Source organism: Bartonella sp. AC329YNZD, from assembly GCF_042196685.1.
In the GTDB taxonomy this organism is placed as follows: domain Bacteria; phylum Pseudomonadota; class Alphaproteobacteria; order Rhizobiales; family Rhizobiaceae; genus Bartonella.
Map to the genome: position 1 here is coordinate 25581 of NZ_JBHIQS010000007.1, position 57671 is coordinate 83251.

Annotated in this window: 40 protein-coding genes and 3 pseudogenes (1 of these 43 only partly in view); 18 read left to right on the forward strand and 25 right to left on the reverse strand. The window is 39.1% G+C overall.

Features of this window, described 5'->3' with window-relative positions:
* Window positions 1-246: 246 nt before the first annotated feature.
* Window positions 247-439 (forward strand): annotated as a pseudogene (locus tag ACFIMW_RS04935) (integrase); the annotation flags it as partial.
* A 1168-nt stretch (window positions 440-1607) separates the two neighbouring features.
* Here ACFIMW_RS04935 and ACFIMW_RS04940 read toward each other — a convergent pair.
* Window positions 1608-3398, reverse strand: coding sequence for an ABC transporter transmembrane domain-containing protein (locus ACFIMW_RS04940; protein ID WP_375608442.1), 1791 nt, complete (start codon window positions 3396-3398; stop codon window positions 1608-1610).
* A gap of 190 nt (window positions 3399-3588) precedes the next feature.
* Here ACFIMW_RS04940 and rpmE point away from each other — a divergent pair, with 190 nt between their 5' ends.
* From rpmE to ACFIMW_RS04965, 5 genes and pseudogenes are all read left to right on the forward strand, one after another.
* The gene (gene rpmE / locus ACFIMW_RS04945; RefSeq protein WP_005774581.1) at window positions 3589-3810 is read left to right on the forward strand and encodes a 50S ribosomal protein L31; all 222 of its coding nucleotides are present in this window, start codon (window positions 3589-3591) and stop codon (window positions 3808-3810) included.
* Window positions 3811-4319: 509 nt separating this feature from the next.
* Entirely contained in the window at window positions 4320-4580 is a 261-nt protein-coding gene (locus ACFIMW_RS04950) for a hypothetical protein (RefSeq protein WP_375608423.1), read from the forward strand.
* A gap of 194 nt (window positions 4581-4774) precedes the next feature.
* A pseudogene (locus ACFIMW_RS04955) lies at window positions 4775-5004 on the forward strand (ABC transporter); the annotation flags it as partial.
* Window positions 5005-5745: 741 nt separating this feature from the next.
* Window positions 5746-6537: a hypothetical protein gene (locus tag ACFIMW_RS04960; protein WP_375608422.1), complete on the forward strand. Its 792-nt coding sequence runs from the start codon at window positions 5746-5748 to the stop codon at window positions 6535-6537.
* 190 nt (window positions 6538-6727) lie between these two features.
* Complete coding sequence (locus tag ACFIMW_RS04965; protein WP_375608421.1) at window positions 6728-7204, forward strand: hypothetical protein; 477 nt, start codon at window positions 6728-6730, stop codon at window positions 7202-7204.
* Window positions 7205-7726: 522 nt separating this feature from the next.
* Here the strand turns inward: ACFIMW_RS04965 and ACFIMW_RS04970 are convergent.
* The 7 genes from ACFIMW_RS04970 to ACFIMW_RS05000 form a co-directional block, all read right to left on the reverse strand.
* On the reverse strand, window positions 7727-8293 hold the full coding sequence (locus ACFIMW_RS04970; protein WP_375609410.1) for an inositol monophosphatase family protein: 567 nt from the start codon (window positions 8291-8293) through the stop codon (window positions 7727-7729).
* A 103-nt stretch (window positions 8294-8396) separates the two neighbouring features.
* Window positions 8397-9188, reverse strand: coding sequence for an inositol monophosphatase family protein (locus ACFIMW_RS04975; RefSeq protein WP_375609411.1), 792 nt, complete (start codon window positions 9186-9188; stop codon window positions 8397-8399).
* An 11-nt stretch (window positions 9189-9199) separates the two neighbouring features.
* Entirely contained in the window at window positions 9200-9775 is a 576-nt protein-coding gene (gene efp, locus ACFIMW_RS04980; RefSeq protein ID WP_375606557.1) for an elongation factor P, read from the reverse strand.
* Window positions 9776-10238: 463 nt separating this feature from the next.
* The gene (locus tag ACFIMW_RS04985) at window positions 10239-10592 is read right to left on the reverse strand and encodes a helix-turn-helix domain-containing protein (protein WP_375608418.1); all 354 of its coding nucleotides are present in this window, start codon (window positions 10590-10592) and stop codon (window positions 10239-10241) included.
* A 604-nt stretch (window positions 10593-11196) separates the two neighbouring features.
* The gene (locus ACFIMW_RS04990) at window positions 11197-12240 is read right to left on the reverse strand and encodes a tetratricopeptide repeat protein (RefSeq protein WP_375608417.1); all 1044 of its coding nucleotides are present in this window, start codon (window positions 12238-12240) and stop codon (window positions 11197-11199) included.
* Window positions 12241-13531: 1291 nt separating this feature from the next.
* Complete coding sequence (locus tag ACFIMW_RS04995) at window positions 13532-13930, reverse strand: hypothetical protein (protein ID WP_375608416.1); 399 nt, start codon at window positions 13928-13930, stop codon at window positions 13532-13534.
* Between the two features lie 632 nt (window positions 13931-14562).
* Window positions 14563-14967: a helix-turn-helix domain-containing protein gene (locus tag ACFIMW_RS05000; protein ID WP_375608441.1), complete on the reverse strand. Its 405-nt coding sequence runs from the start codon at window positions 14965-14967 to the stop codon at window positions 14563-14565.
* Between the two features lie 535 nt (window positions 14968-15502).
* Between ACFIMW_RS05000 and ACFIMW_RS05005 the strand changes: the two genes are divergently transcribed.
* Complete coding sequence (locus ACFIMW_RS05005) at window positions 15503-15619, forward strand: hypothetical protein (RefSeq protein ID WP_375608440.1); 117 nt, start codon at window positions 15503-15505, stop codon at window positions 15617-15619.
* Between the two features lie 300 nt (window positions 15620-15919).
* Here ACFIMW_RS05005 and ACFIMW_RS05010 read toward each other — a convergent pair whose 3' ends face one another.
* From ACFIMW_RS05010 to ACFIMW_RS05020, 3 genes are all read right to left on the reverse strand, one after another.
* Complete coding sequence (locus ACFIMW_RS05010; RefSeq protein WP_375608415.1) at window positions 15920-16114, reverse strand: hypothetical protein; 195 nt, start codon at window positions 16112-16114, stop codon at window positions 15920-15922.
* A gap of 64 nt (window positions 16115-16178) precedes the next feature.
* Window positions 16179-16919, reverse strand: a complete 741-nt coding sequence (locus tag ACFIMW_RS05015) for a TIR domain-containing protein (protein WP_375608414.1) — start codon at window positions 16917-16919, stop codon at window positions 16179-16181.
* A 309-nt stretch (window positions 16920-17228) separates the two neighbouring features.
* On the reverse strand, window positions 17229-17891 hold the full coding sequence (locus ACFIMW_RS05020) for a thiamine phosphate synthase (protein WP_375608413.1): 663 nt from the start codon (window positions 17889-17891) through the stop codon (window positions 17229-17231).
* A 364-nt stretch (window positions 17892-18255) separates the two neighbouring features.
* Here ACFIMW_RS05020 and ACFIMW_RS05025 point away from each other — a divergent pair, with 364 nt between their 5' ends.
* A complete protein-coding gene (locus ACFIMW_RS05025) occupies window positions 18256-19398 on the forward strand; it encodes an OpgC family protein (RefSeq protein ID WP_375608412.1) in 1143 nt (380 codons plus the stop codon).
* A 181-nt stretch (window positions 19399-19579) separates the two neighbouring features.
* Window positions 19580-20098 (forward strand): DUF1465 family protein, encoded by a 519-nt coding sequence (locus ACFIMW_RS05030; RefSeq protein WP_375606544.1) that lies wholly within the window; start codon window positions 19580-19582, stop codon window positions 20096-20098.
* A 1859-nt stretch (window positions 20099-21957) separates the two neighbouring features.
* Here the strand turns inward: ACFIMW_RS05030 and pyk are convergent.
* Entirely contained in the window at window positions 21958-23394 is a 1437-nt protein-coding gene (pyk, locus tag ACFIMW_RS05035; protein WP_375608411.1) for a pyruvate kinase, read from the reverse strand.
* Window positions 23391-23879 carry a DUF1036 domain-containing protein gene (locus ACFIMW_RS05040; RefSeq protein ID WP_375606567.1) on the reverse strand — a complete coding sequence of 163 codons (489 nt, stop codon included), beginning with the start codon at window positions 23877-23879 and terminating at the stop codon, window positions 23391-23393. The genes pyk and ACFIMW_RS05040 overlap by 4 nt, the downstream gene beginning before the upstream one ends.
* Window positions 23880-24135: 256 nt before the next feature.
* Between ACFIMW_RS05040 and ACFIMW_RS05045 the strand changes: the two genes are divergently transcribed.
* Window positions 24136-24396 (forward strand): DUF2312 domain-containing protein, encoded by a 261-nt coding sequence (locus ACFIMW_RS05045; RefSeq protein ID WP_375608410.1) that lies wholly within the window; start codon window positions 24136-24138, stop codon window positions 24394-24396.
* Window positions 24397-24932: 536 nt separating this feature from the next.
* On the opposite strand, the pseudogene ACFIMW_RS05050 reads toward ACFIMW_RS05045, so the two are convergent.
* The 4 genes and pseudogenes from ACFIMW_RS05050 to ACFIMW_RS05065 all read right to left on the reverse strand — a co-directional run bounded on the left by ACFIMW_RS05050 (window position 24933) and on the right by ACFIMW_RS05065 (window position 29043).
* Window positions 24933-25496: pseudogene (locus ACFIMW_RS05050) on the reverse strand (GNAT family N-acetyltransferase).
* 558 nt (window positions 25497-26054) lie between these two features.
* Window positions 26055-27917: an ABC-F family ATP-binding cassette domain-containing protein gene (locus tag ACFIMW_RS05055; protein ID WP_375608439.1), complete on the reverse strand. Its 1863-nt coding sequence runs from the start codon at window positions 27915-27917 to the stop codon at window positions 26055-26057.
* Window positions 27917-28303 carry a hypothetical protein gene (locus ACFIMW_RS05060; RefSeq protein WP_375608409.1) on the reverse strand — a complete coding sequence of 129 codons (387 nt, stop codon included), beginning with the start codon at window positions 28301-28303 and terminating at the stop codon, window positions 27917-27919. The genes ACFIMW_RS05055 and ACFIMW_RS05060 overlap by 1 nt, the downstream gene beginning before the upstream one ends.
* A gap of 104 nt (window positions 28304-28407) precedes the next feature.
* A complete protein-coding gene (locus ACFIMW_RS05065) occupies window positions 28408-29043 on the reverse strand; it encodes a thiamine diphosphokinase (RefSeq protein ID WP_375608408.1) in 636 nt (211 codons plus the stop codon).
* 148 nt (window positions 29044-29191) lie between these two features.
* On the opposite strand from ACFIMW_RS05065, the gene ACFIMW_RS05070 reads away from it, so the two are divergent.
* Window positions 29192-30754, forward strand: coding sequence for a M48 family metalloprotease (locus ACFIMW_RS05070; protein ID WP_375608407.1), 1563 nt, complete (start codon window positions 29192-29194; stop codon window positions 30752-30754).
* A gap of 314 nt (window positions 30755-31068) precedes the next feature.
* Here ACFIMW_RS05070 and ACFIMW_RS05075 read toward each other — a convergent pair whose 3' ends face one another.
* Window positions 31069-31980: an RNA polymerase factor sigma-32 gene (locus ACFIMW_RS05075; protein ID WP_005774560.1), complete on the reverse strand. Its 912-nt coding sequence runs from the start codon at window positions 31978-31980 to the stop codon at window positions 31069-31071.
* A gap of 567 nt (window positions 31981-32547) precedes the next feature.
* On the opposite strand from ACFIMW_RS05075, the gene ACFIMW_RS05080 reads away from it, so the two are divergent.
* From ACFIMW_RS05080 to ACFIMW_RS05090, 3 genes are all read left to right on the forward strand, one after another.
* Window positions 32548-34140: a hypothetical protein gene (locus ACFIMW_RS05080; protein WP_375608406.1), complete on the forward strand. Its 1593-nt coding sequence runs from the start codon at window positions 32548-32550 to the stop codon at window positions 34138-34140.
* A 21-nt stretch (window positions 34141-34161) separates the two neighbouring features.
* Window positions 34162-34500 (forward strand): ferredoxin FdxA, encoded by a 339-nt coding sequence (gene fdxA, locus ACFIMW_RS05085; RefSeq protein WP_375608405.1) that lies wholly within the window; start codon window positions 34162-34164, stop codon window positions 34498-34500.
* A gap of 307 nt (window positions 34501-34807) precedes the next feature.
* On the forward strand, window positions 34808-35392 hold the full coding sequence (locus tag ACFIMW_RS05090) for a CarD family transcriptional regulator (protein ID WP_375608404.1): 585 nt from the start codon (window positions 34808-34810) through the stop codon (window positions 35390-35392).
* Between the two features lie 2000 nt (window positions 35393-37392).
* On the opposite strand, the gene ACFIMW_RS05095 is transcribed toward ACFIMW_RS05090, so the two are convergent.
* Both ACFIMW_RS05095 and rpmF read right to left on the reverse strand, forming a co-directional pair.
* Window positions 37393-37542 carry a hypothetical protein gene (locus ACFIMW_RS05095; RefSeq protein WP_375614071.1) on the reverse strand — a complete coding sequence of 50 codons (150 nt, stop codon included), beginning with the start codon at window positions 37540-37542 and terminating at the stop codon, window positions 37393-37395.
* Window positions 37543-37608: 66 nt separating this feature from the next.
* Window positions 37609-37788 carry a 50S ribosomal protein L32 gene (gene rpmF, locus ACFIMW_RS05100; RefSeq protein WP_005774555.1) on the reverse strand — a complete coding sequence of 60 codons (180 nt, stop codon included), beginning with the start codon at window positions 37786-37788 and terminating at the stop codon, window positions 37609-37611.
* Window positions 37789-38193: 405 nt separating this feature from the next.
* Here rpmF and ACFIMW_RS05105 point away from each other — a divergent pair, with 405 nt between their 5' ends.
* From ACFIMW_RS05105 to ACFIMW_RS05115, 3 genes are all read left to right on the forward strand, one after another.
* Complete coding sequence (locus ACFIMW_RS05105; RefSeq protein WP_375606573.1) at window positions 38194-39096, forward strand: polyprenyl synthetase family protein; 903 nt, start codon at window positions 38194-38196, stop codon at window positions 39094-39096.
* Between the two features lie 2179 nt (window positions 39097-41275).
* A complete protein-coding gene (locus tag ACFIMW_RS05110) occupies window positions 41276-42442 on the forward strand; it encodes a tyrosine-type recombinase/integrase (protein WP_375697384.1) in 1167 nt (388 codons plus the stop codon).
* Window positions 42443-42651: 209 nt separating this feature from the next.
* On the forward strand, window positions 42652-42852 hold the full coding sequence (locus ACFIMW_RS05115) for an AlpA family transcriptional regulator (RefSeq protein WP_015856172.1): 201 nt from the start codon (window positions 42652-42654) through the stop codon (window positions 42850-42852).
* A 99-nt stretch (window positions 42853-42951) separates the two neighbouring features.
* Here ACFIMW_RS05115 and ACFIMW_RS05120 read toward each other — a convergent pair whose 3' ends face one another.
* From ACFIMW_RS05120 to ACFIMW_RS05140, 5 genes are all read right to left on the reverse strand, one after another.
* The gene (locus ACFIMW_RS05120) at window positions 42952-43311 is read right to left on the reverse strand and encodes a hypothetical protein (RefSeq protein WP_375608402.1); all 360 of its coding nucleotides are present in this window, start codon (window positions 43309-43311) and stop codon (window positions 42952-42954) included.
* 174 nt (window positions 43312-43485) lie between these two features.
* Window positions 43486-43890: a hypothetical protein gene (locus ACFIMW_RS05125; RefSeq protein WP_375608401.1), complete on the reverse strand. Its 405-nt coding sequence runs from the start codon at window positions 43888-43890 to the stop codon at window positions 43486-43488.
* 11 nt (window positions 43891-43901) lie between these two features.
* A complete protein-coding gene (locus tag ACFIMW_RS05130) occupies window positions 43902-44522 on the reverse strand; it encodes a filamentous hemagglutinin (protein WP_375608400.1) in 621 nt (206 codons plus the stop codon).
* A gap of 113 nt (window positions 44523-44635) precedes the next feature.
* Window positions 44636-51904 (reverse strand): hemagglutinin repeat-containing protein, encoded by a 7269-nt coding sequence (locus ACFIMW_RS05135; protein WP_375608399.1) that lies wholly within the window; start codon window positions 51902-51904, stop codon window positions 44636-44638.
* A gap of 25 nt (window positions 51905-51929) precedes the next feature.
* Window positions 51930-53726 carry a ShlB/FhaC/HecB family hemolysin secretion/activation protein gene (locus tag ACFIMW_RS05140; RefSeq protein WP_375608398.1) on the reverse strand — a complete coding sequence of 599 codons (1797 nt, stop codon included), beginning with the start codon at window positions 53724-53726 and terminating at the stop codon, window positions 51930-51932.
* A 616-nt stretch (window positions 53727-54342) separates the two neighbouring features.
* On the opposite strand from ACFIMW_RS05140, the gene ACFIMW_RS05145 reads away from it, so the two are divergent.
* Window positions 54343-57671, forward strand: the 5' portion of a protein-coding gene (locus tag ACFIMW_RS05145; RefSeq protein WP_375608397.1) for a DEAD/DEAH box helicase. Its footprint extends 1642 nt past the window's final position; only the first 3329 of its 4971 coding nucleotides appear in the window; it begins with the start codon at window positions 54343-54345; its stop codon lies off the right edge, out of view.

Here is a 57671-nt window from a genome sequence, read left to right on the forward strand (position 1 = left end):
TGGACTTGGGTGCTCTTTGAGAGATATATCTTTAAAACAAGCCCATGAAACTGCAACAAAAGGGCGTTCTGTTTTCCATGAGGAACAAAATCCCATTAAAAAACGGAATAAACAAAAATGTGAAGCAATAAGCAATCTCCATTATTTAAAAGATATTGCTCTGAGCTAGCCAAAGAGTGTGATGGTGCCGTCTTGCTTCTTCACAAACGTAAAGATGAAGGTGCTCAATAGCTTTACCGTTATAGCATTCATGGACGCCGTCGCGAAATGGACTTGGGTGCTCTTTGAGAGATATATCTTTAAAACAAGCCCATGAAACTGCAACAAAAGGGCGTTCTGTTTTCCGTGAGGAACAAAATCCCATTAAAAACGGAATAAACAAAAGTGTGAAGCAATAAGCAATCTCCATTATTTAAAAAATATTGCTCTAGATACTTTTGTACACGTTCCTATCATCGTTAAAATGCCTTCTTAAAGCACAACAGGAGGTGCTATAAATGAGGGCTGTAAATATAAATGATGGGATTGTGGGTCTTGGGGATGAGAAGATGGTGTCCAATCAAAGCACTCTATCCTTACTTTTATAGGCTATGACTGGAAGAGAGAGCTGGAGAGACGATTTGTGAGCAAAGAGAAAGTGTTTTGAGGTTGTTGTGTCTGCAAGGAGAAAAGACAGTGGTCGTGGTGATATTTACAAACAATAAATTTGATAAAATTTTACAATTTTGCCAAAAGCGGGTTTATTACAAAAGCTGTTGCTCATACGCGCTCACACAAAAATTATAGAGACACCCAAAAACGCTAAAAAAATCTTTGCTCTTTTTCAATAATAAGAATCTGCAAACAATGTTCGTTTTTTAAAAGAGAATAAAAGGATACTTTTACAGATGAGAGAAGCGTATTTATAAATTACAGCTTGTCATGATTTTCGGTAAACACTATTGTTTAGAGCGCTGAGATAGAGGGCATGAAAAATTTTTCATATTAATTTTTTTTAAAGAGTGGGGTAAGTTTTTAGGGTAGAATCTATCAAGTAAGCTGCATAAGGGACTCAAGCAAGCGAGCACCATTATTAATCTTTGCCAGCGTATATTCTTTTGTCAGCGCTCCAATGTTGTGACAGTTCTTGGAACTTAAAGGGGCAAGAGAGGTTCTTGCTCCTTTCTTGTACAGTTTCACTCCACACGCCAACCCCACTTGTGATGCGCAAGCAAAAGATTTTGTTTGATTCACTATGAGAGTTCAGCATAAGAAAATCCTATGGTATTAGGATTTCTCACGAAAAATAATAAATTATCTTTATAATAAACAACATGACGGTTTTATTATGAAGAGAGTTCTTTATACACCTTAATCATAGAGATTAACTTGGCATCGTTTTATATTCTGTACATAGAAGCGTTTTTATAAAAATGATCTAACTTATGCAGAAAAAAGAACAACCTGTAATTCAAAAAGAAACTGCCTCAATTCTTGCTCCTCTTTTTCATCTTAATTCTTATCCCTCTTTTTTCCATGAGCCCTTAAATTAATAATCCTCTGCCTGTAAAGCGCGGTATTCACGCCCAAGTACTGCTGCCCAAGTACTGCTCTTGTATCAAGATCACTCACTCAGGTGAAAATTGGAGTTTTGCGAGATAGGCATAAACGCCATTTTTTGCCACAAGTTCGGCATGGGTTCCTTCTTCCACAAGAGCGCCTTTATCCATTACAAGAATACGATCTGCTTTTAAAATTGTTGCCAAACGGTGCGCAATGACCAATGTTGTTCGATTTTGCATCAACCCGTCTAAGGCGTCTTGCACCAACTTTTCACTGTTTGCATCCAAAGCAGATGTTGCTTCATCAAGCAGCAAGAGGGGTGCATTTCTTAAAATTGCCCGCGCAATACCAATGCGTTGTTTTTGCCCCCCAGAAAGCATGGTACCGCGTTCTCCTACTTGCGTATCCAAGCCATCTGGTAAAGCTTGAATAAATTCAAGTGCATTAGCCGCTTTAGCAGCAGCAAGGATTTCCTCTTCATGGGTATTTTCAGTTCCAAAAATAATATTATCGCGCAATGTTCCATCAAAAATGGCGACATCTTGTGGAACATAGGAAATTGCACTGCGTAAATCTTGTAAAGAAAGGCGATTAATTTCCATGCCATCCAACCGAATTGTTCCACTTATTGGATCATAAAAACGAAGGATCAAAGAAAAAATGCTGCTTTTTCCTGCTCCGGAAGCCCCAACAAAAGCAACCGTTTCGCCTGCTTTTACAGAAAATGAAAGTGAGCGTAAAACCTTCTCTTGTGGTCTAGAGGGATAGGTAAAATCAACCTGATCAAAAACAAGTTCACCTCGAACAGGTTGCTCTAATGATAAAGCATTTTTAGGAGCTACAATAGCAGGTTTTTCTTGTAACAATTCGGCAAGCCGTTCAGCAGCGCCTGCTGCTTGGATTAATTCTGCTCCCAGTTCCGATAATTGCGCAAAAGTAGAAGCTCCAAAAACCGCATAAAGGACAAATTGTCCTAAGGTCCCTCCTGTCATCGTTCCATTCAAAACATCACGCGATCCAATCCATAAAACAGCAACCACACTGCTAAAAACCAAAAAAATTGCAAACCCCGTAAAAAAGGAGCGCAAGATTACAGAAGCACGTGCTGTTTGAAAAGCACGTTCTATCAATTGTGAAAAACGTATTGTAACGAGTTTTTCAGCGGTAAAAGCTTGCACAGTGCGAATAGCGCTTACCTGTTCTGTAGCGACAGCATTAGCATCTGCGAGACGATCTTGCGCGGCACGTGTACGCGTACGAACTTTACGTCCAAAGACCACCAAGGGAATGGCCACGATAGGAATAGCAGCCAGAACCAGCAAAGATAATTTAGCATTGGTGATCACCATCATCACGACAGCTCCGATCACGATAATCAACTGACGCAAAGCAGTAGAGGCGGTCGAACCAACGGCTAATTTTATTTGTGTTGTATCGGTTAGAAGCCTTGAAACAATCTCTCCTGAATGTGACCGATCAAAAAAAGCAGGAGAGAGTCTCATAATATGAACAAACACATCACGCCGTAAATCGGCAACAATCCGTTCTCCCAAGGTGATAACACAGTAATAACGTCCAGCTGAAGCAAATGCGAGAAACAAAGCTAAGATAAATAAAATTCCGAAGTAAAAATTGATATGTCCATGGCTTGAAGTAGAAAACCCATGATCAAACATTTGTCGGATAGCCACTGGCAAAGCTAATGTGATCAGAGCAGCAACAGACAAAGCAATAAAGGCAAAGATAAACAACCAACGATAGCGCAAAAGATAAGGAACAAAAATTGCAAGCGAAGAGAATGAAGATTTTTTATGGGAAGATTTCGTAGATTTTTCTGAATGATAATGTAACATTATAAAATTTCGCTCACTCTATTAAATGATTTATAACACTTGATACAATGATGTATCTTGAACACTTGTTTTTTGATGCGTGCTCAGCTATAGAAATAAATACTTTAAATCAGTGTATCAAAAAGACAAAGGAAGCGCACTTAAAAAAATGAGTAAGTGTTCTTTCATTCTATAAACGCAAAAGGTTTGACGCATGAAAGCGAATATTCATCCCAACTATCACAAAATTACCGTTGTAATGACGGATGGAACCCAATATACGACGCGTTCCACTTGGGGAAAAGAAGGTGATACCCTTAATCTAGATATTGACCCAAGAACGCATCCAGCATGGACAGGTGGATCCCAAACACTTGTAGACCGTGGTGGTCGTCTTTCTAAGTTCAAAAATCGTTTTGGTAATATTGGCATGTAAAAGCCTCCTTCTTATGGGGTACAAAAATTTTAAACAAAACGATTGCAAACGATGGTTTTTTTATCCTGTCAAAGAGTGCACTTTAAATATTAATTCAAAAACGCATCCAACAGAAAAAGATAGGTCTTAAACCCTTATAAATCGTAGTGGTTGCGTTTTTTAAATTCAAAAATCATTTTGAAATACACGCATACACCTCTTCTCATAGCGTATAAAAATCTCAGATAAAACGATTGCAAACAGTTCATCTTTTTTGAATTGAAAATACCCATGAAGAAGAAATTCTTGCTGCCGCTAAAGCGGACAATGCACTTGAATTTATTAAATCCCTACCAAACGACTTTGATACGCAAGGAAGAGAACGCAGTACCATGCTTTCTGGAGGGCAAAGACAACGCATTAGTGTTGTATAGGCGATTTTAAGAAATGCACCTCTCTTGTTGCAAGCCAGCACCATCACACACTTTGCCAGCTCAGAGCAATATCTTTTAAATAATGGAGATTGCTTATTGCCTCACACTTGTTTATTCCGTTCTTTAATGGAATTTTGTTTCTCACGGAAAACAGAACGCCGTTTTGTTACAGTTTCACAGGCTTATTTTAAAGATATATCTCTCAAAGAGCACCCAAATCCATTTCGCGACGGCATCCATGAATGCTATAACGGTAAAGCTATTGTGCACCTGCATATTTACGCTTATGAAGAAGCAAGCCAGCACTATCACACACTTTGCCAACTCGTGGATGTTGTTACAGCCCTTAGCACTTGAGACGATTCATGAGAGGCATTTTAAATCTTTTCTTAATAGTTTTTTTATTCACGCGGACTCTCCCCGCTTGGTACGTGCAAGAAACATAGTTTTGATTGATTCACCATGGAACCGATTTGAAATGAGAGAATCCTACGGTATTCGGGATTCTCATTCAACATACAAGACAATGAATTATTATTATAAATCAAAGTATACTACTTGATGAAGCAACATCTGCTTTGGATGAAAACAGTGAAAAGTTGGTGCAAGATGCCTTAGAAGGGTTGATGCAAAATCGTACAACCTTGGTCATTGCACATCGTTTGGCAACAATTTTAAAAGCGGATCGTATTCTCGTGATGGATAAAGGCGCTCTTGTGGAAGAAGGAACACACAACTCATTATAAAAAATAATGTTTATGCGCATTTGGCTAAACTGTAATTTTCATCTGAGTAAGTGATCTTGATACAAGAGCAGTATCTTTAAGGGCATAAACAGCACTCTTTTCAGACAGGCTTATCAATTTGAAACTCTCATGGAAAAAAGAAAGGCAAGCTTTAAGGTGTTTTTCTTTTTTAACGGGCTGTTCTTTTTTCTGCCTGAGATGAAGCATTTTTATAAAAATACTTCATTTGTGTACAGAATATAAAATAATATCCAGTTAAATCGCTATGGACTATTAAGATGTGCAAGGAGTTCTCTTCATAACAGCACTGTCACGTTGATTTATAATGATAACGCATTGTTTTTCATGAGAGATCATGAATACCATAGGATTTTCGTATTTCAAATTTGGTTATGTTAAATCAGTTAAAACCATGTCTCTTGCATATACCAAGCAGGGAAGATTGCGTGAGGTAAACACTTTAGAAAGAATAAGTCCTCTTCATGAAGCGTCTCAAGTTTTAGGGGCTTTAGGCGTTTGAGTACTTTGAACCAATATTATGGGAGTGCATTTTAAGAATTATAAGGCTTTTCTTTAAAGTGCATAAAGCATAAGAGCAATACAATTAAATACAAATTGTTTTATTTTACCAATAAAAATATCTATATTTTGTGTATTATTTTTATTAAAATATAATATGTAGTGATTTTCAAATCAGATATACACGTAATGACACAATATCGAGGGATCGATAAAAGAGCTGCGTTAAATGTTGGTGAGAATAAAAGAAGGCAAGAATGAGTGAATTGGGCGAAGTGGTAATGGGCTTCATATTACTGATAGTCATAGGGGCAATCGCTATTATAGGAATGGTTATATTAAACTATCTTTTTGAGGTTGTGGCAGAGGTTTTTGTGGAGGTTATGAAAAAGGTGTGGAAAGGATTCGGAGATACAATTTTATTCATTATCATACTCGGTGTGCTTTGGTTTTGCGAATTTTCAATGGAGACTTTGTTAAGTGTGGCAGTTATAGCCTATTTTGTGGAAAGTTTGATGCTGGCGTTCGCAAATAGCCATAAAAAGCAATTAATTGAACAACTTGAACAGTTTGAGAAATTACTGCAGCTAAAAGATCGAGAGTGCGCGATATACCACGATATTATTGCACAATGGGAACAAAGGCTTGTTAAAAAAACTCAAAAAATATCGCCAAAATGGATTAAACAATGGGATGAAGAAGCAAAGCATTGGGAAAGAGATTTACTGGAGATAAAAAATCCTGAACATTGGCTATCTTCTGAATCGAGCGGACAATGGCCTTTGATGGTAAAAGATATTTGTATGCAAGGATATGGAGAAGCGTGGTTTTTGCATGAAAAGGCGCTGACAAAAGAACTGACTGATGAACATATCAAAAAAATAAATGCATTCATAATCACTTTTAAGAAAACTTATCTCAAAGCAGTGCGATTGATGAGAAAGAATAGGATCACTTTGCAAAAGTTTGTAGATCCTCTTACGAAAAAAAACGATATAAACATACAATGTTGTCGCTTCATTGGTGTTTATATATGGTTGATAATATGATTACGGCTGAATATGAACAGCAACTACAAAAAAAGGCTTCAGGATACTATGAAGAGTTAAAGTCTTTGGAAATTTATTATGAAGATATACAGAATATGAAACGCTAGAAGAGATACTGTCTTGTTGGTATCTTAGTCTGCCTAGAGATGCTAAATTACTATGCATTCGTAAAAGAGAGCTTCTAGCATTATTGTATGATATTTCCAGTGCTTATAAAGCGGCAAGAAAAACTTTTATTTACTATAAGCAGCTTATTGATACGGTAAAAGAAGGATATATGGCCTTTGATAAGGATTGTTGTTACTCCACGGTTAAAAGGGCAATGGAGGTTTGTAGAGAGAAAGATAAAGAAAAGAAAAAGGGGTTGCGTATTGCTAAAGAGACTCCAACATATGAAAAAGCCTATAAATTAGGAGTCATAGAATGGATGAAGTGGTCAAGTAAGAAATGTGATAATCAATGGATTTTTTGGAAAATGCTTGTCAAAATAGGAAATTCAAAAGAAAAATTAAAAATCATTTTTGGTGATAAAAAGGTAAATGCACTGGAAGAGGCTATCAAAAAAGATCAAGAACAGTTCGTGAGCGAATTTCAAGAAGCAATTCTCGAGAACAAAAATGTGCATTTTTATAAATCTTATGCCTATCTGATACATACTTTAGAATAATGCTGAAAAGAAGAAGAAGCTGATAACAATTGTATGAATCGGTGAATTTACTGAAACCTCTGTTATCACACGCGGTGGTGAAACATATTGATAAGCAGTGAGAGTAATGTACAGCAGTTCTTACCAAAAAGGAGAGAGTGGGCTCTTCTAGAGTCAATTTTTTTGCGCGCAGTGTAAGAGTGATCTCTCAAGAGAAGTAGGAGAGGTTTTTGCCTCAGGTGCGATAATTGCTTTTTGGGGCGTTTGGTTATGATGTTTTTTTGTTTATTGCCTTTTTCAGTTTGTTTGCAGGGGAATTTGAATAACAGAAACGTCAATAAGGTAAGCTATTGGGGATTGCTTTTGTGGGGGCTTATAGCAAGTACATTTTTTGTTCGTGGTGATGTTTTTTGTCACTATCTCATTCGCGAGTTTCTATCGTTTTCTGTAAGAAAATTAAAAACTCTCTCTTCATGTGGTTTTTTAAGATTCTAAGGGTTTTGTAAAAAACTGTAAGAATTAAATGCCTTTTTTGAGGGTTTTTTATAGTTTAATGCGAATGTGTTTATTGCCGGCAATGATATTTTTTTTGCGAAATATATCGCTACCGCCTTCTTTATCGGTGACAAAACCACCGGTTTTGCGAACCATCAGTATTCCAGCAGCCATATCCCAAATTTGCAAGTTATCTTCCCAAAAGCCATCGGTTCTGCCAGAAGCAACATAAGCTAAATCAAGAGCAGCAGCGCCAAAACGGCGCAATCCAGCAACTTCCATCATCACATTACGTAATTCAATAAGATAGGTTCCATGATTTGGGCGACCAAAATGAGGCATGCCTGTGGCAATGACACAACCTTCTAGTCTGCGTCGAGCAGAAACGCGACAGCGCCGGTCGTTAAAAAAAGCACCACACCCACGTTCTGCGGTGAAGAGTTCATCACTCACGGGATTGTAAATGACACCAGCAACGATTTTTCCTTGGCTTTCTAAAGCAATGGAAACAGCAAAAAAAGGAATGCCATGGAGAAAATTTGTAGTACCATCTAAAGGATCAACAATAAAACGATGTTGTGAATCTTCGCCAATGATTTCCTCAGACTCTTCCATCAGAAAACCAAATTTGGGGTGTGCTTTGCTTCATTCATTGATAATATTGTTTCCGCTTTGCGATCTGCTTGGCTGAGGTAATCTGTTGGATTTTCTTTAAGGCTTAAATGCCTTTTTTGAGAACTCTTTCTAATTTTAGGCGAATGTGTTCATTGCCGGCGATAATATTTTTTTTACGGAATATATTGTTGCCGCCTTCTTTATCAGTGACAAAACCACCGGCTTCACGAACCATCAGTATTCCAGCAGCCATATCCCAAATTTGCAGGTTATCTTCCCAAAAGCCATCGGTTCTGCCAGAAGCAACATAAGCTAAATCAAGAGCAGCAGCGCCAAAACGGCGCAATCCAGCAACTTCCATCATCACATTACGTAATTCAATAAGATAGGTTCCATGATTTGGGCGACCAAAATGAGGCATGCCTGTGGCAATGACACAACCTTCTAGTCTGCGTCGAGCAGAAACGCGACAGCGCCGGTCGTTAAAAAAAGCACCACACCCACGTTCTGCGGTGAAGAGTTCATCACTCACGGGATTGTAAATGACACCAGCAACGATTTTTCCTTGGCTTTCTAAAGCAATGGAAACAGCAAAAAAAGGAATGCCATGGAGAAAATTTGTAGTACCATCTAAAGGATCAACAATAAAACGATGTTGTGAATCTTCGCCAATGATTTCCTCAGACTCTTCCATCAGAAAACCAAATTTGGGACGTGCTTTGCTTAGTTCATTGAAAATAATTTTTTCCGCTTTGCGATCTGCTTGGCTGACATAATCTGCAGGTCCTTTCAAAGACACTTGCAAATTTTGCACTTCACCGTAATCACGTACCAACGAGCGTCCTGCTTTCATTGCAGCTTGCACCATGACATTCATGACTGCAGAATGGGCCATTGTTTATTCCTTTATTTATCTTTTTCATTTGCACGACGCAAATAAATCAACTCATTGGTGTCTACAATGATACGTTCACCAGCATTCATAAAGGGAGGAACAAGAATCCGAATCCCATTTTCAAGAATAGCGGGTTTATAAGAAGCTGTAACTGTTTGTCCTTTAAGTGCAGGATCGGCTTCAGCAATCGTGACAGCAACCTGATCAGGAAGTGAGATGCCGATAGGCTTTTCTTGATAAAGTTCAACTGTGACAGTCATCCCATCTTGGAGAAAAGCGGCACGTTCACCAACAAAATCCTTTTGGAGTTCAAGTTGTTCATAAGATTCTGAATCCATAAAGACCAAAGCATCCCCTTGTTGATAAAGAAAGGTGAAATCTTTTTGTTCAAGGCGCACGCGTTCAACTGTCTCAGCAGCACGAAATCGTTCATTAAGTTTTGTACCATCAATCAAATTTTTCATTTCAACTTGGTTAAATGCACCACCTTTTCCTGGTTTTACAGCGTTACATTTAACAGCAACCCATAAGCTCCCTTGATGTTCGATCACATTACCAGGACGAATTTCATTGCCATTAATTTTCATCGTTTCTATCCAATTCTATTCTTGCAAAAAGAACTCTCTTGTTGTCTTTATGGCACTTTTCTTTGCTGCCTTTAACAGTCAAGCTCTTTTTTTATTTTCGGGTTTACCCCCCCCCTTGTTAGCCTTGCGGCTCTCTCCATAATCCTTGTATGCTCTTCATTGTCTTTGCTTATGGGCGTTGCAGAAAAAAGTACAAAAGGACCTTTATGTATTTTTGCTTTTCAGTTCTTTGCAAGACCATAAAAAGTGCTCAGACGCAAGCTTTTTAAAAATTTACACAAACATTTTTTGGGATTTTGGGAAAATTTATCCCGTTGTGTCGTAAAATATCATCATTGATGGCAATAATATAAGTTCCGTAAACATGAGGTATTTTTAATTGAGAGCATGTGAATACGGAGTTTATTATAGTGCCTCATGGGATAGAGCGTGGTGTGCGCTATCGTGTGATGTAGCTTGCATTTTAATCAGAGATCAGCTGTAAAATGGCTTTCTGTTTTATCGAGGTTAGGACTCTAAATTTTTTAAGCAGCAGATATTCCTCTGTACTTGATATAACTTCATCATAAGGGTACGGAGGCTGTGGTTTTGTTAAGATATCCGCATAGAAAAAGGAAACTGGAACATTGAGAATATCGGCAATTTCTTTTAAACGCCCTGCGCTGACACGATTTAAGCCGTTTTCATATTTCTGGATTTGTTGGAAGGTGACACCTAAATGTTGACCTAATGTTTTTTGAGATATCTTCAACATTTTTCGTTTCAAACGAATTTTTTTGCCAATGAAAATTTCATTATCAAGATTTTTGGCTCGCATTTTAAAGCCCCCTCCGAGTGCGAGCGCCCTCGCATTGGTATTCCGGGAGTTAAAAACACTGAGTCCGAATCAGCATTTTGCTTTTAGTGCTGAAAGCACCTGGACATAGCAAAATCTCCCGGAATTCCGGGATACCCACAGAGTGGGTTCATTTTTATGTATCGGACCTTAGGGTTTTTAATCCCCGTTGATCGTTGCGTATACGATCAAAAATACCTTTTAATATGTAAAGTAATTTCGGGGGCTTGGCAATAAAAAATAGTTTTTTAATAAGAGTCGGCGTGTTTTTCATCCAAGCAAAAAAATAAAAAATAGAGCTTTCGGAATTTTCGGAATAGCCTAGCTCTTTTGCTTATTGGATATCGTTTGCTTAAGCAAATGTTACCAGTGCGTTTTCTTTACCAATGAAAATGTCGTTATCAAGATTTTGGGCTTGCATTTTCAAGCCCCCTCCGAGTGCGAGCACCCTCGCATGAATATTCTGGAAGTCTAAAACACTGAACCCAAATCAGCCATTTTGCTTTTAGTGCTGAGAGCACCTAGACAGTGCAAAAACTCCCGGAATTTCTATAAATTTTGTCTTTTTGCAGCAGAGAGGAGTATTTTAAAAAACAGGAAGGAGCTTTATTGCTTCTTTGTGCGCTTTTTCTAGTTGTGTTTTGTCCATGCCTTGGAGCATTATTTCAAGATCAGGGGCTTGCATTTTTGCTTCCTTTGCGAGCATATACCATGCTGCTGCCATGATTATATCGCCTTTTGTTCCTGTGCCATCTCGATAAAGTCTTGCAAGGGAAATTTGTGCCGGCGCAATCATGTTGACGGCATTTCTTTGAAGTAAATGAAAAGCACGGTGAAAATCTGTTTCTCCTCCACGTCCCTGTACAAGCCATTGCGCTAAAAGAAGTTGAGCTTCTAAGTGGTTGTTTTGAGCCGCTACCTCTATGAGCTTACGGGCATTACGATCATCCTTTGGTCGATTTAATGTGCCTAAAGACAGAATTTTGGCAGCAGAAACAGCAGCTTCAGCATCCCCAAGAGCAGCACCTTTTAAGTACCATTTTAAAGCTTGCTCGATTGCTTCATTTTCACGACTTTGGGAAGAAACACCAGGGAGAGCTTGTTTTTCACGTGAGGCTTTATAAAGAAGCAGTTGTCCATAATAAAAATAGGCTTCCTTGACGCCTGCATTGACAGCTTTTCGAATAAACTGTTCACCAAGATCTTGATTTTGTTTCATAAAATGACCATCAAACAACATAAGCCCATAGCGTAATTGTGCTTGAGGTTCCCCCTGTTTTGCTGCACGCTCAAACCATAAAGCAGCACGCGCACCGTCAACAGGAACAGCGCATCCTTCCATATAAATTCGGGCAAGAAGAGTTTGTGCAAAAGGATCATTTTTTTCAGCACGTCGGAGTGCTTCACGAAAAGCTTTTAAATAATAACCTTGAATGTAATAGTCATAGGCTTGGTCATAATCTCCAGCTTTTAAAGGCTGAAAAGGTTTTTGTGTGTTTGACGCATCTTGAACCGTATTGAAAGAACGTTCAAAACTTGAGAATTCTTCAGTATTTCCAGAAGAATTTACAACAGAATTTGCAAGCCCAATCATTCCTAAGATAAGCAGCTTAACGCTTCTCTTGATCATGGTGTTTTCTCCTCATTACCGAACAGAATTTTCACATTTTTCTTTCATCATATCAAGTATGAGCAAAGAATTATCTTGCGTAAAAATACTTATCTTCAAGGACATAAATTTATATTGCGGTTTTCTCTCCCGCATTAAAGTTGTAAAAGGCTGAGAAATCGCTCCCCATTTGAACAACAGCAAAAATTTCCATAGATCTCTGTCCACCACCTTGCTCATTGGAGATTACGAGGGTGAGAGTGTGGCTTTTTATCAGCTTTGCTACAATGACTTATTAAGTGAGAGGTTGTATATCTTGTTTTTGCCTAAAACACTGTTCTTTAGGACAGTGATATAAGGCGTAGTAAATTTACTATATCAAGTGTTTTGGGTAAGTGTGATAAATCTTCAAGGTAGCTTATCCATAAAACCCTATGAAGTGAACCGCATGAGGGATCAAGCAGTGAAAACTAGTCCTAAGAGACGCTGAACTTTTTACAGATCGGCAACTGTAGGAGCTTTTTTCCTTTGAGGAGTGAAAGGCAAGTATGTGCATACCATTTTTTATGAGAAAAACGACGATTTAGCATCCATTTTAAAAGTTTAAAAGCCCAATGGTTTTTTCAAGTTTAACGGAGGATATTTTTAAAGTGCTCCAATAACAGCCATAATTTTCTTTACACAAGCGCAAAGCATTGCAATAGCTGTTGTAAACTCTGTTCGTTCATCATAGCACCATAACAATTAGCAATGAAAACCACAAAACCTCCGAATTGTGGTATGCTAGAATTATGGTACACTAAATGAGAAGCAAAAAACGTTAAAAATATCCTATTTCTACAAAATTTCTTTTGAATAAACCACCGTGGATAAATTACATTGGAAACTATCCATTTTTTATTACTATGATATTTTAAAAGGTTCTTCTATTAGTGCAGTTGGACAGTGTTTTTTGCCATTGTCTTTCCTTTTATTTTTAAAAAACTCATTTTTTGCAAACAGCGGACTATTCAACTGCTTGAATCACTAAATAAACTAAGTTTTGCACTTAAATCTTCGCACAATAATTCACTAGAGTGTGGAGGATTTTTCATTATTTTTTAATACTCTTCTTTCCCTTATACTTAAACCTAAAGTCATAACTTATTTTCTCGTACGTATTGTTTCTCATATCGTGATGAAATACAGAAAAATTTGTTCACTCTGGCTAAAAAACAAGAGTTTTTATTGAGGTGCAAATCTCTTTTCTTTAACAAGAGTTTTTAAGTCTTTACGTGTAAAATATAGAGAATGTTTACATAAAATAGCGGGTTCATTTGGGCTGAGTAATTATATGAGCACGTAGTTCTCCGTTCACGTTATACTGAAAAAGAGACACTATAGTGCTACTATTTAATCTTATTCTATACCTCAAATTCACACCCATGTTTTGTTGCTTTTGAGGTTGATCTGTATAGATCACATTATATCCATTTTGTCGCAACAGATTGATAAATACAGGAGTAAAGTTGTCTGCTGTATTATTTTTCTTTATAAGAAGTGTGGTTGTAGCTGGTGGTAGAGGTCTCTTGATATCGCTAATAAATTTGTTAGCGACTAATTGTGCCTGACGCTTTGTAAGACTTTGATCAACATAATTTGATGAATAACTCCCTACAGATGCGCAACCCGCCACCAACACAACAGGTGACAGCAATAAATATTTTAACATCTTAATTCCCCTTACTTATTGTTGCTCTTTTTTGCGAAGCTTCTACACCAGAAATAAGAGCAACTTTGCTTATAATTTTATTAACAACATATCGGTTTTCACTCAAGCGGTAATTCATCAATAAATAATGGTTCCAGCCTTAACTTAAGGCTTCTTGTAGTGCCTCTTGCAGCGCCTATTTTAAATAAACTTTTACTTTTAGTGATTGCGATAAAAAGGCGATCTTTTGCACCTACATGTTAAGATTACATCCTTCATCATCCTTATAAAATGATGCGTATACTGCTCCAGATCAACCAAATAAATTTTCAAGCATTGCTTTTTGAGGGGCGCTTTTTGAAAAATACGCATGAGTGCTTATCCTGTTGTACTGTAAAATGCTATTGTTTGAGGTGTGGTGCTGTAAGGTGTAAAATTTACCATATAGTGTTTTTATAAGAGTATGTGGTAAATCTTCAAAAGAGGGCTTGTCCATACAATCTTGTGAAACAAACCATATGAAATGGGAAGCTAAGAAGAAGCAGTTCTTGAGAAACAGGATTGTTTACCAACCGGATAGGAAAGGGATTTTCGTCCTTTGAAGTGTGGAAAGAAAGCCAAGAACAGAGAGTATAGTGCTCTGTATCATGATGTTAAAAGTTCTCATTCCGATCAGCGAGTAACTGTAAAATGGCTTTCTGTTTTATCGAGGTTAGAACTCTAAATCTTTTGAGTAGCAGATATTCTTCTGTGCTTGATGCGATTTCATCATGAAGATATGGGGGCTGTTGTTTTGTGATGATATCCGCATAAAAAAAGGCAATGGGAACATCCAAGATATCAGAAATTCTCTTTAATCGCCCTGCGCTGACACGATTTAAGCCGTTTTCATATTTCTGGATTTGTTGAAAAGTGACATCTAAGTGCTGACCTAATGTTTTTTGAGACATCTTCAACATTTTTCGTCTCAAACGAATTTTTTTGCCAATGAAAATGTCGTTATCAAGATCTCTGGTTTGCATTTTAAAGCCCCCCGCCGGTCGCGAGCGCCCTCGCATGAGTATTCCGGGAGTCTGAAAACACTGAATCCGAGTCAGCATTTTGCTTTTAGTGCTGAGAGCACCTGGACATAGCAAAAACTCCCGGAATTCCGGGATACCCACAAAGTGGGTTCATCTTTACGCTAGAACTTAGGGTTTTCAAGGCCCCTTTTGGTCGTTGCGTATGCGACCAAAACATCTTTTAATTCATAAAGTAATTTAAGGAAATTTACAATAAAAATAGTTTTTTACTTACAAAATTTGTTTTTTAATGAGAGGCTATCTGCCTCTTAAACCTTTCTGGAATAATTACCAAAATCATGACAACAGCCCCGTGTTTTTTGAGAGGGTTAAAAAGCCTTAAGTTTCAAGATCAAAAGAACTTTGGACGCTTAAAAGTTAAACATTTTCAATTCGCTAATATTAACAACATGGTCAAGAGTAATTATCTTCAATATTCAGGAATAGAAAGGACATATGTTATAAAGATCATCCTTTCTCTGCTAATTTCAGAGTTCGAAACCATTGAACAGAAAGCAGCTACACTGCATGGCTGCGCGATAAGGTAGCGAGAAGTCTTGCAAATCCATATCCTCCTATTCCGCATGATGAGGTTATGGCTGAAATGGAAGTTATAATCAGTCAGCTTGAAGCTGAACAGGACAAGTGATGCTTCCGGTTGTTTGGTTGTCTTCGGCGCGCGACGATTTGCGTCAGATTTTACTTACATTGCTCGCGAAAATCCATCCGCTGGCGTGCCGAATGAAAAGGTTTTTGGAAGCATCCGTACTGCCAATTGGCTGAACATCCATATTTATACAGACAAAGCGAGAAGATATCAGGATTACGAGAAATTGCAACACATCAAAATTACCTTATATTGTAGCGAGTAGCTGCAAATCAAATCGAAATTGTAGCTGTAGCATATGCCCGACGTGAATTTCCTATTTTTCTTTAATCGAATGAGAGGCTATCTGCCTTTTAAACTTTGCAAGTCCATCAAAATTATGACAACAGCCCCGCGTTTATCAAAGAGACTAAAATGATTTCTTCTACGGTAGTGAATTGCTGTTCCTTCATTTAAATTTGCACAATCGCTTGCTGTTTGAAGAAGGGTGGGGGTAATCGTTTCTTTGAGCCTATAGAATGGGTGTGTCTGTGGCATGTGGTGGGGTGCCTTGTAGTTTTAGGTGTGCACTTAAAAAAATAAACATAAGCATTATTCAAATTTAATTTAATGCATGAGTAACTTTCTTTGCATCTAAATTGAAGCCGGCTTCACATAGTCGATGAGAAAGATCTTTAAGTGTTTCTTTTACGTGTTCTTTAAAAGGAAGGTATATAATTCCATTAATATCTGAAGGGAGTTCAAGGTCTTGTTTTTTTAGAATAGCGACATTTTTGCGAGAAAGCGCAGATATTAACATGCCCATTTCGAAAATAACGTTTTGTCGTGCACGGGGTTGTGCTGCTTTTTTGCCGGCAGATTTGGCATAGCCTATATCATCGGGAGTAAGCAGCACAATACCAAATTTTATGAAATCGCTACAGATTCCTTTTTCTAAAGCTTCAATGATGGTTAAGCCATTACCACTCGTATTTTGTAAAATGTATGGTTCAAGATTAAAATCATTAAGAATAGATGTAAGTTGCTTTAGGGCAGTACGATCATGACCGTGAACGATAAAGATTTTTTTATTTGAGGTATTGGAAGCCATTTTTGAGAAAAGAATCGTTGATGTTTCTTCTATATGCTTTGCTAAATCTTCTATTAACTTTTGTTTTATGTTTTCGCTGCCTTGAACTTGAAGTTTTCCTGTGCTTTCATACCAATTAATAACGCCTCCTTTGGAGGTTTTGATCTGATATCCTCTAGAAGAATTAAGTGATAGAGACTTAATTTCTATGATTTTATATCCAGCTGTTTTAACTATATTTTTAAGGTCTTCGACGGTTCCGCTATATTTCACTGTTTGTATTCTTTCAATATTGCTGGCTGTTAATATAAAATGGTGGTTTATTTTTATAACTATTTGAATTTAAAGAGCGCTATGATTTCATTTTCTTATACTATGCACAAAAAGAGACAGTCACCTTCCATTCAATTGATTGAAACGTGGGAAAACTTAACTAAATGATGGGAAATTTTACTGCGTGATGAAGCGATCTGATTGAATTATGAATAAACGAAAAGAATTTTTCTCCTATTTTTATATATCATTATGTTCTCTATAAGAAACACAAAAGTTAACGCTTTATTTATAAATTCTCCTCCTATATTACAAGGGGGTTTTCTCACATTTTTCTTGCATTGTTTTAAGCAGTATTAAGGGGTTGTCGTTCCCAAAAATCACTTCTTCTACAGCAATGAATTCACATCCAGTCTTTAAGGCTTCATCAAAGGTTGAAAAATCGCTTCCTGCTTGCACAACAGCAGGGATTTCCATAATTTCTGCCCACCATGTTGCTAACTGGAGATTGCGGGGGTGAGCATGGGGTTTTTTATCAGCCCCTAATTTGCCAAAAAATAGATAATCAACACCTGTTTCCGCTGCAAGCATAGCACTATGGCGATTGCGTAAATTGCCAAAGCCTATGATTTTTTGTTCCTTTTGCTGATTTTTGAAGCTTTCAAGAGCGTTAAGATCATCTTCTATGTGCAATCCATCAGCCTTTATGCGCCCAGCAATGCGGCTGTCATCAGCGATGAGAAGGGCTGCGTCATGATGTTGAATATCTTCTGCGTAAATTTGCGCTTGTTGTTGTAAAAAAGAGCTATCATCTTTCAACTTTTCAGAATCATAGAGGATGAAGCATGCAAAAGACTTTGTTTGTAAAATTTGCTGCAAAAATGTTTGTGGGGTGTTGCGCCGAACATCAAGTGTTAAAATCAACTGAGGGAAAAGAGGTGGATCAATTGGTTTATTTTTTTGTTGTGTCATGTCAAATCCCTGTTTCTTAGAAAAAATAACGCTTAAAAATTAAAGTTTCATTCTATTATGCTTATTTGTGATGAAAGTGACCACCATTTTCACGTAATTTAAAGGATTTGTGGGTGTGTGGAAGCCTGCTTATGAGAAATGAGAGTGTTTTTAAGCATAATATGTTGCCTTTTTGCTGTGATACACGTATGGACGCTTTTCGTTCTTTTGCCTTTAAAAAACTTTTGCCTTTTAAAAAATAAACGCTTAAAATGAAACTTGACACTTAAAAATTAAAATTTCATCCTGTTCATGCTTGTTGGCAATAAGGGTAAGCGCCATTTTATAGGACTTCAAGGGGTTTGCAACGTGTGGGAGTCCACTGATGAAATACCAAGGTGTTCTTGAGCATAATACTCAACCTTTTCGCCGTGATACACGTATTGATGTTTTTCGTTCTTTAGCCTTATTGACGATTTTCATTAACCATATTCCCGGAACGATCTATGAGTCTTTTACTCATAGAAATTTCGGTTTTTCTGATTGTGCAGAAATATTTGTTTTGCTTTCAGGGGTTTCTCTGGGGTTAAGCTTTCATGCGCGGTTACAGCAAAAATCCTTTGCTTTTATTATCCGAAAACTTTGGTACAGAGCTCTGCAGCTCTATGGTGCATATCTTTTTACGACTTTTGTAACTTTAAGCCTTTTTTTAGGGGCATTTTTCTTATGGCGAACAGAAAAACTTTTATCAATGAACAATGTAGGACTCTTTTTTAAAGAGCCTGTTATCGCATTTTTGAGTACCTTAAGCTTTGGCCATCAATTGGGATATAATAATATTCTTCCTCTTTATATCGTTTTGATGTTTTTTGCGCCTTTTATCCTTTATTTGAGTTGTAAACAGACAAAATGGCTGCTTTTGGGCTCCTTTACACTGTATCTTATCTGCGGATTTTATAAAATTGCTCCTCCTTCTTATCCTTTAGAGGGAAAGTGGTTTTTAAATCCTTTGTCTTGGCAATTCTTATTTGTCATAGGATTGACCAGTACTTTAGCGCTTAAACAAGGAAAAAAAATCGCGTTTCAGTCTTTTTGGATTGTTTGTGCGGCAGCATATCTCTTGTTGGCGCTGTTATGGGTTCGCTTAAACTGGTGGGGCATTTTGGGCTGGCTTGGCTGGTCTTCCCCGTTGATGAACTTTAATAAAACCTTTTTAAGCTTGCCACGTTTACTTCATGTTCTTGCATTAACCTTTCTCATTTTTTCTTTGCCACATGTCAATAAATGGTTTTATGTCTCTCCAAAACATCCTTTAGCAATTTTAGGAAAACATAGTTTACCGGTCTTTGTAACGGGAACCATTTTTGCGATGTTTGGACAAATTGTAAAAACAGTGATGACAGAAACGGTTTTTTCCGATACCTTCTTAATAATAACGGGTATTGCTTTGCAATTTGGAGTCGCTTATTATTGTGAAAAACGGCAATCTTGGCAGTGGTCCTTTTCAAGGAAAATGATCCGTTTATAAAAAACATTCCTATAGTGTTTGTTTGGCGCGTTAACCTTAGTATAAAAAGCGCGTTGCGCAAAAGATTTAAAAGAGGTAGCAATTTTAAAAAAAAAGCATTCTATACAGCAATAAAAGAAACTTTTTAATCCTCTGTTCGTTAAGGGGTATGATTTTGTGCTGATACTTGGAGTATAAAAGCGTGAGCGTACATAAACGTCCATATGATGAACCTATTATCATGATTGAGCATAATGCTTTTGAAAATGCTTTTAATCGTCTCTATGAAGAAACAATGGCGCTGATTGAAAAAACTGCAGCATACATTGACTCAGAAGGGAAATTAGTGGCACGTTCCCTTTCAACAGAAGTTTCTGCAATCTATGCAAAAGAGGCTATGTATTTAAGTACACGACTTATGCAAATCGCTTCTCAACTCCTTCTTCTTCGAGCAGAGCGCGAAGGGGAAATGTCATCAGAACAAATAAAAAAGGAAATTGTAAAAGTATCTCTTCATACACCGACATTGGAACTTGAAACCCATCATTGGCATGAATTGCCAGAAACTTTTCGCCAATTTGTTTCTCATTCATTGCGTTTAGAAGCGCGCATAACCTATTTGCGTGCTGGGTGGGAAACTGCGGCCTCCTGTACCTTAGAAGATGATAATCCAGTAGGAAAACAAATCGAATTGCTCAAAACAGCCTTTGGGCGTTCTTAGAGGTACTCCCCTTGTTTTGCGCGAAGGGGAAATATCATCAGAACAAATAAAAAAAGAAATTGTAAAAGTGTCACTTCATACACCGACATTGGAATTTTTCCCTTTTATTGGCATGAATTGCCAGAAACTTTCCGCCAATTTATTTCTCATTCATTGCGTTTAGAAGCGTGCATTTTGTTTCATTTAGAGATGCTGCTGTAGTTTAAGCGCTTTGGTCAATAAGCGGCCGCTGTATCTTGAACGATGATAATCCAGTGGAAAAATAAATCGAATTACTGAAAACAGCTTTTGGGCATTCTGAGAAAAATAGCTCCTTGCTTCTTTCTTGAGATATTTAGAGCAGTATATCCATTTTTTACAACCAAAATTTCACAACGAAAACCAATCTAGAGTGCTTTTCCCCCCTCATTTCTACTTGAGTCTAGAAAAAGATCTTAAGCTTATGGCAAAAAGGTTTTGTTTTCAAACGATGGAATGGGATGTAATTGATCTTTTAGAGAATCGGCTCCAATTTATTGCAGCTGGAACACTTTCTTTTGATATATCGTGTGGTTTTGTTTTGGCTATGAAAATAATCAGACTATGCCAAATATCGCAAGGTCCTATAAATCAATTTATACTCTATAATTTATGCCTATAAAGTTGCTGTAAAGCGTGTGTTAATGAGAGACGTATTGTTTCAATTTTTGGGTTTTTCTTGTTTTTAATGGGCGCTATATCTCTCACATAAAATAAAATATCCAGAATAAAGTGCCATACAATGCCCCATATAGTCCATGTAAGATCATGGGATTGTGATAGACATATTAAAAAATACTTCCCAATTATTATTCACCTCCATACTATAAAACTCCGTCATTTAACGATATAGTTTTTGCACCTGAACTACCTAGAAAATGAAACTCGTCGAGAAGAGCCGTATCATTTACAAACCAGCGTGAATTAAGTATTTTCATCCTTTAGAGCAGGAAAAAAGTCAAACCCAAAGAGTATGTTAATCTCATACAACCTCAAAAATCATAAACAACAATAGCTCTTGAAACCATCCTCTACCGACATCTTTATCCTTATAACAAATAATCCATATTTCTCTCCCCACCCCTCAAAATCTCCAAGCTTAATAAAAGAAAGAGCAAGTCGGCATCATCATTATAGTCAGCCCTCAATATTGCAACAGCCCCCTTGGCTCTTGAAACGCTTCATAAGAAGTATGCCTTTCTTGTACAATTTTTACCCACATGTCCCACCCACTTATGACGTACAAGCAAAGAGTTATGATTAACAAAACATAAATAAATTTAAGAGAATCTTACGGTATTCGGGGTTCTAATTCAAGTTTAATAACGATAAATTATCATTATAAATCAATATGTTGCAAATTCCCCGACAAAGCATATTTAAAAACACATTCACCCATCACTTTTTCTTATAACATACCAGTACGATTTTTTAGGTACATAATTTTAACTTTATTCAATTCTGTTTGCAAAAGTTTAAAATGAGAACAATTTCAAGGCTCTCATCCAAAAAGAAAAAGAATAAATTCTCATTATCAATGAACATCTCGCTCGTATAAACATCAATAAAGCAATTCCCAATATGCCTCAATGAAATAAAAAGGGGGCTCCCATTAAATGCCCTACCGTAAAAGCAGCTTCCTCAGAACTAAAACAAAATCAAAAGACAATATCACCGGATCTGCTCCCATCACCAAACTGGACGACCTAACGCAATATCTTGCTATCTTACGATAGGAGATAAAAGAATAATGAGTCTATGGAGGCATTCACAAAAGACGAACAGCCGTTGTTTTTAAAGCCTGTTCAAAGGCGCATGAAAAAACACCATGCGTAAACGGCTCAAATCCCTTTCGTTCCATCTTGAGAGACAGAAGCAATACGCAAGAGATTTGTCGCACCAGGCGTTCCAAGGGGAACACCAGCTGTCACAAGGAAGCGATCTCCCCCTTTGCAAAAACCTTCCTGAAATGCAATGGCTGCTGCACGATCAACCATATCCTCTAAACTCCGTGCATCTTGCGTGACCACACAATGAAGCCCCCAAACGAGAGCCAAACGCCGTGTTGTTTCCACAATGGGAGATAAAGCAATAATCGGTCTATTAGGGCGTTCACGAGAGGCGCGCACCCCCGTTGTTCCTGAAGCCGTATAAGCAACGATAGCGGATAGCGCAAGTGTTTCAGCAATCTGACGCGCAGCAAGAGAAATCGCATCCGTTCCTGTTGATTCTGGTGCTGGATGTTGTGCTCCAACCTGAGCGGCATAAGTGTGATCCTGTTCGATTTGCCGCGCGATTCGGTCCATCATAAGCACAGCTTCTTCAGGATAACGACCAGAAGCAGATTCAGCCGACAACATCACCGCATCTGTTCCTGCATAAACTGCTGTAGCAACATCCGACACTTCTGCGCGTGTCGGAACAGGAGATGTGATCATTGATTCGAGCATTTGTGTTGCCACCACAACAGGCTTTCCTGCTAAACGACAAGCTTTTATGAGCTCCATCTGAAGTGCAGGAACCTTTTCCAAAGGCATTTCCACTCCGAGATCACCCCGTGCAATCATAATGCCATCAGAGACCTCAATAATTTTCTCTATATGCTCCAAGGCTTGAGGCTTTTCGATTTTAGCCATCAAAGACACCTTGCTTTTCGTCAACTGACGCACCGCCATAATATCTTCTGGACGTTGAATAAAAGAAAGAGCAACCCAATCAACAGGCTGCTGTAAAAGAGCCTGAAGATCCCCCTTATCTTTTGACGTCATCGCATCAAAAGGCAAAATTGTATCGGGAAAACTGACACCTTTTCGATCAGAAATACGGGCTCCAGCAACCACGCGACACTGTATAGAATGACCATCACAAACTTGCGCACGCAGTTCCACCCTTCCATCATCAATCAACAACCGATTTCCTGGTTTAACAGCTGAAAATACATCCTCATGAGGGAAAAAAACACGCTGTGCATCACCAAGAACATCGCGATTATCTAACGTAAAGCTTTGCCCAACACGCAAATCTGCTTGCCCCTTAGCAAAACGCCCCACACGCAGTTTTGGCCCCTGAAGATCCACTAAAATACCAATGGGGCGTCGAACTGTTTTTTCAACTTCTCGTATAGACTTGACCAAATCACCCAGCATATCACGATCAGTATGGCTCATATTAAGACGAAAAACGTCTGCCCCTGCCCTAAAAAGCTTTTCAATCATCAAACGAGAAAAAGAAGAAGGACCAAGAGTGGCAATAATTTTTACTTTACGTGCACGTTTCACGGTGGAGAATTTCCTGAAAGAGAAGGTATAACTGAATTGTTTAGCAAAGACTCATCCGTCAACTGTACCATCCAACTGGTTTGATTTCCGGTATCGATTTCTTTAAATTCAGCCTTTTGATATCCTCGAGGGAAACAATCATGAACCCCTTGAATGGTAAACTGGCTATCTTGCACACACATGGTCACAGAGCCTGCCCAGTTCCCTTTTTTTTGTGCCCCTTCCGCATAAAAATAATAAAACCGTGAAGCAAGAGGCCCCTCAATTAAAGTTTTACACTCCGTCACTGGTACAGTCCACCAGCCTTCGCTCACCCACCCTGAAAATGTACGATATCCAAGAGCAACCCCTACAGACTGCTGAGTTGTATTACAAACCCTAAAGTCAGCTTTTGCAAAAACAACAAGGGGAAACAAGAGCAAAAGGCTCAAGAGAAAAACTTTTAATCCTTTCTGAAGCACCCAATATCGTTTTTTTAAAATCACAAAACTTCCTCTATAATGCCAAATTCTCAAAACAAATTACACATTTCTTTATTTTAAAAGCTTTTCAAATCTAAAACGTATATTTTTCTTTTTATAGCCCTTTTATCAATGCATATATTTTAAAAATTTTACAAAATATTTAAAGTCAATTTGTAAAAAAACTGTGTAGCTTGACTTACTTTTTATTTTCAAGCTTTTTTAACCTAAATTCGTCGTCGAAAAACAACTTAAAATATATAACTTGGAGAAAAATACAATGAACGATACAGTAACCGATCAAACACACGCTATATCCGTAAACCAATTACGCTCTTTTATCGAACGTATTGAAAGACTAGAAGAAGAGAAAAAAACCATTTCTGATGATATTAAAGACGTTTACACTGAACTTAAAAGCTCTGGTTTTGATAGTAAAGCTGTTCGAAGCATTATACGATTGCGTAAAAAAGAAGAACATGAACGAATGGAAGAAGAAGCAATCATTGAGCTATATAAAAATGCGCTTGGTATGAATTAACACCATTGAGAACATTGGAAATTTTCCTAAGAAAAGAAAATATAAAAAACAAATGAATGTATAAAAATTTCACCCAAACAATAAGCAGTTTGTGTAACTTGTAACGAGACTATCGGTCACAGAATACACAATATTTATAACAGCCCTCACATTTAAAAGGATTTATACAGAGAATTTTTATTCTTATTCTTCAATCATTTTTATCCACATAACCCCTCACTTGTATGCCAACCTATGCCAACCCAGTTTGTGATGTGCAAGAGAGGTGTTTTTATGATTAAACATCTAGAGATTTGAAATGAGAAAGTCTTCCGATATTGAGTACTCTCTTCCTTCAAATTGAAAAAATGAATTATGATGATAAATCAATTTATTATCTACGAAAAGAAACATATGAAAGCGGTCAGCAGTTGAAATCCGCTAAACGAGAGTCTGAACCGTTTACAAAAGAAGAGGTGGTTAAGGATCTTCGTCTTTTAGGATAGGGAAAAGTGCAGCATATTTATACATTTGATAAAAAGACCCTTAACAAAACTTTATTCAAATCTATTAAAGGACTCATACAGATCATTGATTCGAGAGGTTAGAATGTGATCTCTCCATTTTCCAGAAATCATCAAATAGTCTTTAGCATAGCCTTCTTTTTCAAAATGAAGGCGTTTTAATAAACGTTCGCTTTTTATGTTCTCAGGTCTATAATTTGCCATCACTCTATGCAGATGATAAATATGAAAGATATGCCGTATTAGAGCCTATAAACTCTCAAATATGAGACCTTTTCCTTGTTGTTTTTCATCAAGAGAAAAACCAAGATGACAGACTTGAAAAACACCCAGAATCACATTTGTAAAATTCACAACACCAATAATTGTGTTTTCATTTTTTAATCGTACGGCATATCGGTATGCTTGTCCCTTTGCACTTTCACAAGCAAATGCATTGGCTTGTGTTTCCCAAGCCGTTAGGCTGTGGTAACCATCAGATCTAACAGGTTCAAAAGGACGCAGGTGATTCGCATTACGGAGGAAATAAGAAGACAGTTCAACTGCATCTTCTAAACCGATCAATGTGGAAATTGTTCGCTTTGTTTTAATCGCCATCATTTTCTCCTCCTAGAAATGTTACAATAACATGTTGATTTATCCTAACAAATCATCATTTTTAAACTCAAATCATAATATCGAATACAGTAAGCTTTTCTCATCACAACACTTCTTATGTTAGAATTAATGAGGATCATTTGCTTTTCCGTCATAAGCGGAGGTGGTATCTTTAAAGCATAAGGTAAAGACAAGGGCATGTTTCTTACGAATGCTCTCAAATTCCAAAGGAGCTGTAGCAACATTGGGGACTGGCAAAGTATGCAATGAAACTGGCGTGCTTCCATATATGAAATTTTGAAAAAGCTCCCAGCAAAGATAGTTTTGTTTCTTTGCCTTTTAAGCTCAGAGCATGCTTGTTTTGCGCTACCATATCATTGCCCCCGTATAGAAATCCCAATGACCATCGCCTTGAAATGCTATATGTTACAGTGCAATCTAAAAAGTCTCTGCCATAACTCGTCAACAGCACTGTTCCCGCTAAATCAGCCACAAACTCTTGTAACAAATCAAAGAAAAGCGATGATGCAATACAAATCTTTTAAAGTTTTTTAGATATTACCGTGAACACGCTTCCATTTCTTCGCGTAAAATTTCAAGTTCTAGCCATTCTTCTTGCTTTTGTGTGCAAGTATTTTTCTTTTTTTCCAATGCCGTTGATAAACGCTCAAAACGTTCTTTATCGCGGCGATAAAGGGTTGGATCAGAGAGCTCTTGCTCAATTTTTTTGATTTCGTCCTGCAAAATAGCGATTTCTTCAGGCAATTTTTCTAATGCATAAACCTGCTTATAAGACAATTTACCTCGTGTTTTTTTCTCCCGCCCTACCAAGCTATGATCTGTTGATGAGTCCTGCTTTGAAAGCTCACCCGCTTGAGATTTTGAAGGTGCTTTACGCTGCGATAATTCTGTTTTTTTGCGTTGTAAACGAAGAGCATGCTGGTTTTGCGCTATCATATCACTATAGCCACCCGCATACAAAACCCAATGACCATCACCTTGAGGTGCCAACATATGCGTTACAGTACGATCTAAAAAGTCTCTGTCATGACTGACCAACAATACTGTTCCCGCAAAATCAGCAATAAATTCTTGCAACAAATCCAAAGTTTCCATATCCAAATCATTGGTCGGTTCGTCAAGAATCAAAAAGTTTGCAGGACGCGAAAGAAGGCGTGCAAGCATGAGGCGTGCTCTTTCTCCCCCTGAAAATTCTTTAAGTGGAGTACGTGCTTGTTCAGGCAAAAATAAAAAGTCTTTCATATAAGAAACGACATGCCGCTCCAGCCCGTTGATCACAAGAGTATCTCCCCTTCCTCCCGTTAAATAATGCGCTAAAGTTTCTTCTTCATTTAAAATACGTTGCTGATCTAGCAATGCCATAGAGAGGTTATAGCCATACCTCACCGTTCCGCTATCCAAGGCTTCTTGCCCAATTAATGCAGAAAGGAGCGTTGTCTTTCCGATACCATTGGGCCCTACCAAACCGATTCGATCACCCCGCTGAATGCGCAAAGAGAAATCTTTCACGATCATGCGCTCACCATAGGATTTTGAAATTTTCTTTGCTTCAAGCACCAATTGCCCAGAATCATGACTTTTCGCTGCTGTCAAAAGTGCATTTCCTGGCTGCCCTTTATAGGTTTGATGACGCTGTCTTAAGTCTTTTAATTCGGCTAAGCGCCGTACGTTACGCTTACGCCGTGCGCTCACGCCATAACGCAACCATTGCTCTTCACGAGCAATTTGGCGCCCCAATTTATGCTGTTCGATGGCTTCTTCTTCCAGTGCTTTATCACGCCAATTTTCAAATTCTGAAAAACGCTTTTCCAGTCTTTTGGTTGTGCCACGATCAAGCCATACCGTTGACCGCGTAACATTTTCTAAAAATCGCCGATCGTGGGAAATCACCACAATCGCTGAACGCAAAGAAGACAAAACAGCTTCCAGCCATTCAATAGTTGGTAAATCAAGATGATTGGTTGGTTCATCTAAGAACAAAATATCGGGTTTTGCAGCAATGGCCCGTAACAACGAAACACGCCGCTTTTCGCCTCCCGAAAGCGTTTCCAATTTTTCCGTCCCCGAAAACCCTAAATTTGTGCGAAGCGTATTGATCCACTGGACATCAGATGTATCGTCCAGCCCCGCCTCCATATAAGCGTTAATATCTTCAAATCCTGAACAATCTGGATTTTGTGAGACATAACGGAGCGTCACTTGTGGGTGGCGAAAAATTTCGCCACCATGAGGTTCTAACATTCCTGCGGCAATTTTTAACAGGGTCGATTTTCCACAACCATTACGGCCGACCAGCGCTATACGCGCTCCCCGCTCAACCGATAAAGAAGCTTGGTTGAACAAAGGTGTTGTTCCAAAGTTTAGGAAAATGCGGTCAAGCCGCATTAATGGCACTACCATTAATGAACGCGGCGCGGACAAGGTGCTTTATACATCACCCCTCTTGCATCACGGTAAGCACACAATTGCCGTACAGGGACTCTCTGCCCACAAGGTGCTTGGTAAACATGCCCTCTACGACCACGATACGTGCACAATTGTGATGCCTGTCTTTGTTGTTTTCTTTGATTTGCGGCTGCACCGGTTACTGTTCCAGCCAAAGCACCAAATGCTGCACCGGTAAGCGCGGCTCCAGCCGTACTTCCACCAATAGCAGTTCCAGCCAAAGCACCGATTGCTGCCCCTCCTACGCCGTAACGTGCAACACGTTCATCATTTGTAGTACAAGCAACCGAACTGAAACCAATGGCTGAAACAACGGCCACTTTAAAAATTGATTTTAACATATCAAAACCTTTCCTTCTCAAGATCAATACAAATTATATCGTTTATGTCAGCACTTCATCACTAGAGCCCCCCCCTGCCTTATTTAAAATATATTGGAAGAGCTTTACGGAATAGGCACAGACGCTAGCAATATAGCTTTTCCAGAACCTAAATGGCAAGAAAAGGTTCCAAAAATACGGTTAGAAAGTGTTAAAGAAGAGCCAAATGACACATTTTTATCACAAATCGGCCATTTTACTCCTGTAAGCGTTAAGCCTTGTAAATCAGAAAAACCGATAATACTAAACAAACACCCTTTAGGCAAATCATATGAATAAGGTTTTGGCAAAACCGGCCAACCTTCTTCCGAACCGCTTGTCAACAACACTGCAATGCCGCTTTCAGCCATCATCAACGCTTGCGTCATATGAGAAAGGCTATGATCACTTCGCTCCCCTCCCAAAGCACCGCATAAAATAAGCTTTTTAGCACCCTTTTGCAGCGCTCTTTCACATGCCAGAGCACTATCTGTCATATCTTTATCAGAGGGAAAAATTTCACGAGGAATATGACTATATTGGCGGATTAAATTCTCATCTGATGAATCAAAATCTCCTAACCACAATTCAGGCATCACATTAAGCATTGCCGCATGACGCATACCACCATCCGCAGCAATTACCCGACTGTTTTGAATTTGATTAAGCAAACGATCAGTGATACAAATGTCACCATTTAACAATATCGTAAATGTTGTCATGCCATTCTTTGCCTTTCACAAAATTTCCTTGTATAGTGCACCATTTTGTAAATGAGAGCCATTTTTTATAAACAATAACCGTGATATAGCCAAACGAACCCTTACCCTTAAAGCTTGTCTTACAAAAATACACAATACAAAGATACAAATGAGATTTGCCAAATTACACCGTCGCAACAACATGCATCGTGAACCAATGCGCCCTATTTTTCAACGAAATTTTCTTTTTCGCCCGCCCATGTGTAGAGCAACTTTCATAAGTCTCATGCTTCTCCTTTCCGCTTGTCATGCACCCCTTTCTCAAAATGACAAGCTTTCTTCCATTTCTTCTAAAACTATTAAAAGTGTCAACAATCACAATATCTATGTCACATTAAGCGCTCTGCAACACCCACGTATTCTACAAATGTATGGCGGCGCTTATTATGATGTAAAACTTGAACACCTTTTAGCAAAGATTGTCCGTAAACTAACAATTGCATCACACAATTCTCATCAAAGCTATTTTGTAACAATTTTAAATTCAGAAAGTGTCAATGCATTTGCGCTCCCCAATGGTTCGATCTACATCACCCGTGGCATGCTGGCATTAGCCAATGATTCTTCAGAAGTTGCAGCAATTTTAGCCCATGAGATAGCACATATCAGAGCCAATCATGGTATTTTACGCCTACAAAAAGAAACTGAATTGAAGATGAAAAATCGCATATCCCCTCGTCTTCTTTCTTCTATGGATCAAAAACTTCACACACCCATACAAAACAAGCAACAACTCGCACAATTTTCCCGTAATCAAGAGCTAGAAGCAGATTCTCTTGCCCTCGAAATGCTCCAACAAGCAGGATACGATCCGTTTGCTTCACCCCGCTTTCTTCAAACAATGGAAGCCTATAGTGCTTTACGTAATATCTCCGGTACCCAAAATGCCTCTCTAGATTTTCTAGCCTCTCACCCAACCACCCCTCAACGCATTCGGCTTGCGATAGAAAAAGCGCGTCAAATTAGTAAAGAGAAGAGTAAAATAACCGATCGTGATTCTTTTCTCAAAAGCATTGATGGCATGATTTTTGGAGGAGGATTTTATACAGGTTTTGTACGAGGCAACCAATTTATTCACCCACAATTGCGCATCGCTTTTTCTGTTCCGAATAATTTTACGATAGAACATTCAGCACACACTGTTTGGGCCAGTGGACCAGATAACATTGCGATTCGTTTTGATGCTATTCCACATCCTGCTGGACTATCTACAAGTGACTATTTGAAAAGCGGAGGGATTATTGGACTAGACCAATCATCCATCCGCCCCATCACAATTCAAGGACTTACGAGTCAGGGTTTTCAAAGCCAGAGTTTACTTGGAGCACACGCCCGTGCGACCCATGAGCAATGGCAATTTGATGTGGTTGTCATTTTGTTTAACAATCATCTCTTTCGTTTTCTGACAGCCGCCCCGCATAATTCTCAAAATTTTGCAGAAGTTGCCCAAAAAACGGTACAAAGCTTTCATTCTCTTTCTTCTTCACAGTTAAAAAAATTAAAGCCTTTAAAAATCCATGTTGTCCGCGTTAAACAAGGAGAAGATGTTACAAACCTTGCAAATAAAATGCAACACACACCAGAAAAAGAAAAACTCTTCCGCATTCTCAACGCCCTCTCACCAACGCAAACTTTACCCGCAGGTACAAAAGTGAAAATTATTACAGAATAAGCCTTTCTTCTCATCCGTTACAGCCTTGATTCTTTTCTGTCTGTATCAAGCCTTGCCCTTTTAAAACATATCCGAAAATGAAATGAAGCATTGTAAAAACCAACGTCATCATGCCTTCATACGCCCCCATTGATACATACCTCCTCAAACCGGCCTCTCCCCAACTCTTCCTTCGCTTTGAAAAAACCGCGACAAATACCCACAAGGATGCGCATTCCTCGACAAATCTGATTCCTCTAAAACCAACGTCATCATGCTCTCATACGCGCCCATTGATACATTCTCCCTCATCCCCCCACAAAGCCTTTCACGGCTTATATATCGTAAGCATCTTCTGAATGAACGGTAAGGAGAGCAGAACGCAATTTTTGCAAAGCCCGTGCTTCAATTTGGCGCACGCGCTCTTTTGAAATTCCTAACTTTTCACCGAGTACTTCTAGAGTAGCCCCCTCTTCATTGAGGCGACGAAAGCGAATAATTTCTAATTCCCGTTCGTTAAGAATTTGCAACGCATCGTAAAGCCATTGTGTACGCCGTTGACCATCAATCACTTGCTCAATTAAAGCATCAGGAAGAGGACTCTCATCCACCAACACATCCATCTTCGCAATGGGATTATCACTGTTCTCAGAAACAGAAACACTCAAGGAATTATCAGAACTGGAGAAACGAAAATCCATGGTTTCAACATCACGCACAGAAACGCCGAGTTTTTCAGCGATTGTGCGAAAAATATCCTGTTTCGACAAAGCACTATCATCCTGCACCAGTTTTGCTCTCAAACGCCGAAGATTAAAGAAAAGTGCTTTTTGCGAAGAACTGGTTCCACCTCGAACAATTGACCAATTTCGCAAAATATAATCTTGGATAGAAGCACGTATCCACCATGTTGCATACGTTGAAAAACGCACTTCCCGATCAGGTTCAAAACGTGCAGCGGCTTCCAATAGTCCCACATACCCTTCTTGTACCAAATCCCCCAATGGCATTTTGAAACGCTTAAAGCGATTAGCAATAGCAATCACCAAACGCATATGAGCCGCTGCAATCTGATGCATGGCATCATCATCGCGTTTGTCTTTCCACCGCAGAGCCAAATCATGCTCTTTTTGTCGTTCAAGATAAGGTGCTTGCATAGCAGAACGCATCATATTACGTCCTAAACTTTTGTCTGCATCGCTATAATTTTTGCTGCTTTTATAAACAGCATTTGAAAGATTACCCATAATAACCCCTTGCGATTAAAATTATCAAAATTGATTTGGCAACGACATCATTGTTCTCTTTTTAAAAGAACGCAAAAGTTGTTCACTTATGCTAATACTACTTTAGCGTGTAATTTTATAATCGCAATTGTTTTTTTATTGTTATGGTAAAACTTCTTGTTATAAGATATAGTTTCACCTCTAAAACGCCTTTGCAACACGCCCTTTAGCCTATGAAATGTTTGAAAAAACTTTCTCTTCACTTTTCATGACAAAACAGCAAAAAAAATGATCAGACAAAACAAATGTTGTTTTTTTTGATGACCGATTCCGTTTCCTTTTCAATTGAGAAATTTATTTATGTTTTCAGCTTTACAACACAACCAATAAGTGTAATTTACAAATATTAAAGCATCCTAACTGAATGCAAACTGAATAAAAAAGAATCATCTAAGTTTTAAAGGCGCAAAAAGAAACAGCAAAAAACGACAAGAGTGATTGAAGCAAACGCAACAAACGTGTAAAGAAATAACAGCATTATGAAATCGTCGCACAAAGCTTTTTACCAGTGTCGCACTGAGAAAGAAAATGATCATGGATAGCAAGATTGTTCAACAGAATGAGATTCTTCAGGATGATATTCTCATTGAAAAACACGGAAGAGGTAAATTTGAAGGTTTTCGTTTTTATGCCAACAAAAACAATCCTGATCAAACGACTGAGAATCAAATTTCGACAGAAACAAAGAATGAAGATTTGATTCTTGCTTTTTCCAAACGCGCAACACGTTTTTGTGCTTGTGCAAATGGAGATCTTACTCTTAGTTCTGATGGAATTGTGCGCTGGATTGGTCAACCGGTAGGACAACTTATAGCAACAGAAGATTTTTTCAAACCAAAACTAATAGTTTTAGCAGATGCACAACTCACGGGAGAATCCCGCGATAATGTTATGAAACGATTAGAGCGCTTTGTAACCTTTCATTTTGAAACAACTTTAAAACCCCTGTTTGATTTGCGCCATGCTGATAATTTGACAGATTCAACAAACAGTCTTGCCTTACAACTGGTTAACTCTTTAGGGATTTTACCACGCCGTGAAGTTTTAGACATTGTCAAAAGCCTTGCGCAAGAATCACGTGCCGTGCTTCGTCGTCTAGGCGTACGTTTTGGCGCTTTTCATATCTATGTTGCAGGAATGCTTAAACCCGCTCCCGTCCAAGCCATTACCCTCCTGTGGAATCTTCAAAATGTGGGACAAGACCAAACTGGTTTGGGTGAAATTTTTGCAGCATTATCTGCTGGTCGAACCTCTTTGATTATTGACCCTACCTATAACCGCCAATTTTATCAATTAGCCGGTTACCGAATTTTAGGACAACGTGCAGTACGAATTGATATTTTAGAACGTCTTGCCAATCTTATCCGCCTTGCTCTTCATTGGAAACAAGGAAGTACTCCCAAACCCGATGGTGCCTATGACGGCAAAAGTTTTTTTATTACACCAGCCATGATGTCCATTCTTGGAGCCAATGGAAATGATATGGAAGAAATCCTCAAAGGACTTGGCTATCAATCGTGCAGCATAAGCAATGTTGTTTTTGAACAAAATCTCCTTACACATAAAGCCTCTTCCCCTATCAATGGAACAACGCAAGATGTTTCTGCAGCAGAATGCGTTGGCAGCCAATGGCAAACAATCAGTATTTCAGAAACAACACAAGAAGAAAAGAGGACTTCATCTTCTAACCTTTCATCCTCTTGTGTTGGAAATCACACCAATCACACCTATCGTTTACCAACAGCTGAACCTGTTGGAAATTTTGCCAAGCCTCCCTTCCCAGCAACGGAAGATAAGGTTGTTTTATTATGGCATTATAAGCATCAATTTCACCACAACGCACAAAAAAAACGTGATAAATCTGGAAATAAGTGGCAAAATAAACCGAAGAGCGCTGTAGAAAAAGGAGAAAACAGGAATGAAAGTTCTCCTCACGAAGTACCATTACAAACAAAACGTTCTCATAAGTTCCACAAATCCCAAGGCAAACGTGCGAATCATAAACCTTTTCAAAAAGAAAAGATCCCTAATCCTGATTCACCTTTTGCAAAATTAGCTGTGCTACGTAATAAACTTGTAAGTAATAAAGATACAGAAGCACTTTCCTCCAAAGATCACTAAAATAATAAATGGAGGTAGATATTGACTCATGTAGTAACTGATAATTGCATTCATTGCAAATATACTGATTGCGTTGAAGTTTGCCCTGTCGATTGTTTTTATGAAGGTGAAAATATGCTTGTCATTCACCCTGATGAATGTATCGATTGTGGTGTGTGCGTGCCGGAATGTCCGGCGGAAGCCATTATCCCTGACACCGAACCAGGGCTCGAAAAGTGGTTAGAACTTAATCTTAAATATGCGAACAAATGGCCTAATTTAACGTCCCGCAAAGACCCTCTTCCTCAAGCAAAAGAAATGGATGGCGTTCCAAACAAATTAGAAAAGTATTTTTCAGAAAATCCAGGAAGTGGCGAGTAGTAATGATACAGTGTACAGCTCCTTCTTTCAACAATTGAAAGACTTTTCTCGTAAAAATAAAAAAATCCTTAAGCGAAATGATTGATTCTTTTGATATTTGATGTTAGTGTTATTTTAACATGATCATCTTTCTAAGTATTTTTCTTTACTTTTTGTAGTAAAGCGATGTATTTTCGTTGGATTTAAAAGTATGCGGCTTTTATGCTCACTTAATTGATACAATATACTTGGCTAAAGAAAACTCAACCCTCAGGTTTATAACCTGTTTTCCGATACATTTGTTGATCATAAGGGAGTAAACTAAAATATGGCATCCCAACATGGAACGTCCTCCAAGACTAAAGAATTTGCAACCTCTGAATATATCGTTTACCCTACGCATGGAGTAGGACAGATTATAGCGATTGAAGATCAGGAAGTTGCAGGACACAAATTAAAACTTTTTGTCATTCATTTTGCGAAAGATAAAATGGATGTCAAAGTCCCCATTGCAAAAGCCCTTTCTGTTGGAATGCGTAAATTATCTGCTGGTGATTCCGTTGAACGCGCCTTAAAAATCTTACATGGGAAAGCACGTGTTAAACGAACCATGTGGTCACGCCGTGCACAAGAATATGATGCTAAAATCAACTCAGGAGATCTTATTTGCATCGCCGAAGTGGTCCGTGATCTTTTCCGCTCTAACCTACAGCCTGAACAATCCTACTCTGAACGTCAACTTTATACTGCTGCTCTTGAAAGAATGGCCCGCGAAATTGCGGTTATTAATAGTATTTCTGAAACAGAAGCGATCAATCTCATAGAAATGCATCTCTCCAACAAGCCAAAACGTGAATTTAAAACTGAGAGAGAAGAAACAGATGAAGATAGCAAAGCTGTCTACGCTGCATAATACACTCCTTTCATCATAACCAGATATTTTGATAAAACCAGCAAAGAGCTGGTTTTATTTTTTGAGCATCCTTTGTCCCTTTAAGGATGAAGTTTTTAATCAGCGCCCCAATCTGTAAACAGTCTAAAACTTGTCTGTAAGATCCACCTACGGCCTCCTCATTTTCTTATCTTTACAGATAAACATTGATTTATAATGATAAGTAGATGTTGTTCATATTAAATTAGATCCTCAAATAACGTTTTTTGGGGTGGTTATAACCCATGTAAGACTTGAAGCATGAAGTGTTTTTTATGAGAATATATGATCAATATTTAAGGCAATGGTTTTTGTCCATAGAGCTTATATTTGTGACATACATTTCTCAGTGAAAGAATGTGATCTTTGCCAATATCGCATTGACGAATAAAAATAATCCTTTGTTTTGCGCTTTGAACGAAAAGCTTATCGTGGGATTGTCTCATTTCACATCTGTTCTATGTTGAATTAATTACAATCTATTTTCCTACACATTATAAGTGGAGATGACATGGAGGTAAAAACTATATAAGAAAGCAAAAAAATATCTGTAATAAACGCTTTCAAATGCAAGACTTAATTGCGATATTGGGGGCTTAAGTGTATGGAGAGTGCCAGCGTGCTCGCTTATAAGCAGAAAAAAGAAAATGGGCAAAATAGAAGATGTACTTATTCAATAAGCTTCAGTCCTTGTGATGATAAGGCACATGAGACTTTTCTATGAGTGTCATGCTTTCTTTTTATATTTTAAGCGAAGAATTGTTCATATATTTTTCTGATCTTTATGGATATAAAGGATTTATTACGAACAGCTTATAAAAATAAGAAAACATATAATTAGATGTGTCATGCATGGGATTTCACAAAATATTTTATCAAAGTCGGTAGGGCGCTCCAATCCATAGCTGATTTGTTAATGGTTTTATGGTATTGCTGACCTTATAAAGTTTGTGCTTTTTTGTTGTCTATGGATTAATATCCACTTCTTAGCAGTATGTTCTAAACAAAGATTGAGACTCTTAAAGGCTTTATGATTTCGTTTCAGACTTTATGTATCCGATTGGCGTAAGAATATTGAATCTATCTTTTTGTGTAATCTGCATAACGAGAATATCGCCTTATTTTGGAAATAATATGAAGTTGTAAGGATGAATGCCAACGTTTATTCTTATTGTTATTTTTTAATTTAGCTTTACAGCTTTCAAAAGTATCTAAAGGGATGTCTTTTAAAGAATGGAGATTGCTTCACGCTTTTACTTATCACGTTCTGGGGGTATGCTTCTTATGCAAAATAAAACGATCAAGATAAAATATGCTTGTGTTGTACATTCACATGTTTTTTTAAGAAATATTTCTTAATGTTTGTTGTAGCTATTTTATAACGGCGATTATGAATGGTATAATGGTAAAGTTTTAGTGAGGTGTATAAACTTCATAGGGTGTTGTCGTCGTTATACTTTATAAAAGAGCAAGCTGTCACTTTCATTATATACTCTATTTGTCAGCCACCATGTTGCCTAAAGCTTTTGGCACTTGAGATAGTTCGTTACGGGTATTTTTTGTTTTCTTATATAGTTTTTACCTCCATGCCATCCCCACTTATAATGTGTAGAAAAATAGATTGTAATTAATTCAACATAGAACAGATGTGAAATGAGATAATCCCACGATAAGCTTTTCATTCAAGGCGCAAAACAATGGATTATTTTTATTCTTGCCTTTTACCTTCTCCAGAAGAGAATTCTTTAAGAATCTTCTTAAGAAAATGATTCCATTACTAAAATAACTTATATCGATACCAATGAAAAACTCTTCACTCAGTCATCATAAAAGAACTGTATACGAATAATCCTTTATAACTTCTCAAAAAAACGAGAAAATCATCTCCAACAATGGAATCATTTTCTATGGAAAAACCTTAAGCCCCACACACTCATCTTAAAGCGAAAAGACACGCTTTGCCCACGCATATCGCCGATATATCAAAGGAAGCATAACCTCTGGAAGAGAGATAAAAACACTAAAATCTTAACCACTAAAACGGAACGTCCACGATACATTCCCGTTTTTAAACCAATGCGATGAGGGCGACGCAAGGGCGCCTCAACATCCATCTTAAAGCGAAAAGACACGCTTTGCCCACGTATATCGCCGATATATCAAAGGAAGCATAACCTCTGGAAGAGAGATAAAAACACTCAATCCTTAACAACTAAAACGGAACGTCCACGATACATTCCCGTTTTTAAATCAATATGATGAGGGCGACGCAATTCACCAGAATTTTTATCCTCGATATAAGTCGGCGCCTTCAGAGCATCAGCCGAACGGCGCATGCCCCTCTTCGCTGGAGAGGTTTTTCGTTTAGGTACAGCCATAAAAAGACACTCCAAATCCATTAAAACAGAAAGAGCAATGTCAAAAATGACAATGCTTCAGTTAAAAACACCATAAAGTTTGAAGATGTTATACACTGATAAAAAAGAAGAGGCAATGTCAAAATGATCTTTCTTGTGCCAAAAATGATACAACAATGATGAAATAAATATCAAAAACACCGAAAGATTTGACCATTTTATACACAAATGAAAGCGTTTTCATAAAACTTTCATTCAATTTTTATTTGGATTTAAAAGGGATTTGCACATACAGTGGAAATATGAACTAAAAGAGAAATTGATTTTTTAATAAAAAACTATGCAAATTTATGAAAACGAGAAAAAGCAACAGGTTCTTTCTTTAAATTTCATAATTTCATTTTTGTAAAAACAAAGGAAGCAAGAATGCACGAATTTACCACCCTTCTTGCAAAACATAGAGACACCGTTGAAAAACGGCTTGATACCCTGTTAAGTGATCAAATCCAAAATGGTGAAATTTCACGCCCTAAAAACTTAATCAAAGCCATGCGCTATGGTGTGCTGAACGGTGGAAAACGCTTGCGTCCTTTTCTTGTAATTCAAAGTGCTACACTTTTTGACGTCCCTGTAGAACATTCTCTTGATGTTGCATGTGCCTTAGAATGTGTCCATTGTTATTCGCTCATTCATGATGATCTTCCCGCTATGGATAACGATACACTCCGGCGTGGAAAACCCACCGTCCATATAGCATTTGATGAAGCAACAGCAATTCTAGCAGGCAATGCCCTCTTAACATTTGCCTTTGAAATCATTGCTCATAAAGCTAGTACTTTATCTACAGATATTAGAATCAAGCTGATCACGTCCCTTGCACAATCGGCAGGACTTGGCGGTATGTTAGGTGGACAAATGCTAGACCTTGAAGCTGAAAAAAGACCGCAAGAAAGTACTGACATCATCACTCTACAACACATGAAAACAGCAGCCCTAATAAGCTTTGCTTGCCAAGCAGGCGCCATCATTGGCAATGCATCTAAAGAATTAACCGAAAAGCTTACTGATTTTGGTACCTATCTTGGTTTAGCCTTTCAATTAACTGATGACCTTCTTGATGTCACCGCCAACACGCAAACCCTAGGAAAAACGGCTGGGAAAGATAAAACGGCACAAAAAGCCACTTTTATTCGCCTTTATGGCATTAAAGAAACACAAAAAAAACGCGATGAACTGATTACAAAAGCAGAAGCACTTTTACATCCTTTTGGCACCAAAGCAAAACCGCTCCAACAAGTCGCCCGCTTTAGTGCAACACGCAAAAATTAAACTTCACCCGCCCTACTTTTACACCTTCATCTTTGTTGAATGCATAATAGACTTTTCAAAGAGACTTCAATATCGTAGGTCTGCATTATAGCTCCTATCATGAAATGGATGTGCTAAATATTGAGAGGTGTTTCATTAAAACAAGCGCGCGTGAATTGATAACACAAATACATTCTAGGCATCCTATTGTGCTTGAAAAACGCCCCCCTCATCAAAAAATGAAAGAAACAAAAACGGTAAAGCAATGCGTAATATTCAGGCTTTAAAAGATATCGCCATGGATGCTTTAAAGCCGAATAAAAAACAACCGTAAAGAAAGAAACTCGTTTCTCCTTTATATCTTTAATCTTCTAACGATAAGGTAAAAAATAAACAGAATAAATATAAAACAGAGCATTTTATAAACCCGCAAAAGACAATAAAAATGCCGATTGGCTTTGTAGCCTTATCAAAATCATCTGTTGTTCATTGCCAACCGTAGAAGTACAATGCCCTCAGTAAAGAGTCGTAATTTTTATGCCTTTCCACGCTATCTTGTTGTAAAAGATCAAATATGGTTACATTCTGTAAATTCACTCGTGTATTGTTGCTCTCTAAAAACACTTTTACAAAAGTGCTGATTGTTTAGTTTAAGCATCATTTTTTTGAAACTCGTATTTAAAATATCAGAAAAAAATGAACATAATGGCTATTTTGATTTTTATGCCACCCTCAAAGAACAAAATCTTTTAACCTAATCTACTCTGTAAACAGTCTAGTGTCCTACCGAGTAGGTTTCTCTCGTTTTCCACGCATACGATTCACTTAAACTAAAGACGCGATAAACAAGACTTAAGAATATTCACCATGCACTTCTTAAAATACTTAATGTATCAAACAGGATACCTTCACTACCCTTCAAATGACGGTATGTTACGGCATAACAGGATAAATAAAGTCATCAATTTCAATAACACGAAAAAAAAATATTATTACCGATCTCTCTTTTCTTAGCAAGAAAGATATAAAACATTTGATTTATAATGATAATTCATGTTTTTCAACTTGAATAAGAACCCTAAATACCGTAAGATTCTTTCATTTCAAATCTGTGTATATTGAATCAATCAAAATCACTTGCTTGCACCTCACAAGCGGGAAAAGCCGTGTGGAGCAAAACATCAAAGAAAGGACTAAAAAATGCCTCTTATGAACCGGCTTAAAAGCCATGGGCTGTCCACAACATTAGGAGCTAGCAAAGTGAATGATTGTGTCGGAACGCTCCTTCAAAAGCAGAAACATTTTTATTTACAAAAGTGTGTAATAACTTCAATTTAATAATAATCATGGTCACTATACAACTTTAATTCATCACGCTCTTTATCTCGTTTATTCAATTCATCACATAAAAAGAGAATTGATAAGATTAAACAGAGAATGATCATTGCAACAGAAAGATAAAAAAGTCCTTATTATTATATATAATAGCGCAATCTAATTTGTGATAAGTAGTTTTTCAATCCAAGTGTAAATTGCCTCCTTTAAGTGCAATTTTCTTATTAAGATGAAAAGCATCATTGTAAGTGAACCTATGCCTGTTGCCAAAGCTGGAAAATATGTCCACCTTTTGAAGCCATAATGAACAAATATGCAACATGGATAAGAAAATGCCGCGATTATTAAGACTATTATAGCCATTTAATATCCTTCGAGAGAACTTTGCTCGTTAAATGTCATTTGTAAATTCCTCTTGGTTGCATCATGTCATATATCGTGCGGAGCTCTATGCAAAAACGCGCTATTTGTTTAACATTTTCATCATCACCGGTCCTCATACTCGACACGAGATCAATCATTTGTGTTTTGAAACTCATGCCATTTTCACTTGAAGAATTAAGAAACTTTTTCGCGTAATCAATCATGGGGTCGGTAGAATTCATAGACATATTATAGGCCCAAATAAAATCGCTTTCTCTCCAGTTATAGTCATTACGCAAACTGCTTATGACATTGAGTAACATATCTACAAGGCATTGATTTATAATGATAATCTATCGTTATTCATATTGAATGAGAGTCCCGAATAACCTAAGATTGTCTCATTTTAAATCAGTTTATATTGCTTCAATCAAAACCACTCATTTGCACATCACAAGCGGGATGAATGTGTGGATCAAATTTGTATAAGAAAGGATTTAAAATGACACTTATGAACCGTCTTAATGCAAGATCTGTCGCAACATTGGGGGCTGGCAAATATAATGATGGTGCTGGCTTGTTACTTCATAAGCGTAAAGATGGAGGTGCTCAATGGATTTTACGGTATACCCTTCACGGACGTCGTCGTGAAATGGGCTTGGGAGCGTTGCGAGATGTCTCTTTAAAACAAGCCCGTGAATTGGCAACTGGGTGGCGTTCGGTTTTACGTGAGGGGCGTGACCCCATTAAAGAACGCAATAAACAAAAGCGTGAGGCAATAAGCAATCTCCATTATTTAAAAGACATTGCCGTAGATGCTTTTGAAAGTCGGAAAGCTGAATTAAAAGATGATGGTAAGGCTTGTGATTGGTTTTCACCTTTACGTCTTTATATTCTCCCTAAATTAGGCTGTCTACCCGTTTCAGAGATTACTCAAACAGAGATACGCAATACTCTTGCCCCTATTTGGCATACAAAAGCTGCAACAGCAGAGAAAGCATTGATACGTCTTAATCTTTGTCTTAAACATGCGGCTGCATTAGGTTTGAATGTTGATTTACAAGCAACAGAAAAAGCACGCGCGCTCTTAGGCAAACAACGCCATAAAACGCAAAATTTTCCAGCTATGGATTGGAGAAAGGTTCCGGCTTTTTATAAAACACTTTGCGAAACAACAACAATGACACAACTGGCTTTACGTTTGCTTATTCTGACAGGCGTTCGTACTTTTCCTTTATGTCATATCCATAAAGATCAAGTTGATGGCGATATATGGACTATCCCTGCTGAAAATATGAAAGGAAAGCGTGATACCACAACAGAGTTTCGCGTGCCTTTATCATCAGAAGCATTAGAAATTTTAAAACAAGCGCGCCTTTTATCACGCAATGATTTCTTCTTTTCTGCAACAGGTCGTGGTCCCCTCGCGCATAGGTGTATGGCTCAATATATGAAACGTATTGGACTTGAAGCCTGCCCGCATGGTTTTCGCTCTAGTTTACGCGATTGGCTTGCTGAAACAACCGATGCCCCCTATGAGGTCGCTGAAACTATTTTAGCTCATACGGTCGGCGGTAAAGTAGAACGTGCCTATCGTCGTACTGACTATTTAGAACAGCGCCGCCTTTATATGGATAAATGGGCGGCTTATGTCACTGGTCAATCTTAAGATATGGGGTGAATAACCCCATGATCTGTGGATAACTTTCTCTCTCTCCTCTCTCATTCGCTCTCAATTAGACTCATAATTTATCACATTAGAATTTATATGATAAAATATTGTTTTTTATAAAATAAATACCTTTCCAAGGATTCAAAGATATGGTTAATAAATGCTTATGATTTGTTTCTATTTTTTAAGAATGAAAGGATTTTAGAATGACAGAAAATGATATTCTTTTAACAGACCGTGAAAGTGCAAAATTGCTTCATATGAGTGTCTCAACTTTCCGGCGTCATGTTACCAATGGCTCTCTCCCAAAACCTTTAAAATTTGGTTTTTTATCGCGTTGGTTACAATCGGATCTTTTGAATGTCATCGAGCAAGCAAAACAGCAACGTTATAACGACGCGGCATAAAAAAACCTTGTCACGTAAGGACGGACAAGGCTTTCTCAAGCTCATCAACCTGGAGCTTTATTTGGTGTAAATTCAAAGCTTTCTCTGCTGAAGCAAGACCTAAGGTTTGCATTCAAGTTGTTCTGAATGCTTTTTACAATAAGGGCTATTTAAGCGTCTCTCAACACTTCGCTGAGGCATGACAGCACCAGGACGACATATGGGAAGATTATCCGATTTATGATTTTCACACCAATCTTGTATTGTAAAGCTAGGACGAAAACCTGATTGCGCCATACACATTTCAATACTGGCAAATTGATTCAAATCTAGCGCCACAACCTTATTAAGGTCCGGTACTCCACATTCTAAAAGTATTTTATTTCTCCATAATGCTGGAGAAAGTGAGGGAATTGAGTTAACACATCCAGTGATACTTAACAGAGCTATACAACTCAATAGTTTTAAGATTTTTTTCATTTTTCCCTCTTTCAATGGATTTATTTACAATAAAAAGGCTCTAAAGCCTGTTGATATTTTATCTCCGTTTTTCAAGACAGTTCTGAACTGAGTTGAGATGGTAAATTGAGAAAACAATCCCGACATTCCAAGTAAAGGCAAGGATGGCAGATTGTTGATCATCACAAGAAAGACTTAAGGATAGCATTCATATTGTTCTGGATGCTTTTTACAAAACGGGCTGTTTAAGCGCTTCTTGACACTGCGCTGTGGTATGACAGCACCTGGACGACAAGCCGGAAGATTCTTTCCTTGAAAATTCTCACACCACGTTCCTGCCTCTGTATCTTTATAGCGGAATCCTGATTGAACCATACAAGAATCAATGAACGCCTTTTTATTTAAACTTAACTTTCTATTTTCTGGATCCTTATCATAAGGGGTTGGCATACCACATTCTAACAAGGCTTTTCCTATCTCAGTAAAATCTGCTCCTGGCTTCTCCCACATCGCCAAAGATGATGAAGGAGTTTTATTAAACTGACATCCCACTATACTTAATAAAACTATTATACTCAGTAATTTAAACAACATGTTCATTTTTTTCTCCTTCAAGGTTTTTGTTCACGATGAGAAGGGCCATAACGCTTTTTGCATATATCACTCGCATCTCCAAGACAGGTATGGGAACTTATGGGATTCATGATCACTCTCCACCATTCTTTCCACATGTTACTGCCAGTAGGTATTGTCTCGTAAGTATAGCCATTGCCGCCAATAATTCTGCTTACAAAGTCATATCTATTCCCATCAAAGCCAATAGTGGTTTGTTTGTCATCACTCACATAACCTAACAGACCGGATGCAACTAAAACATTAAAGGCTGGTCCATAGAAATTGATATTCGTGTTGTCGGCTATACCGTGCACACCTTCTTGTTTGAAAGAATTCAGCATATTCCCCAATGACATGGTACCGCGGCTATGGCCATACTCTTCCAATCCCGTGTTACCATAGCGAGACATCAGATTTTTTGCTTCTTGTGTTGAATTGGTCAAACCCCAAAAGTTATTTTCCATAAACTTCTGGTAGCCTGCTACCAGAAGTTCTGAAATAGCAGAATCGGCTTCTGGGAACACAACAAAATAAAGCGGATTATTTTTATTCTCCGCACGTTGCTCTGCATAAACAGCGGCTTCCTCTGGTGGAGTAAAGATGCCATTAAAGGACACATGCACCTTGCCATCAGCACCCTCTTGTAAATGCTGCTTTTCTTCATCCGTTAAATAATGAAACTTAGGTATTTTTTGCCCACGAGCGTCTTCTATAGGCTCCCCATTTGCATCTATTTCATGATTGTATTGCCATTTTCATCACGGTCGACCACGGCAATGGGATGCTCTTTGATAAACATGGTTTTATAGGAGTCATCGCTGTATTTAAATCCTTCTTCCAGCAATTGTGTTGCCATTTCACGGTCTTCACCAGCTGTTTGTTCCAGCTTAGTGACATCTATTTGTGATACACCCTTATGAGCTTCAGCGGTATTACGGTTAAGGGAAGCTATGGTTTGATCAACGCCTTGCCCTGTCAATGCCTTCTGCCCTAATTCATCAGTAATGACAATGGTGCCATCGCTAATGGCAGATTTGGTATATCCTTCCCTTGAATCCTGTTGTTCTGCATGATCTAAGACATTTTTGGCAATGTTTTTAACGATGTCGTATTCGCCCATTGCACCACCCGCTGCAATGCTAATCCCATCACTGCTGGCTTTGGCACTCGCACTGTTGGTAATATCACTGGTGCTGATGCTTCCTGTGGTCAGGCTGTTTTTTTCTGCCAAGGCTGTGCTTTCAATAATACCTCCAGTCAGCGTTGTTTTATCTTTAACGGTGATCTCAAAGCCGTCATCACGGGCTTTAATGCCTGATTGTTCCACAACACTGTGATAATCGCTGGAGGATTGATCATTTTGGGAAAAGACGTTTATTGATGCACCATCAGGCTTTCCATTGCCTTTAACCCCAACAGAAACAGAGTTTTTTTTGCTGGAACTTTGTCCCGTATCACTGCGGCTGACAACGGTAAAATCACCTCCTACTTCCATTTCTACACGCTCTCCAGAAACCACGGCGCCTGCCAATGTGGTGTTTGCCCCACTCGTGGTATGAACAATGCCGGTGCCAATAAGATAGCTGTTCTTTTGTTGAACCTGTTCACTGGAACCTTCTCCTTGACTAAAAGAGATATTGCCGGTTACTTCCGTGCCACCAGTACCATAACTGGCTCCAATATTCATTGAAACGCTTTGGCTATGTTTTTGTTTGCTTTGCGTGTTTTGCGCACTTTCAAAGGTAATATGCTGTCCTGCTTCCAAGGTAATATTCCCGCTCTGTTCATCATTTGCATAAACAGGATTGGTGCCAGCGATAATATCAGCGCCAACACCATGAATGCTGCCCTTGTGGGCTTGCATATTAATAGCACGCCCTGCTTCTATTGTATCTGTCACCGCTGTGGAGACTTGAGAAGAGGCTTCTGTCTTCCCTGTCTCAAAGCCCACTGTCACACTAGCTGAAACATCAGCCATATTGGCAATAGCACCTTTTGGTGAGCCACCCTTTATCCCATTGTAAAGATCTTTGCTTTTGTTATAGAGATCATATCCCTTTAGACCAGCAATAAGACCATTGCCGATTTTGTGTTTTGTATCCCCATGACCAAAACGTTTTCCTGCATCCCTTATATCTTGTATGGTGTCTAGAATACCCACATTGACAGAACCTGTAACACCAGCAAAGAAATTTTCATGTTTTTTTTGTGTCTTAGAGATATCTTGGCTTTCCGAAAGCGTGATATTATTGCCAGCATCGATGTTCACATCACGATCAGCTAAAACATCTGCCGCTTGCATGTTCACATCACGATCCGCAGTAATCTGCACATCTCTGCGTGCTGTGATGTGCGATTGAATGGAAGCTGTTTCCCATTGATCACCGGTGTCCTTCGTGCTCTTAACCCCAACACCCAAGGAAACACTGCTGCTGCTCTTTCCAAACTGAAACCCAAAACCTTCCCGTTCTTCTACAGAGTTTGATTTATGGCTATTATGACCCACAAGCACATTGACATCACGGGCTGCGGTAAGATTAACATTTTCCCCTGCAAGATCAGAGCCCACAATTGTCACATCTTTTTTCTTGGAAATGATGTTGATCGTGCCATCCGCATTGAGAGAAGAGCCTTGATGTTCAAAACTCTCTTCATTTTGCACCTTTTCCTCACTCCCATATATCGATAAAAAGCCCTTGCCTGAACCCGCGCCAAAACCAGATGCATGTTCTTCTGAGTGGCTGCTATGGTGATTTTGCATGCCATCAATCGTCACATTTTCTGCTGTCACATTGATGTTTTGACCTGAAAGCAGATGAGAAGCAGAAATCTTGGCATCTCCTTGTGCGTCTATGTCAACGTTGCCCGTTGCACCCAGAACAGAGGAGACCGTTGTGGTGTGCAATTGAGATGTGTTGGAAGATTCCTCGTAAAAAAATCCACTTAACGACGATTGCTGTTGTTGGTCAAACTGTTCTTGGGCTCCTTTTATGAGAATATTCCCACCAGAATGAATAGAAATATCCGCTTTTGCCTGATCTTCTGCTGTTTCCTTTCCTTTGCCAGCAAAAAGCATAGACCCAATGATTGTGGTATCATTGCCAGATTCAACAGCAACCCCTTCACCCCCTGTTATGCTTGACCCCACAACTTGGCTCACATCCATCTTGTTATGCTCAGATTTACTGCTACTAAACACCCCACCGTCTTTATGGTACGACATCTCATAATGTAAGCTATCCTCTGCATTATTGATCAGGACATCGTTGCTGGCTTTCAGCCCCACCTTGCCATCAGCAGCAATGGAACTACCTGTAATGCTAAGATCATGCGGTTTGCCATCCTGCCCTGCAACAACAGTGGTATCACCTCCCGATTTTATCGAAGAGCCAACGGCATGAGAAGCTTGCATATCCACTTTCGTGTTTTTGCCCTGAAGATGATACTCCATCTCATCGTTTCTTACCCCTATTGTTACCTCCCCTTGGGCGCCAAGAGCAACATTACCTTTGGCATCTATATCGGAAGCAGCAATATGGATATCTTTTCCAGAGAGAACAGTGGTCTCTTTTCCAGAACTTAAATGAGAGCCATTGTGCAAGGCAACATGAGATGTTTCACTCCCACTCTGATTGTCCATACTGTTGCGTGTGGCATCAATCGAAACATTCTTCTCAGCTTGCAAGAGAAGTTTATCCGTTGTTTGAACATCAGAGCCTAAGATATTCAAATCTTTTCCAGAGAGAAGTGTCGTTGAGCCTCCAGAGTTGACTTCTGATTTATGATGCATGGTGGCATCACCCTGTTCATCATGGTAATGGGTTTCTGCTGAACCGATCGTCAAGTTACCTTGTTCTGTAGCCATGGCAAGATCACCCCCGGTGGTGATCCCCACCCCTGAGGCGGTTATATCTTGTTTAGCAATCACCGTTGCATTACCACCAGCAGAAAGCGCCTCGGTGTTTAAAACGGTCTCCACGCCGTCAACCGTTGTGCGCCCTGCATCCAAACGAATATTCTTCTCCGCAACTAAAACAGCATCACCACCCGCCGCAAAATGCCCCCCTTGACTAAAGATATCCCCGCCATGCACATGCAATTGGTGGTTTGCCGCAATCCGCCCTGAATTGGTTATCGTGGAATTGCTGGTATTCTGGCTGGTGATATTCACATCATCGCCCATGATCAAAGCTCCAGCAGAAACAAAGGAGGCTCTGTCTTTTTCAGGGATATAAAGCACCGGTGCGTAAACATCCATGCCCTTGACCTGTTGGCGCACATAAATCACCATCGGCGCTTCTAGGGACGCCAATTGTTCTTCACTCAAAGCCTCACCAAAGGGGAGATTGTGTGCTTTTGCATATTCTGCCCCGACATCCAGCAAGGTTTTGACTTGTTCAATGGCATCACTTCCAGGAATAAAGGAACCTTTGCCCAAACCTTGACCAACAAGATCACGCATTTGTTTTTCAATCAGCTGCTTTTCAAAATATGCATCGCCTAAGAAAAAAATCTCTCTATCAGGATTATAACCAATTCTGTTCAAATAATAGGCTGAGCCATAAAACTTGCCAACATCAAGGAATTCTGCCCGCGTTTCATAAATGAAATTTTGATTGGGCAGCGTGCCCCCAACCCCACCCGATTGGGGCTTTGGTAAAGGAAGCCCCTCAGAAAGTTCCCCTGCATTATTGAGATCGACTTTTTGTGTAAAGAGAGCGCCAGCCCCAGTTAAACCACTGAGCGCCTCCAGTGGATTGCCTTCAACGGTTTTTGCTTCAAAATGCGCATCCCCTGTAATCGAACTTTCCGCTGCCGTGTTATTGAGTTGATCAACCACCAAATTCAACGTGCCACCCGCTTGGACAAGACCTGGAACGCTCTCCAAAGATTCTGAGCGGATATGACGAAATTCGCCATCGGCTATATCTAAAGAAACATCGCGGCTTCCATCAGCTTTATAGCCATAACAATTGTCTGTGTCTGCTTTACAATGCATAAAGGTATTTTTATAAGCAGTTGCACCCAGATTGGTCAGCACACCAGCGTGGATATCGGCATTTCCCCCTGCTTCTATAGAGCTATAATGGTTGTCAATGGTATCAGCGTTAATGATGAGATTGCCGTGAGATTGTATCATCCCCTGAACGGTAGGTTTATGCGAAAACCCTTGCGCAACGATTTCCTCTGTCATGTGTGACCGGTTATACCATCGATACCGTTCTATATTACTGTTTGTCTTGTCATATTTCCAAGTAAATGACTTGTAGACTGTTCCATCGTTTGAAATTGCGGCACCATAAGTTTCTTCTTTGCTCGACCAAAGCTTTTTATCAAATACAAATTCTTCTGTATGAAAGACATAATAATTCGGTACATAATTTGGTAGAGGTGGATGAGTAAGTTCATCCTTAGTGTGCCCCTTTCCCCAAAGGTTGGGACCATCTTGATATAACATCCCATCACTGAGTTGATCAGAATCCTTTGGTTTTTGGAAAGAAATATCGTTATATTCCGTTTTTTCCGTGATGACAGGTGTGCTATCGGCTTCGTTTTTCAGGGTGTTGGTTTGGATATTTAAATTTCCACCAGCTTGAATAAAGCCTGCTTTGTTAACAAGCGAAAGGCTTTTTCCGCTGCCAGCCGCATTGGTAAAAAACAAATCACCCTCTGCTAAAATGGCGCCAAAATCATTGAGCAAAGCGCCATCAACTTGTAAAGCACCATTGCCCTTCACATAGATTAAACCCGTTTTGTTGTTGGTCACATTGCCCGTCACGCTAAAGGCTAAATCCTGCCCCGATGCCAATTGACCGCTATTTCCAAGCTCCCCCGTTTTGATCACGAAATCTCTGGCTGCTAAAACAGAAGTTGTCTCATCAACCATAACGCTTGGGGCAACAAAAAGAATATCTCCAGTCCCACCGCCATCTGTCACGGCTTGTAGCCGCGCATTGTGAATATCAAGGGCATTGGTGCTTTGAAAGTCTAAACCGCCATAAGCCAATTCGCTCTCTGAGACATCAATATGATCTGCAATTAAATACAGCGTTTGCGGCGTGTAAATATGAGAACGATTATTGCTTAAATCGAGAGTGTTTGCCGTCAATCTCACATCCCCCTCAGCAGACAGCACATTCTCAACACTGATCTCTCCTGATACCGATGTCAATGTTGCACTGCCATAGCCTATGACCTGATCATAATAGATGTCGTTGCCTGCAAAAATTTCAATATTGCCACCACTGGCAATCTGACCAACCTTCACCCCTTCTTTTTCTGTAATCAAAAGAAAGCCCTTTTCATCTAAAACAAGATCCCCTGAACCGCCCGTAGAAACGACACCTGTCATCAGTGTGCCTGCATCAAGGCTGCCAACCTTTAAAACAGCTTCTTCACCCGTCATCAGTGAAGAAAAGTCAACCGCCCCACCCTCAATATTTGCCTTGCCATAGGCTAAAAGTTGCCCAAAATGAACGGGAGCATTTGTTGCTGGTTGTGCTTGAATGGCAACATTTTGATGCGACAGAATTGTTTGAGAAACAGATAGCCCGTTATGAGAAACCAGGGTGATATCTCCTGCTCCATAAACACTTTCAGCAACAATCGCACCTTGACTGCTCTGGAGATCAACATCCCCTTGGGTGCCAAGAACAATAACACCAGCAGCACCCGTTGCCGCCATATCAACCCCACCGGCTAAAAAATGGGCTTGTATATCACCACCGGCATGCGCCTTGAGCTTCCCTTGCGCTAAAACAATCCCCTCAAGCTTCAAGTCTCCGCCCGATTCAAGAGCCATATCAGCACCTGACCCTAGCCCTGAAACTTGAAGTGTCTGGCGCGAAGACAGCTCCATATCGCCCCCAGAGGTTGCCTTACCGGCAATCGATAAAAGCCCATCCTTCGCCTCTATTTTCAAATGACCCTCAGCGCCAACCGTTTCTAACGTCACATCCTTATGGGCGGCAATATCAATATGTTTTTTCGAGGTGATGTGTTTTGCCAATACGCTCTGGCTTTTCGATTTGAGGACAACGCCCCCATGACCAAAAACATTCTTCAACGAGATTTTCCCATCAGCAGAAAGATGCAACTGCCCCGCATTGGCTGCCATATCATGGCGCATGCGAACCCCAACACCTTTTTCGGTTGCCACAAGTTTAATCTGATCCGCCTGTAGAGCCCCCAAAGCAGAACCATCTATCGCATATTCCGGTTTACCGGTAATATCGGTCAGTTCTTTCATTTCCCGTGAAGCATAATCAAAGTGACCCGTCCCTGCTGTCACTCCAATTTCTCTTCCCGCAACAGCTCCTTCAAAATGCACTGTGCGTGAGACAATATCGACAATATCAACCGCCCCTTGGCCAGAGAAAAAATTGGCTCCCTTGGCGCCAAAGGTGATGTCCCCACCTCGCACCTCAAAGCCTTTCAAAAAACCGCTCGCATCAATTTCGGGAACACCTGTGGTTAAGGTCGCATGGGGCGTATTGATAAAGCCACAACCATCACAGCTTATCCCATTGGGATTGGCTATAATCACATCGGCTGGGCTTCCAAAAACCTCTCCTGGACCATTCAAGGCACTGCGCTTGCTGCTGGTCACTTCATTTAAAATCACTTTCGCCGAACCCGTGAGGCGCAAATGCGGATTGCCCGGCATAATGCCCCCCAACTGCGATTGCCCCACTTCTTGTGCATGATTGTTCCAAATCACACCTGCATTGCCAATATTAAAATCGTAATATTTATTGTGTGATAAGCCCTTGCCATTGGGGGTAACAATATCAATCGAGGGAACCCCATTGGGCACTGCCACTATATCTGGACGATGGGCGGCATTCGCGTTAGGATCCACAGTAATTTGTGCCTGTAACGCTGAAGGTGCTAACAAACAAGAAAAACCAAGTCCCCCAAATAAAACCTTTTTGAGCATCGTACTGGAGACTAAAACACCTAATAAAGCTGCTCTTTCTGCTCTCTTCTCATATCTCATACTTTAACTCCCCAATAAAAAACGCTTAAAGTTCCATTGTTAATGTCATAAAAAATGTTCCTGATTTTTTATGCTTAACTGTGCTCCAAAAAATACTGGAATAACTGGCATCAAGAGAGACCATGCCTCCCGCAAGCTTGACACCTGCTGTCCAACCGGCAAGCTGGTCACTCTTAATCCCATAAAAAGCTTGCGAAAACACACGCCCATAATCCAAACCAACATAAGGGCGAAGTTCACCAAAAACCTTTTTGAAGGTCGCGTGATTGTTCCACGGAATGGTGCGTAGCAACAAATCATTCCGGCTAAAAAAACCGTTATTGCCAAAAAGCAAACTCTCACGCGTGCCACGAACATTGGAAGCGCCCCCCAACGAAATCTGTTCAGCCCCCAATAAATTATGTGGTGAATATTGACCACTCAAAAGATTGCTCAGTATAAAGTCCAAGCCCCCTACCTTAAAAGGCGTCATGACACTAAGCGTACCGGTAAATTTGGCAAATTGTGGCTCCGCATCCCCTGCCCCTGGCGCATGTTTCTTTACTGAATGAAACAAAGGGAGCCCTTGCAAATAACTCACATCAAAGGTCCAAGTCCCACCCAACATCTGGCGAGAATGCGAAATCCCAAAATTGGCGACACTATATTGACGGCTGCCCACTTCAATCTTATTACCAAGGAGGTAATTGTTGGTTCTTTTATAAGAAAGACCCAAATTCAAAGTTGTAAGGGAAACACTATCACGGTAAAGAACCCTGCTTGTACTGGCGTGCAACTCACTGGAATCCCCCGTCGTCTCAATATCGGTAAAATTGCCAGGGATTATGCTTTGGTAATTATAAACAGTGCCATTCAATCCAAAGGTCCAATAACCATACGGAATACTCACACTCGCTGAAATGTTATTACTATGTCCTTCTTGCTTGCTCCCACCCCAATAATCTAATTGACTGCGTTGATAGTTAAAATCCCACGCATCATTCATCCCTAAAATATTTTCTACCCTCAAGCCCGCACTATAACGCGCATAACCCGTGGAAGATTGTCCCATATTGTCATGAGAAACAGTAACCTTGAACGTTTTATCGGGATGATTGTTAATATTGACAATGGTGCTCCCTTCTTCACGCCCTGGAAGAAGTTCGCTTTGAGCGTGCGCTGAACTCAAACGGTTGATCTGATCAAGCCCCTGTTCAATATCGCGCATGTTCAAAACATGACCTTGAAGCCCAGGAAAAGCACTCCATACAACATTATTATAACGAGACGTCGGTGAACCATTATAGTAAATCTCTGAGAGCTTGCCCTCAACGACAACAAATTTGAGCGTCTTGCTGTTTTTGATATCTTGATCAGGAATGTAAAAACGCGCCGTTACATAGCCTTGATCCAAATAAACTTTGGTTAACTGCTTGATTAAAAGCTGGATATCAAAAAGACCAATACATCTTCCAACATAAGGCTCTGTTACGGCTGATATAAAGCGTTTTTTGACATGATGCACTCCCTCAACAACAACAGCATGAATGGGAAAACATTGCTTCCCACCCAAAAGCATTTCTGGATTTTGCTCTGAAGGCGTCTTGATCCTTTTAGGCGTTAAAGACTGTAATTTCTCAATTCTTTCTAATTGCTGCTTTTCTGAATACCTACGAGAAAAATTATCGGTTGGGGAATGAAAAATAGCTGAGGAGCGCGCATAAACACTTACACCTGCAAACAAGCCAAAGAAAACAACAATGGCACGAAAAATTCTCAAAAGAGAACTTTGGCGTAAAAATACACAAAACAATACAGACTGCCCCCGCTTTGCACTATTCATGAAGCACTCTTTAAAAGAACTTCATGAACCTTTGATAACACCATTCAAAATGGGTATTATCCTATGAAGATTTCTAATAACAGGGCCCATCTCTGTATTCAAAAACAATCCGCACCAAAACCCTGCTTTATTTTAACTGCTGAAGATCTCTCCCCCACATTTATATAAAGAAACCTCTAAACAAAACTGTTTATCCCGTCAATGGTTAATACATCAATATCCCCATAAATATAAAGGATAAATTTGCTCAACCATATCCCCTTGCATTCATAGAATGAACCTTCAAAGGACGCCTCATCTATGAGTTTTAGAGGTTTTGAAGGTTTGAGAAATCTTCAAAACCTATCTATAAAACCTATCAAAGCACATAGTTCATTTGTCTTTATGAATACGTGAAACGAACAGCAAATTTCACTATTTTGCTGATTTTACCTCATGTCATAGGCTGTGGATAAGTAGCCTTTAATAAAATTTCTTTTTAAGCAGGTTGTGGGTCTTTAGTGCCCTTTTTTTATTTTATTATTGCTATTTGTTTTAAATAGATCTAGCAAATTCTATTTAAAGTTTTTTGACACCGATAGATCAACGCTTATAAAGCGGTGGGGTTTTATTATAAATGCTTCAATCTCATAACAAACCACTGACATTACGCTCTCTGTTACAATCCTACCGTGATCATACAGAAAGTGCGCGCGATAGAGGAACTTCTTTTGAAAAGTTTGTAATTGCTTATTTGACGCAAGACCCTCTACAATGCCAAGAATACGAAAAGGTTCAAACCTATTGTGAATGGGCAAAAGAGCATGGGGAAGATGGGCGTGATATTGGCATTGATCTGGTTGCTAAAATTCGTGATGAAGAAGGATATGCCGCTATTCAATGTAAGTTTTATAGTGCAAATCATCAGATCAAGAAAGAAGATATTGATAGCTTTATTGCTGCCTCGGGAAAAAAGATCTTCACACGCCGTATTCTGGTTGATAGCACCGAAGGTAATTGGAGTAACAATGCCGATCTCACCTGTGAAGGACAAGGAGTCCGCATTCAACGGATTAATCTTTTTGATCTGGAAAACAGTCAAATAGATTGGTCAACCTTTGAAAGCAAAGGGGAAGCTACTCTTAAGAAAAAAGAACCAAAAAAGCTTTTAGATCATCAACAAGAAGCGCTTAAAGCTGTTTGTGACGGTTTACAAGAAGCAGACCGTGGCAAGCTGATTATGGCGTGTGGAACGGGAAAGACCTTTACCAGTCTGAAGATAGCAGAAGCTCTTGCTGGTCAAGGTAAACATGTTTTATTCCTTGTCCCCTCTCTTTCTTTAATGTCACAAACAATAAGAGAATGGACAGCAGATACAGAGATACCCTTGCGTTCCTTTGCGGTGTGTTCTGATACACAAGTTGGCAAGCGTCGTAAAGCCCAAGATGATGCTGCCGAACTCGATGTCTCGGATCTCGCTCTACCAGCAACAACAGATTCTCAAAAGCTTGGAGAAAAAGCCAATAAGGTTTCTCCTGATGCCATGACAGTGGTCTTTGCTACCTACCATTCGATACAAGTGATTTCGGATGCGCAAAAAAAGTATGATTTACCCGAATTTGATCTGATCATTTGTGATGAAGCACACCGTACCACTGGAGCTGTGTTAGGAACAGACAAGAGTGAATCTGAGTTTATCAAGGTTCATAATAATAGCCTTATTCGGGGCAAGAAACGTCTGTATATGACAGCAACACCTCGTATCTTTAGTGATAATGCCAAAAAACAAGCTAATGAGATTGATGCTGTTCTGGCTTCTATGGATGATGAAGAGCTTTATGGAAAAATCCTTTATTCTTATAGTTTCTCCCATGCTGTAAAAAATGGACTTTTAACGCCTTACAAGATTATCGTTTTAGGTGTTGATGAAGGAGAAGTGAGTAAATCTATCCAGCATCTGATGACAGATAAGAATTATGAACTTATTCTTGATGATAGAACAAAGATCATGGGTTGTTATCAAGCTCTTACCAAAATGGATCTGAAAATTGATCTTGGGGATGATACAAGACCCATGCATCGGGCTTTGGCTTTTTGTAGAGATATTGATACTTCTGAACGCATATGTAGAACATTCAACAATGAAGAAGTTAAGAAAGATTTACGTAATCTTCATGAAAACCATAAAAATATTCCCCTTCTTAACTGTCAAGCAGATCATATTAATGGAAAATCTGGTGCCAAAAACCGTACGATAAAACTTGATTGGTTAAAAGAAGATGCGGGTGAGAATGTCTGCCGTATATTAACCAATGTAAGATGCCTTTCAGAAGGTGTTGATGTTCCTTCCCTTGATGCGGTTATGTTTTTACACCCGCGTAAAAGCCAAGTGGATGTGATACAGGCGGTAGGACGTGTGATGCGTCGTGCAAAAGGCAAAAAGATGGGCTATATCATTTTGCCGGTTGGTGTTCCTGCTGGTGTTTCACCAGAAGAGGCATTAAAAAACAATAAGAGATACAGTGTTGTCTGGCAAGTTCTCAATGCTTTGCTTGCCCATGATGAGAATTTTAGTAAAACCCTTAACCAGATGGTCTTAGGGCAAGACGTAAGCTCTATCATCGACATTGTTACAGTTTCTAAAAAGACCGAATTAGAGAATGTCACCACGGTTATTGACGAAATCCCGCTCCACGAAAAATCAGAAAAATCCGGACTTTGTATTGGGACACAAGCTCATGAACCGCAACATAGTCATAGCGTAACAGGAAGATTACCCTTTTTTGTTGAGTTTCCCAATGCTCTCAAAACACTGATTGTTAAAAAATCTACTATGAGTGATTATTGGGGCATTTGGGCGAACAATGTTGCTGAGATTGCACAAAACCATATCACACGCCTTCAAACTCTGCTTTCTGATCAAACAAGCGGAGCTTATCATGCCTTTGATGCGTTTTATAAGGAATTAAAAAACAACTTAAACAGTGAGATAAAGCAAGAAGAAGCGATTGAGATGTTAGCGCAACATCTTGTAACGCGCCCCGTGTTTGAAGCTTTGTTTGAGGGCAATGAATTTGTGCAAAACAATGCCATTTCGCAAGCAATGGAAAAAATCTTAACAGAACTCGATAAAACCAATATTGAGGAAGAATCCAAAGAATTACAAGAGTTTTATGACAGCGTAAAGTTCCGTGCCTCTGGCATTACAGAACCACAGGCAAGACAAAATCTTATTATCAAACTTTACGAAGATTTTTTTACCAAAGCTTTTAAGAAGACAACGGATAGGCTTGGCATTGTTTATACCCCCGTTGAGGTTGTCGATTTTATCATTCATTCTGTTGATGATGTGTTGCGTAATGAGTTTGGAAAAAGCTTGGGGTCACGGGATGTCTCTATTCTTGACCCTTTCACTGGAACGGGTACCTTTATCACAAGGCTTTTACAATCAAATCTCATAAAACCAGAGGATATGGAATATAAGTTCCGTCATGATATCCATGCCAATGAGATTGTTTTACTGGCTTATTACATAGCAGCCATTAACATTGAATCGACTTATCATAGTTTGAAGAAAAGAGAGTATATTCCTTTCAAGCATATTGGCTTAACCGATACGTTTCGAATGCTTGAAAAGCAAGATCTGATGAAAGGTTTACTAGAGGAAAACAGTGAATATTTAGAACTTCAGAAAAACCTCAATATTGAAGTTATCTTCGGCAATCCTCCTTATTCCGTGGGGCAAAAAAGCGAAAATGATAATGCAAAGAACAGTCCTTATCCCATATTAGATGAACGTATCCGTAAAACTTATGCTGCTCAATCGAAAGTAACGAATATACGAGCACTTTATGACAGCTATATCCGTGCCATTCGTTGGGCAAGTGACCGTATTAGTAATGCTGGGGTAATAGGCTTTGTTTCTGGTTCTGGTTACATAGAAAAGCCAACAATGGATAGCTTACG

Bases quoted from the DNA above. Each gene is read 5' to 3' on its own strand.
- ACFIMW_RS05065 (WP_375608408.1), bottom strand. From the start codon at position 29,043: ATGACAACATTTACGATATTGTTAAATGGTGACATTTGTATCACTGAT.
- ACFIMW_RS05070 (WP_375608407.1), top strand. From the start codon at position 29,192: ATGAGATTTGCCAAATTACACCGTCGCAACAACATGCATCGTGAACCA.
- ACFIMW_RS05010 (WP_375608415.1), bottom strand. From the start codon at position 16,114: ATGCCACAGACACACCCATTCTATAGGCTCAAAGAAACGATTACCCCC.
- ACFIMW_RS05000 (WP_375608441.1), bottom strand. From the start codon at position 14,967: ATGCGAGGGCGCTCGCGACCGGCGGGGGGCTTTAAAATGCAAACCAGA.
- ACFIMW_RS05025 (WP_375608412.1), top strand. From the start codon at position 18,256: ATGAAATACCAAGGTGTTCTTGAGCATAATACTCAACCTTTTCGCCGT.
- ACFIMW_RS05110 (WP_375697384.1), top strand. From the start codon at position 41,276: ATGACACTTATGAACCGTCTTAATGCAAGATCTGTCGCAACATTGGGG.
- ACFIMW_RS04990 (WP_375608417.1), bottom strand. From the start codon at position 12,240: ATGATCAAGAGAAGCGTTAAGCTGCTTATCTTAGGAATGATTGGGCTT.
- ACFIMW_RS05105 (WP_375606573.1), top strand. From the start codon at position 38,194: ATGCACGAATTTACCACCCTTCTTGCAAAACATAGAGACACCGTTGAA.
- ACFIMW_RS05080 (WP_375608406.1), top strand. From the start codon at position 32,548: ATGATCATGGATAGCAAGATTGTTCAACAGAATGAGATTCTTCAGGAT.
- ACFIMW_RS05020 (WP_375608413.1), bottom strand. From the start codon at position 17,891: ATGACACAACAAAAAAATAAACCAATTGATCCACCTCTTTTCCCTCAG.
- efp (WP_375606557.1), bottom strand. From the start codon at position 9,775: ATGAAAATTAATGGCAATGAAATTCGTCCTGGTAATGTGATCGAACAT.
- ACFIMW_RS05125 (WP_375608401.1), bottom strand. From the start codon at position 43,890: ATGAACATGTTGTTTAAATTACTGAGTATAATAGTTTTATTAAGTATA.
- ACFIMW_RS05055 (WP_375608439.1), bottom strand. From the start codon at position 27,917: ATGGTAGTGCCATTAATGCGGCTTGACCGCATTTTCCTAAACTTTGGA.
- ACFIMW_RS04970 (WP_375609410.1), bottom strand. From the start codon at position 8,293: ATGGAAGAGTCTGAGGAAATCATTGGCGAAGATTCACAACATCGTTTT.
- rpmF (WP_005774555.1), bottom strand. From the start codon at position 37,788: ATGGCTGTACCTAAACGAAAAACCTCTCCAGCGAAGAGGGGCATGCGC.
- ACFIMW_RS05120 (WP_375608402.1), bottom strand. From the start codon at position 43,311: ATGAAAAAAATCTTAAAACTATTGAGTTGTATAGCTCTGTTAAGTATC.
- ACFIMW_RS04960 (WP_375608422.1), top strand. From the start codon at position 5,746: ATGAGTGAATTGGGCGAAGTGGTAATGGGCTTCATATTACTGATAGTC.
- ACFIMW_RS05140 (WP_375608398.1), bottom strand. From the start codon at position 53,726: ATGAATAGTGCAAAGCGGGGGCAGTCTGTATTGTTTTGTGTATTTTTA.
- ACFIMW_RS04995 (WP_375608416.1), bottom strand. From the start codon at position 13,930: ATGTTAAAATATTTATTGCTGTCACCTGTTGTGTTGGTGGCGGGTTGC.
- ACFIMW_RS05060 (WP_375608409.1), bottom strand. From the start codon at position 28,303: ATGTTAAAATCAATTTTTAAAGTGGCCGTTGTTTCAGCCATTGGTTTC.
- ACFIMW_RS05075 (WP_005774560.1), bottom strand. From the start codon at position 31,980: ATGGGTAATCTTTCAAATGCTGTTTATAAAAGCAGCAAAAATTATAGC.
- ACFIMW_RS05090 (WP_375608404.1), top strand. From the start codon at position 34,808: ATGGCATCCCAACATGGAACGTCCTCCAAGACTAAAGAATTTGCAACC.
- ACFIMW_RS04985 (WP_375608418.1), bottom strand. From the start codon at position 10,592: ATGCGAGCCAAAAATCTTGATAATGAAATTTTCATTGGCAAAAAAATT.
- rpmE (WP_005774581.1), top strand. From the start codon at position 3,589: ATGAAAGCGAATATTCATCCCAACTATCACAAAATTACCGTTGTAATG.
- ACFIMW_RS05135 (WP_375608399.1), bottom strand. From the start codon at position 51,904: ATGAGATATGAGAAGAGAGCAGAAAGAGCAGCTTTATTAGGTGTTTTA.
- ACFIMW_RS05045 (WP_375608410.1), top strand. From the start codon at position 24,136: ATGAACGATACAGTAACCGATCAAACACACGCTATATCCGTAAACCAA.
- ACFIMW_RS04975 (WP_375609411.1), bottom strand. From the start codon at position 9,188: ATGGCCCATTCTGCAGTCATGAATGTCATGGTGCAAGCTGCAATGAAA.
- ACFIMW_RS05115 (WP_015856172.1), top strand. From the start codon at position 42,652: ATGACAGAAAATGATATTCTTTTAACAGACCGTGAAAGTGCAAAATTG.